Genomic DNA, 43,545 nt, shown 5'->3' with positions numbered 1-43,545 from the left:
TATGAACTTAGGGCCAGTAACCTGTGGAGATGCCGGGAGTCGAACCCGGGTCCGAATGGGTGCACACGCAAGCCTCTACGTGCGTAGTCAATCTATTTGAGCTTCACCGTTTTCCTTAGCCAATTGACGGGGCCGGGAAAGGGCTGAGGTTGATTGGTTCTCACTGCGCAGGCTCAACCAGCGCCCTTGCAGCCAGTCCATTGTAGATGATGCCCGCCGCGCGCCAATGGACGCACCACGCTTTGGACAGATAGCACTAACTTAAGGGGTTACCTTAAGCGGCCATCGCGTACGAGTAATCGTTCGCAGTTACTTGGTTCTCAGCAGTTTATACGGGCTTGCCAAGAGGCCCGACACGGCTACCTACGGAACACAGTCCACCCGTCGAAGCCAGAACATCCCCAGTATGTACAAAGAACGTCGCTTTCAGCCTGCCACCCTGTCAGGTGTATCGGCCCGAGCGCGTAGGGTCTATACACGGCAAAGGGCGGGCCAAGGTTTCCGAGGGTTCCAGGTTTGAGGTTCAAGGGAGGCTTAAAGGATTGCCGCCCTTAAACCTTGAACCTCAAACCTGGAACCATTCTCCCTTCTACTGAACCGGCAACTCCGGCCTGGGGGCGCCGCGCAGATAGATTTCCCGGGCTTCGAGCGCTTCGGTGAGGTCGGGGAAGACGCTGCGTCGCAGGGGCGCCGGCATGTAGGGCAGCTTGTTGCGCGCACCGATGAACGGATGGCGGAAGGGGTGGATATAGACGCGGACGTAGTCGTCACCGATCGGGACGGCCTCCATGTAGGCGATGGTCTTGTACAGAATCCGCCGGTTGAACGTCCGGGATTCGGTGCGGATCGCGTTCTCGATCTCGGAGCCGGTCACCTGCCAGCCGGCTGCCTCGAAGCCTTCCGCCACCCGCGCCGGCATCGTCGCCGGGTCGCCGTCGATTTCGTAATCCACATAGAGGAACGACACACGCGGCGAGCAGCCGGCCGCCAGGACGGCGAACAGCACGGCCAGAAGCGGCATGCGGAAGTGGGGAAAGGTCTGGATCATGGCGACGGCGATGCGGAGCGGGTTTCTCCGGAGTGTACCTGGTAGTATCCCTGGCGAAGGCTTACCAACCAGTGCCGGGAACACTTCGTTCCGGTCGCGCGCCGTGTGCGTCGTTCACACACGCTTCGCGATCAAAAGATGGAATGGACGGAAACAGCGGGAACATGACCGTGTTTAAGGGGAGCTAGTTTCGGCTGGTCGTGGCCAGTTCGTCATGCATTCCGACAATCGTTTTAAGAGGAGTCTCTATGCCCTGTGGTCGTAAACGCAAACGGCACAAGATTGCAACGCACAAGCGCAAGAAGCGTCTGCGTAAGAATCGCCATAAGAAGAAGAACCGCTAGGCGACTGGCTAGACCGTGACGGTCCAAAGCTGCGGTCGGTTTCCCGGCGGTAGCTTTTTTTATCTAGCCCGGGGTCAAGGCCTCGCCAAAGGGTCCGTTCCTTTGCGTGTCCCCCTTTGCGCGCCCTATCGTGCAGCCCGCGCATGCGTGTTCGCCAGAAACTGCGAAGATGTTGGGGTCGTTAAATCGACCTGAACGCGTGAGTTGTAGCCACCTAATCCAACCGGTCTGCATATGAAAGAGTACACCGCAGGAAGTCTCGTTCGCGCCGGCATCTGGGGGGCCCTCATTGGTGGGGCGACCGGATTTGCGCTCGGACTGCTGCTGGCGCCTGAAGAGGGGCAGAAGATCCGTCGCCGGCTCACCTACCAGCTGGAAAATCTTGCGGATCAGGTCAACACGTTCGTCGAGAACATGGTGCATCCGGAAGTGCCTGGCGATGCGCGCCAGAAAGGCGACGCCATCGTTGCCGATGCGCGCAACCGGGCGCAACGCATCCAGGACGATATCGACGCCTTGATGGGCGAAGTACGCCGTCACGGTCCGTCGGGCACGCCTGCCTCCAACTGACCGTCGCCACTGGCCGACACCGGGGCCAGCGGGTTGTTTACTTCCTGCCTCAGCTGAATCGGCACATTCATGCCCAGGTTCTCGATCCTCCTGCCACCATCCGAAGGAAAATGTCCGGGCGGCAATCCGTTTGCCCCGGATATGTTCGATTACCGGTCGTCGAGCACGTTCAATTACTTCAACGATCTCAATCCCGAGCGCCGCAAACTCATCACGGCCCTCCAGGAGATCATCGAAGCCGGGCGCGACCTTGAAACGGTCTTCGGGGTCAAGGGCGAGACGCTCGAACAGGCCATCGCGGCCAACATGACCATTTTCGACGCCCCGCTCATGTCGGCGATGCAGCGATACAGTCCCGGCACCATGTACAAGTCGATGGACTTCGCCGGCCTGCCCACGGGCGCCCAACGCCGCCTCCTCGAAAACGGCATCATCGTCTCCGGCCTGTTCGGTCTACTCCGCCCCGACGATCTGATTCCCGACTACCGCCTCCGCATCGACGCCGTCCTGCCGGAGATGGGCCGCGTGTCGCGGTACTGGCGGCCGTATATCAGCCCGCTGCTCAACGAAGCCGTCAAGGGGCATATCGTGTGGAATCTCCTCCCCTCGTCGCACAAGGAGGCCTGGGACGACGAACACACCTACGAGCAGATGATCGAACTCCGGTTCTTCGAGGAAGAAAACGGGGAACGCAAGGCGATCACCCACGGCGTGAAGCCGCTCCGCGGCCAGCTCGTCAACGTCATCGTGCGCGAGGCCATCGAGCGGATGGAAGACCTCAAGGACTGGGAGCACCCCGCCGGCTACGTCTACGACGACTCCGAATCCTCCTGGGATGAAACCACCCGCACGGGCGTGGTGGCCATGGTGCGTCGCGCCTGAATCGCGAAGCGACGTATGCATCGGCGGCCTGTCGTCATCGGAATCGCCGGCGGATCGGGTTCGGGTAAAACCACCGTGTTGCGGCACATCGTCAACGACCTCGACGCCGGACACATCGCCGTCATCGAGCACGACGCGTATTATCGCGATCTCTGCCATCTCCCCATCGAAGCGCGCCGCGCCATCAATTTCGATCACCCGGATTCGCTCGAGACGGAACTCCTGCTCCAGCATCTGGAGCAACTCCTGGAAGGCCGATCGATCCAGAAACCGACCTACGATTTTCAGCGGCACACCCGCCGGCCGGAAACCGTCTGCGTGGAGCCGCGACCGGTCATCATCGTCGACGGCATCCTCGTGCTCGCCGAGACCGAGCTCGCGGCGCGGATGGATATCAAGATCTTCGTCGATACCGACGACGATGTGCGGCTCGTTCGCCGCATCAAACGTGACCTCACCGAGCGGGGCCGCTCGATCGAAGACATCCTCCTTCAATACGAGCACACGGTGCGCCCCATGTACCTCCAGTTCGTCGAGCCCTCCCGCCGGCGCGCCGATCTCATCATCCCCCGAGGCGGCCATAACCGGGTGGCTATCGATCTGGTGATCTCGCGCATCAAGGCGCTGATCGGCTGAGGGGCGTGTAACTGTCCGCCCCTCGATCCGTAGGAAGCGGTATTCTGATTTTCACACGAACCTGCCCGTTATGCTCGGAGCGATACGGACGGCCGGCAGCCGCGCCTACGGCTCTCTTCAACGATCGGTTCAGCGGTTTCTGCTGACCACCATCCATCCCGATCCGTGGATGCGGTACCGTTTTGCGGTCCCGGTCCATGCGTACGGGGCCGGCTCCCGTCATCCCTTCTCCTGGTATTTCTCGGGCAGCCTGTCGGACTCCGTGCGCAGCATCGACGATGTGCGGCAGTGGGTGTTGGATTGCGATTATGCGCGGGATGTCGACCAGTTCGATGCCGTAGATTACTGGCAGCACCCCTTGCTGTTCGAACGCAAACGGGTAGGCGATTGCGAGGACTTTTCGCTCTGGACCTGGCGACGGCTCGTCGAACTGGGCTACGACGCCGAATTTGTCGCCGGCTGGATCCAGTCTGACGACTGCACGCGGGTCGGCCACACCTGGGTGATGCTCCGCGACGGGGACGAGGCCCTGCTGTTCGATCCGGTGATCCGCGAGCCGGAGCGCGTCGTGATGCCGCTCGAAGCCCTGGAAGAACGCTACATCCCGCACGTGTCGGTCGACCGGGCGCTTCAGGGATTTGTGTACGGCGGTTATTATACCGCCCTCAGCGACCGCTGGAACGGCCGCTAGGCGTGGGGAAGGGGACGCAGCGTCACTTCGCCGGCGTGCAGGGATACGACGCCTTCTTCGGTGCGCAGCTGGAGGGCTCCACCCGGTGAAACCCCCTCGATAAAGCCTCGATAGCCGGCGCCCCCGCCGGCGACCCGCACGTCCACCTGCTCGCCGAACCGGTACATGCGCGACTCGTATTCGCCCAGCAGACGGGCCAGGGCGTCGTCATTCCCCATCTGGTCGTACATCGTTTCGAGTTCGATCAGGAGGTGCGCCAGCAGGGCGTCCCGCGCCACAAAGCGGCCCGTCTCCAGCACGAGGGAGGTGGCCGAGGAGGCGATCGGGTCCGGAAAGCTGGCCTGGTTGACGTTGATGCCGATCCCGAGGACGATGAACTCCGGCGGCTGCTGGAGCCCGCCGCTCTGGCTGGATTCGAGCAGCATACCCCCGCATTTTTTGCCGTCGATGTACACGTCGTTGGGCCATTTCAGCGATACGACGACGGGGGACGCAAACCCGTCTATCGCGCGGGCCGCGGCGAGGCCGGCCAGCAGGGGCAGCACGCTGACGCGTTCGAGCGGCAGGACAGGACGGAGGATGAGGGAGAAGAGCAGGTTTTTGCCCGGCTCAGCCTGCCACGCGCGCTGATGCCGGCCGCGGCCCGCGGTCTGGTAGTCGGCGATGACGATGGCTCCGTTCGGCGCGCCCCCGCGCGCCCAGGCCGATGCGGCGATGTTCGTCGAATCGATCGATTCGTAAATACGGCGCGGCGTACCCATCCATCGGCAGCGATCGAGTGCGTCCCAGGCGTCGGAGGGCGAATCGGGTACGTGGGGCTGTAGCATGAGCAGGCCAGACGCTGCGCGGTTTTCTGTACGGATGGGAGGAAAAGGGGGCGTTTGGACGTATCTTCCCGGCTGGAACGATTCTTGACTGAGCCGGTGCATGATGGCTCATATTGGACGAAGGAAGCAAGAGACGCACATGAAAAGGTCGTGGTTTCTAGGGATGGCGATGGCCGTGTTGTTGGCCGGCGCCGGCCGGGATGGGATGGCCCAGGTGCGTCCGCTCCAGCCGAACATTCAGGCCGAACTGCACCGCGCGGAAACGGCCTGGCGGAGCGGCGGGAGTCTGCTCGAAGCCAAGGTGCGGGCCGACGAGGTGCTGCGCCTGTCGCCGGATCATCCGGAGGCCCTGCGGCTTCGCGCAGAGGTGCTCCTCGCGCTCAAGCGGTACGACGAGGCGCTGCCGGACGCGCAGCGCGCCACGGAGCTGAATCCGAGTGACGGGCAGGCCTACTGGATCCTGGCGGAGTCGGCCCGGCTTGCGGGCCGTCCGGGCGTGGCGCGGGAATCCCTGCGCAAGGCCGCCGGCCAGATCACCAATGAAAACGCCGACCTCCATATCCAGCTGTCACAGGTAGCCGCGCAGGTCGACGAACTCGATCTGGCGGAGTCGTTCGCACGGGTCGCGCGCGCCAGGGACCCCGGGTACGCCGCCGCACACTACCAGCTGGCGCGGGTATTCCTCCTGCAGGGCCGGCAGCAAGCCGCCATATCCCTGCTGCTGAGCGGGCTGGACGATCGGGTGCTGGATCCGCGCTTTATCGAACAGGATTCCACCCTCGGCGTCCTCGCGCGGCATCCCGACCTCGCGCCGCGCCTTCGAGAGCGCTAGAGCGCCCGCGAGCACTACGCAGCCGGCATCAGACCCCTTCTTGCGTGACCGGCCGGACCTCGCTGTAGGAGGCAACGGTGCGGAATCGTTGCGGCGGGCGGAACGGCATCACGATCAGCGATTCGAAACGCGTATTCCAGGGCACCCACGCACCCTCGACGTTCTGGATGTGCACGAAATAGCGGCTTTCTTCCCTGAAAAAGAGGGCGAGGTCGATTCGTTCGAGCTGAACGGCGACCAGGACGTTCGAGGCCCGGTCCACGTACAGCCGCACGCGCCGGATGTTTTTGCCGTCGCCCTGCTCGGGCCGCGCGCGCACTTCATACACCCTGGATACGCCGTTGGTCATGAGCGTGTCCGGTCGCATCCGGTAGAAATACGCCTCGTAGTCGCGGGGGGCCAGATAGGGGGGATCCTCGGGCAGCAGATAGGGGGCGAGGTCCTTCGGGTCCTGCTTCTCGACGTTGGCCGACACGAACCGTTCGAAGAACCCGAAATCGAACGTGCCGGATGAATCCTGGTCGATCACCTCGAACCGCCGCGTTCCGGGGAGGCCGCTGTGGCGTACGGTGCGTTCCCGGAAGGCGACGAGGTACGCATCCTTGTCCAACTGCTCCGTCCTGAAGTAGCGCGTAAACGCAAAATGAGGCAGTTGGGCGAAAGCCTGCCGGATGGGTTCGGTGTCTGCGGTCGCAAAAGCGGTGAGGACGGAATCCCGTTCGGCCGCATCCTGGTTGAACGCGTTTTCATACGTCGCATACACGGCTTCGCCGGGCGTGGGCGACGCGCTTTCGCCGCACGCGGCGAGGGCGACAAGGAGCGGCCCTGCGAGCGCGAGCCGTTGGAAAGCGAGGAGAACGCGATGCTTCATCGTTTGCGATGCGTGGCAGAATCCTGGAGTCGCTCCTTCTAACCCGGCGGACGGTCTGCGGTTGCGACAGGGCCGTTCTGGGTCGTTCTGAGCCGTGCGGCCGCATTCTCGGCGCCGTGCAGCATCTTCCTATCAAACCCCGATTCCCGTGAGCGAAAAAACAACGCAACGTTATACCAGGGCCCGCGATGTGGCCGTACAGGCCGCGATGGATGCCGGCCGACTGATCGCCATGCACGCCGGCCGGCTCCAGGAAGGCCAGGTCCGCGAAAAGGCGACGCACGACCTCGTCACGGAAATCGATGTCGCCTCGCAGGCGCTGATCACGCGCCGGCTGCTCGACGCCTTCCCGGAGTCGACCGTGCTCGGCGAGGAGGGGACGGTGCTGGCCGAGGCCGCGCGGGAGGTGGCCGGCTGGCGCTGGATCATCGACCCCGTCGACGGCACGACCAATTTCGCCCACGGCGTCCCGCCGTATGCCGTCAGCATCGGGTTGCAGGACGAGGGCAAGCCGGTCGTCGGGGTGGTGTACGAGGTGTCGCGGGATGAGCTGTTTACGGCCGTGACCGGCCAGGGGCTGTTCGTGAACGGCCGGCCGGGGCGCGTGAGCACCCATGCCACGCTCGACCAGAGCCTGCTTGTCACGGGGTTTCCGTATACCCGGTTCGAGCACATCGATGCGTTTATGGACGTCCTGAGCCGGCTCCTCCGCGCCTCGCGCGGCGTCCGCCGCACGGGCAGCGCGGCGACCGATCTGGCGTATGTCGCGTGCGGGCGCTTTGACGCGTTTTTCGAGAGCGGGCTCATGCCGTGGGACCTTGCCGCCGGCGTCGTGCTCATCGCCGAGGGCGGCGGCATGGCGACGAATTACTACAACGTGCCGGAGCGTCTTTTCGATCGCCAGATCGCGGCAACCAACGGCCATATCCACCACGAATTGCTCGCCATCCTGGACGCCGTGAAGGATCTCATGCCCTGAGCGACGTTTAGATTGGCGATGAATTTCGGCTTCGCTCGCCGGGGCAGGTAGGATGTACGCCCCGTGGGTCCTAGTTTAGCGGCCGAAAACAGACGCTCCACTCGATTCTATCCATCCTTACGTCGATATGGAAACTACAGGCTTGGGCCTCCTCAAAGGGAAAAAAGGCATCATCTTTGGCGCGCTCGAAGAACGCAGCATCGCCTGGGCGATCGCGGAACGCGTCCATGAGGAAGGCGGGAAATTCATCCTTTCGAATGCGCCCGTCGCCAAGCGGATCGGCTCGCTCGATGCGCTCGCCGAAAAGACGGGCAGCCCGCTCGTCTGGGCCGACGCCACGAGCGACGAGGACCTGAAGACGCTCTTCGAAGAAGCGAAGGCGCAGTACGGCACCGTCGACTTTATCGTCCATGCGATCGGGATGGGGCTCAACGTGCGCAAGAACCGGCCCTATGAGGCGCTCAACTACGAGTGGTTCCAGAAGACGCTCGACATCTCGGCCATCAGCCTGCACCGCACCATCCATCACGGCCTCGAAACGGGCGCCATTGCCGACAAGGCGTCGATTGTGACGCTGACCTACATCGGCGCGCAGCGCATCTTCTCGGCCTATTCCGAGATGGGGGATGCGAAGGCGCTGCTCGAAAGCATCGTCCGCTCGTTCGGCTATCGCCTCGGGAAGCGGGGCATTCGGATCAACTCGATCTCGCAGGGTCCGACGCGGACCACCGCCGGCTCGGGCATCAGCGGCTTCGACGCCCTGTTCGAATTCGCCGAGCGCATGTCGCCCCTGGGCAACCCGGACGCGAGGAGCTGTGCCGACTACACCATCACGCTTTTGAGCGACCTCACCCGCATGGTCACGATGCAGAATCTGTTTCACGACGGCGGCTTCAGCTCGATGGGCATTTCGGACGAGTTGATCGCCGAACTGGGCGACCTGCTCAAGCCCTCCTGACCCGATCGCATGACGGAACATCCCTCGCCGCGGGTACGGCTGTTCGTGTCGGATATCGACGGCTGCCTTGGCGAGCCGTATCAGGCCTTCGATCTCGGTTCGATGAGCCGGCTCGCGGACCTCGCGCGGCTCGGGGGGCGGCTGGATTCCTCGCCGCATTACCCGGCTCTGGGCCTCTGTTCGGGCCGGCCGTTTCCCTACGTGGAGGCGCTCACGCAGACGCTCGGCCTCGTCGTGCCCGTCCTCTTCGAGAGCGGCGGGGGCATCTTTGACCCCGTTTCCGCCCGCGTGCAGTGGCATCCCGCCTTTTCGGACGACCTCCGCGAAGAGGTGGAGGCGCTGGGGCGGTGGATGGTCGAACACTGCATCCCGGGGTCGTCGCTGCTGTTCGATTTTGCGAAGCGGACGCAGCCCGGGATGATCAGTCCGTTTTCCGAGGAGATCGACCGCTGGATGCCCGTGGTGGAGGAGCGCGTGGCGGTTCATCATCCCCGCCTTACCGTGCATCGCACCAACCTGTCGATCGATGTCCTGCCGGAGGGCATCAGCAAACACATCGGGATGGCGTGGCTGTCCGAGCAGCTGGACGTACCGCTCGCCGGCATGGCGTACATCGGCGACAGCAGCGGCGACCTCGAGGCGCTGAAGGCGGTTGGTACCTCTTTTGCTCCGCAGAATGCGATCGAGGCCGTCAAGTCGGCCGTACATCGGGTCACGGCGCCGCGTATCGCCGGCGTCGTGGAGGCCTACGAGGTCTGTCTGGCGAAGAATCGGGCGCTTTCGCGCTGAAAGCGGGGCATCTTTCCGCCAGACCGACTTGTCGATTGGACTTAAATCACCTAGATTTATGTCGAATGTAATAGGTTCACCCGTTTCGCTAACTCACTGCCGGCCTTATACGTACGCTGATGCTCTGGACCACGCTCCACCTGCTTCTGCTCGTCACGACCGCTTTTGTCGGTCTCTTTTCGGAGGATGACGATTTCGCCGATGCGCGGCGACTTTATTACACGGTGTCGCGCGACGGGATGCTCTATCGGAGTCCGAGCGACGCGCAGGCGTATCTCGCGCTGCGTTTTCGCGAGCCGCTCATCGTGATCGAGCGCAATCCCGCCTGGAGCCGCGTTCGCACCCGCTCGGGCGAGCAGGGGTATGTGCAGACCGGCGCGATCTCGAATGTCTGGATTCGGGTCTCCAAACGGCGCAAGGCCGTGTATGTGTACCGGGGCACCGAACTCGTGCGCAAGATCCCCGCCGATTTCGGCGCCAACGTGGTATCCGACAAGATCCGGCGCGGTAACCTCAGCTCGCCCGACGACTGGCGTACACCGGAAGGGACGTTCTTCGTCGTCTCCAAGAATCCCAACAGCAAGTTCTACAAAGCGTTCGTGCTCAACTACCCGAACGCCGAGGATGCCGACCGGGGCTTTCAGGACGGCATCATCTCGCGCGAGCAGCGCGACGCGATCGTGGCGGCCGAAGAACGCGGCGACATGCCGCCGATGGACACCCAGCTCGGGGGCTGGATCGAGATCCACGGCAGCGGCACCGGCGGCGGCACGAACTGGACCCAGGGCTGCGTGGCGATCCGCAACGAGCAGATGGACGAACTCTGGGCGCTCGTCAACGTGGGCACACCCGTGATCACGGAGTATTGAGGCGGCCTGCGGGGTGAATCTTCACCCTGCGTTTCGCGTACCTACTGACAGGCTCAACCAACCTGGATCGGTCATGAAAGGTACGCTGCACATCCTTCGCGCACAGCTGACGGCGCTGGTCGTCCTACTGGCCTGTACGCCGGCTCTGGCGCAGCAGGCGGGTAAAATCGACTTTCCGGAGCCGCTCGGGGCGGGGCCGGCGTATATCGTCCCGATCGATGAAACGATCGACGCCGCGCTCGCCAGCTACATTGACCGCGCCACCAGCGAGGCCGAGGAGGCCGGGGCATCCGTCATCGTCTATCATGTCGACACCTTCGGCGGGCTGGTCGATGCGGCCGATCAAATCCGCAAAACCATCCTCAATACACCGATTCCGACGGTAGCCTTCATCGACAAGAACGCCGCGTCGGCCGGGGCGCTGATTTCGTATGCCGCCGACCGGATCGTGATGGCACCGGGCGCCTCGATCGGGGCGGCCACCGTCGTGGAAGGCGGGAGCGGGAAAAAGGCGGCGGAGAAATACCAGAGCTACATGCGCGGCCTGATGCGCGCGACGGCCGAGGCCAACGGGCGCGACCCGCGGGTGGCGGAGGCGATGGTAGACGACTCCCTGGAAGTGGAAGGGATCTCGAAAGCCGGCGAACTGCTCACGCTCTCGACCCGGGAGGCGCTCCGGATCGGCGTCGCGGACGCTGAGATGGAGGATCTGCCCGCGGTGCTGGCCGCGCTCGGGATCGACGAGAGCCGGCGATTCGATCATCACGTGACGGGCACCGAAAAGGCGCTTCGTTTCCTCGGTTCGCCTGTGCTGCAATCCCTCCTCATGCTCATGATGATGGGCGGCCTGTATTTCGAGTTGCAGTCGCCGGGTGTGGGCTTCGCGGGGCTGATGGCCGGCGTGGGCGCCGCGCTGTTTTTTGCGCCGAACTACATGATGGGCCTGGTGGAAAGCTGGGAGATCGTCCTGTTCGGGATCGGTGTGATCCTGCTGCTGGCGGAAATCTTTGTGATACCGGGCTTCGGCGTGGCCGGCATCACCGGGCTGATCCTCATCGTGGGGTCGTTGTTCGCCGCGCTGGTCGGCAACGTCGGCCTCGCGTTTCCCGACATGGCCTCGATCACGTCCGCCATCGGGACGATGGCGATCACGATGGTCCTGCTCGTGGTGCTGATCTTCTCGCTGGGCCGCATCCTGCCGCAATCGCAGCGGTTCAACCGGCTCGTGCTCGCGCCGGAATTGACAAGCGCCGACGGCTATACCTCGGCGGACACGCACGAGGAGTGGCTCGGCGCGGTCGGACGCGCCCTGACGCCGCTGCGCCCGGCCGGCACGGTGGAGCTTTCGGTGGGAGAAATGGCGCGTCGGGTAGATGTTGTCACGTCAGGAGAGTACATTCCAGCCGGCAGCGCCGTGCGGGTCGTCCAGGTCCGCGGCAGCCGGGTGGAGGTGCAGCCTGTGACCTCCCTCGCCGAGGGAAATGAAACATCCCGCGCCTAGCCCGTACACCCACCCATTATTTTCCCGTAACGCGCACCACGATCCCATTGGATTTCCTCATCCCCATAGCCCTGATTGCGGCCGGCGTCGGATTGATCCTCGTCGAAGTCTATCTGGTGCCGGGGTTTAATGTGGTCGGGATCGTGGGGGTGCTCCTCATCCTGTTCGGCGTCGGCTACTCGTTTTCCGAGCATGGATTTGTGGGAGGCTCCATCGCGCTGGTTGGCGCCTCGGTGGCATTCGGGGCGTCGTTCTACTGGCTCTGGCGATCCGGCGCGTGGGACCGGTTTATTCTGGCGACGAGTCTGCGCCGGGACGATCAGTTGATCGCCCGGGAGAGCGAGGATCGCTCGCGCGTGCTGGGGCAGCAGGGTGTCGCGATCACGCCGCTTCGCCCGACGGGCATCGTCGACATCGGCGGCCGGCGGATCGAAGTGCGTACGGAAGGCGAGTTCATCGCCGCCGGCAGCGAGGTGCGCGTGGTGGCCATGGATCGCCGGCAATACTTCGTTCGCCTCGCCAATGCGTTGCCCGAGAGCAACGTCTCTTCTTCGGCCGATTGATCGCTACCGGCAACATTCCCGCCTCTTTTTTGTCTGTGTAGCAACGGACTTCGCAACCATGGACCTCGTTGGAGGGCTATCTGTATCCATGCGGTTTAAACCGGCAGTATTCGCGCTTATTGTCTTCGTTTCCATCGTTTTCGCCGCGGGCTGCGCGACGGAACCCGCGATGCGGTATGGGCCGCCGGAGGGCTGGGAGGGCGCCGGCGCGCGCTGGTGGCTGGCCGGCCAGGATACGTCGGGCTTTTATCCGAAGATGGAGACCATCGACGATATGTCGCTGGAAGACGACGACGTGGTTTTTCTGGCGCCGGGCGAGGTCGCCGCGATGCGCCGCAACGATCGGGCGCAGTTCGAGCGCGCCGTGAAACGCAGCCTGATCCGTCTGTTCCGGAACGAACCCGTGATCGTGGATTCCCTCTTCACGGCGCATATCAAGCCGCTGCTGGCGGACGTCGCGTTTACGAGCGACCCCGTGCAGGATGTCGAGAACTTCAAGCGGAAAGCCTACAAGCTGCTGGCGCGGCATTTCAGGGAGCCGCGCGCCAAGCTCGAGCTGGGCAAGGACGTGCCGATCATCTACCCTGACAGCCTCCGCGAGCAGGGGATTGGCGGCGCGGTCGTGCTCCAGGTGCGGCTCGACCAGGAGGGCGTGCCGCAGTCCGTCGAGTTGATCAAAAGCATCCACCCCGTGCTGGATCAGATCGCGATGGAGGCCACGACGCGGATGCGCTGGCTGCCGGCCTACATCTTTCAGAAGAAGGAATGGCAGCCGGTGCCGGCGTGGGCCCGTTTTCGCATCTCGTTCAGCAGCGCGAACACGCAGGAGGCCGGCTGAGCGCGTCAGCCGATGAGCATGCCGGCGATCGTCGCCGTCATCCACGACGCCAGCGCCCCGCCGATGACGGCCTGGATGCCGAGTCTGGCGACGTCGCTGCGGCGTTGCGGCGCGATGCCGCCGATGCCCCCGATCTGGATCGCGATCGACGAGAAGTTGGCGAACCCGCACAGGGCGTAGGCGGCGATGATGGTCGTGCGTTCGCTGAGCACGTCTTTCAGGTTGCCGAGCGAGAGGTAGGCGATGAACTCGTTGACCGCGATCTTTTCCCCGAGCAGGGAGCCGAAGAGCAGGATCTCGTTGGATTGGACCCCCATGGCCCAGGCGATCGGGGCGAAGAGGAAGGCAAAGATGGACTGGAGCGACAGGCTCGTGAACCGTCCGCCCGTCCAGTTGGCGATTACGCCGTTCAGGTCGTAGGCTTCCCATCCAAAGATGACCGGCCGGCCGGCGATCCCGAGCAGGTAGTTGACGAGCGCGAGGAGGGCAATGAAGGCCAGGAGCATGGCGCCGACGTTGAGCGCGAGTTTGAGGCCTTCGCTGGCGCCGTCGGCCGTGGCTTCGAGCACGTTGGAACCCTGGGTGGGCACTTCCATGGCGATCTCGCCGGTCGTCGCCGGCGCCTCGGTCTCCGGGACGATGATTTTCGCCATCACGATAGCCGCGGGGGCGCTCATGATCGAGGCCGAGAGCAGGTGGCCGGCGAAGGCCACGCGCGCCACGGGGTCGTCGCCACCGAGAAAGAGGATGTACGAGGCCAGCACGCCGCCGGCGATGGTGGCCATCCCGCCCGTCATCAGCGTCATCAGTTCACTGCGCGTCATGCCCTGGATGTAGGGCCGGACGACGAGGGGCGCCTCGGTCTGCCCGATAAATACGTTGGCGGCGGTGGCGAGGGATTCCGCGCCGGAGATCTTCATGGTTTTCGCCATGAACCGGCCCATGCCGCGCACCACGGGCTGGATCAGCCTCAGGTAATACAACATGCCCATCAGGGCGCCGAAAAACACGATCGTGGGCAGCACCTGAAACGCGAAAATGGAGCCGATCGAGCCTTCCTGGCCCTGGGGTATGCCGAGCGGACCGAAAATGAACCGCGACCCCTCGAACGTGAAGCTGAGCACGCGGGAGAACACGCCCCCGATGAACTCGAACACGGCGCGCCCCGGCCCGGTCTTGAGCACCAGCAGCGCGAAAATCAGCTGCAGCAGGACGCCTACCCCGACCAGTCGCCAGTTTACGGCCCGGCGGTTCGATGAAACGGCGTAGGCGATGCCGACCAGGACGGCCACACCGAACAGGCCGCGGAGGATGTACACGAGGGTGGTCATAGACGCGATGATTGCGGGACAGGAGGGGGTGAGCGGCGTAGGCCGGGGGGTGGGTGACGCAGGCTGAGGCCGGCGTAAGATAGGATTTCCCCGCGAAAAGAGAAGCGAAAAGTCGGGCTACCGCGGCCACCGGTTGTTGGCCCGATCGGCATCCGGGAGGCGATGGTCCGGGTCGATGACGATGGCGGCCACATCCGGCTGCCGGGGGACGAGATGCACCTGATCCTGGCCGGCGAAGCCCTGTGCGGGCAGCCGCAGCCGCTGGTCGCTGCCGTCCTGAAACACGATGCGGATGTCGAGCGGCATCAGCACGCCGTTCGGCTGGCGGATGATGAACGCGTTCTGTTCCGCCGGCTCCACCGACGGGTCAAACACGCCCGAGCCGTAAAACCAGCCGCGCCAGAACCAGGAGAGGTCTTCGCCCGTGCCGTCTTCCATGGTGCGGAAGAAGTCGGCCGGCTGGGGGTGTCGGTAGGCCCAGCGGAGGATGTAATCGCGAAAAGCCGGGTCGAAGCGCTCGGGCCCGAGCACATACTCGCGCAACAGCACCAGGGCGAAGGCCGGCTTCCGGTAGGAGAGGAAACCCCTCGCTTCGGGGGGCATGCGGTCGGGCGGCGTCGTGCTGGGCAGGGCGCCGCCGGGGCCGGCCATCCGGCTGGCGATGGAGTCGGGCGAGAACGCGGCGAGGCGATCGGCGTCGTCGCCATACATAGACCGGTTGGCGTAGTAGTTGATGAACGTCGTGAGCCCCTCGTCCATCCAGGCGTGCCGGCGTTCGTCGGAGCCGACGAGCATGGGAAACCAGGTATGGCCGATCTCGTGATCGGTGACGCCGAAGAGGTCCTGCCCCCGGTCGTCCATCGCACAGAAGATCAGCATCGGGTACTCCATGCCGCGCACGCGGCCCGCCACGTTGATCGCGGTCGGGTAAGGATAGGCGTGCCAGCGGTCGGAGTGCAGCTTGATGGCCTGGCGCAGGTAGTCCGTCGCGCGCTCCCAGCCGGGGGCGTCGTTCGAGCCCAGCGCCTCTTTCGGATAGGCCGACATGAGCAGGACGCCGTTCCAGCCGGCGGCGTCGAGCAGGAAAGCCGGCGAGGCCGCCCAGGCGAAGTCCCGGACGTTTTCCGCCCGGAAGCGCCACGTCAGCATCGGTTCGCCCTGCGGCCGGCGGTCCGGGGCGCCGGCGTCGGACACGTCGACGATGGATACGGTCGTCTCGCTGGTACGCGCCTGTTCGATGCGTTCGGCCTGATCCGGGGTGTAGACATCCTCCGGGTTGAGGAGGGAGCCCGTGGCCACGACGACGAAGTCGGACGGCACGGTCAGCGACACGTCGAAGTCGCCGTATTCCAGATAAAATTCGCCCTGGCCGAGGTAGGGCAACGTATTCCAGCCTTCGACATCATCGTACACCGCCATCCGCGGGTACCACTGCGCGATCTGGTAGATCGGTCCCTGCTCGACATCGAGCCGGCCCATGCGGTCGGCGCCATGTTCGGGGATGACGAAGCTGAAATCCATCGCCAGCTCGGCGACGCCGCCGCCCGCCGCGAGCGGAGCCGGCAGGTCGATGCGCATCCGGGTCCCGTCGACGATCGGCGCGGCGCCGACGAGCGTCTCGCCCATCGACACGGCCGCGTTCGCGATGTCGATCCCGCCGCCCTCGAAGGCCCCGCGCCAGCGCGAACCCGCGCCGTAGCGCTGATCGCCGAGGCTGTTCGGGACGAACAGGTTCTGGTCGAGTTGCAGCCAGAGGTAGGTGAGGGCGTGGGGACTGTTGTTCGTGTACGTGATGGTGACCGTCCCCTCGATCCGATGCGTGAGCGGGTCGAGCGAGGCCTCGATGCGGTAATCGGCCCGTTGTTGCCAGTACGCCTCGCCCGGCGCGCCGGAGGCCGTCCGGTACGACGAGGGGGGCGGCATGTCGAGCGGCAGGATGGCCGTCTGCTGGGCGGCGCCCGGCGCGGTGAGCAGGGCCGTGAGCACGGCGGCCAGAGCAAAGCGTTTTGTCATGGATGTTACGTTCGGCAGCTTTTTCGCCTGGAGGGCACTCCGATACCCCGGGGACGGGACGTAGCATGCGCGCCACGCCATGGTAGTTCCGGTTTGGTCTCAGGGTTTCATTGATCGGATCAGCCATGGCGGCATACCCCTCTTCTGTCCTCTCTCGCGCGTTTTTCTGGCGTTGCGTAGCCATCATGAGCATGCTGCTCGTTTTTGCCGGCGCCGGCGACGAACCCCGCCGCGGGACCATCGTGTCGGTGGAGCGGATCGCGTCGGTGACGGTGGACGACGTGGCCGCGCGGCTGCGCGAGGCCGGCGTGCCGGGCCGGCCGATGTATGGCGTGACCCTCTACCGGGTGCTGTACCGCACGACCGACACGGACGGCGCGCTCACGGTCGCCTCGGGCGCCCTCGCCGTGCCGGAAGGCCTCACCGCGCCGGCGCCGCTGCTCAGTTATCAGCACGGGACCACGATCGCGAAGGACAGGGTGGCCTCGATGCGCGATTTCGATCTGATCGGGATGGGGTTCGGGGCGAGCGGGTATATCACGGCCCTGCCGGATTATCTCGGTCTCGGCGTCTCGGACGGGCTGCATCCGTACGTGCATGCGGCGAGCCTGAGCACCGCGATCGTCGACATGCTCCGCGCCGTGCGGCAGTACAGTGCCGACGAGGGCGTGCTGCTGGGCGACCAGCTCTTCCTGATGGGCTACTCCGAAGGCGGGTACGCCACCATGGCCGCGCATCGCGCTATCGAGGCGCAGTATGCGGACGAGTTCGAGGTGACCGCGTCGGCCCCGATGGCCGGCCCGTACAGCCTGTCGGATGTCATGTTCGGGCAGATGGTCGATGACCGGTCGTATCCGACCACCGTGTATCTCCCGCTGACGCTTTTCGCCTACGACCAGGTCTACGACCTCTTCGAGAATCCTTCCGAGGTGCTAGCCCCTCCGTACGACACGACGCTGCCGGCGCTGTTCGACGGCGCCCTCGACTGGCGCGAGATCAACGCGCACCTCCCCGACGTGCCCCGCGCCATGCTGAGCGCCTCGTTTCTCGAAAACCTGGCACAAGACCCGGCGCATCCGCTGCTCCGCGCGTTGCGCGAAAACGACGTGTTCGACTGGAAGCCCCGCGCTCCGATGAAGCTCTTTCATTGCCTCGAGGACGAACAGGTGCCGTTCCGGAACGCCGAGATGGCCATCGAGGCCTTTCATCGGCACGGGGCCGTCGATGTGGATGTCGCGGCGCTGGATTTTGGCGGCCACGAGGCGTGCGCGCCGCCGGCGATCTTCCTGGGCAAGCTCTGGTTCGACGCGTTCGTGGACGAAGAGGCCGTGCTGCTGCGTCAGGCCCGCGCGACGCTCGAGAAATAGCGCTGTCGCAGCGAACGGAGTCGGTCGCGCACCCCGCCACTTTTTCATCTGGCCGGGCGGTTCGGGTGGACGAATTTCGGTATCTTGAGATCCCTTCGTCCTCTTCCATTTTGCGCAGCACAGGTTCATGCGGCAGTACCGATTGGATTTCGACGCCGAGGCGACGCCGGCGCCGGCCATTCAGGCAGATCAGATTCTCCAGGGGCTCAACGAGCGGCAGCAGGAGGCCGTCCGGGCCACGGATGGCCCGGTGATGATCGTCGCCGGCCCGGGGTCGGGCAAGACGCGTACGCTCACGCACCGCATCGCCTACCTGCTGGCGACGAACAAGGCCCGGCCGTATCAGATTCTCTCGCTCACCTTCACGAACAAGGCGGCGCGGGAGATGAAGGAGCGCATCGAAAAGCTGGTGGGGGCGGATCTGGCCGGCGGGATGTGGATGGGCACGTTCCACTCCACCTTCGCCCGCATGATGCGCGTGGAGGCCGAGGCGCTCGGGTACTCGCGCGACTTCTCCATCTACGACACCGAGGACGCCGAACGCATCATCCGGGAACTCATGGGGTCGCTCAACATCGACACCCGGCAGTTCAGCCCCCGCTCGATGCTGTTTTTGATTTCGAGCGCCAAGAACCAGATGGTGGGGCCGGACGAGTACCAGCGGTTGGCCTCGACGAATAATCAGGACCTCGCCGCGCGCATCTATAAGCCCTACGTAGAGACCCTCAAGCGCGCCAATGCGATGGATTTTGATGATCTCCTCATCAAACCCATCGAACTGTTCCGGCTGCGGCCAGACATCCTCGAAAAATATCAGAACCGCTGGTCGTTTATCCACATCGACGAATACCAGGACACCAACCACGCCCAGTACCTGCTGACGAAGACGCTCGCCGAGCGGCACAAGAACATCTGCGTCGTGGGCGACGACGCCCAGAGCATCTACGCCTTCCGCGGCGCGGACATCGGGAATATCCTCTCGTTCCAGCGGGATTACCCCAACGCCGTCACGATCCGGCTCGAACAGAGCTACCGGTCTTCGAAGCGCATCCTCCGCCTGGCCGATTCGATCATCGGGCACAACAAGGACCAGCTCGAAAAAACGTTGTGGACCGAAAACGGTGACGGGACGCCGATCGTGCTGATGGAGGCCGTGTCGGAGAAGGACGAGGCGCAGAAGATCGAGCGCCGGATTCGCGACCTCGGCGTGCGCGCCGGCTACCGGTTTACCGATTTCGCCGTCCTCTACCGCACCAACGCGCAGAGCCGCTCCCTCGAAGACGCGCTCCGCCGCGGCGGCATCCCGTATCGGGTCGTCGGCGGGATGTCGTTTTACCAGCGGCGAGAAATCAAGGATGTGCTGGCGTATCTGCGTCTGGCCGTCAACCCGAACGACGTGGCGAGTCTGCGGCGGGTGATCAACTATCCGGTGCGCGGGATCGGCGCGAAGACGCAGGAAGAGATCTTCGGCTTTGCCGAGCGCCAGGGCATCTCTGCCTGGGAGGCGCTCGAACGGCTGCCCGAAATCGGGCTGCCGACGCGGACGCAAGGGCTCGTCGCGGCCTTCCGCGACATGGTGAAGCCCTACATGGCGCAGGCCTTCGATCGGCCGGCCGACGAGGTGGCGCGCGAACTCATCAAGGAGTCCGGCATCCTGTCCGATCTCCGGGACGAGGGGACGCAGGAAGGGCTCGTCCGCTGGGAAAACGTGCAGGAGCTCATCAACGCCATCGCCGAATACACCGCGCTGGAGCGCGATACGGCTTCGCTCAGCGCGTTCCTCCAGCAGGTGTCGCTGTTCACCGACCAGGACGCGACCGACAACCGTGACGAGCGGGTCACACTGATGACGCTGCATGCCTCGAAGGGGCTGGAGTTCGAGGTCGTTTTTGTCGCCGGCCTGGAGGAAGGCCTGTTCCCCCTCGCCAACGCCACGCAGGAGCGCAAGGAGCTGGAGGAAGAGCGCCGGCTGTTCTACGTCGGCGCGACGCGGGCGAAGTCGCACCTGTTTCTCTCCTTCGCGCGGAGCCGTTTCCGCTACGGCGAGACGACCTCGAGCATGCGGAGCCGCTTCCTCGAGGAGGTCGATGCGAGCGTATTGCTCACCGAGGCCGGCGAGTCGCTCGAGCAGCGCCCGAACCGGTTCCAGGCGACCGAAAAACGCACCATCGCGTACGAACGGCTCGATCCGCACTATTACCGCGAAAGCCTGACGACGCCGAAGCCGAAGCCGCCGGCCAAAAAAACAGGCGATCGCCGCATCGTCTACGACGAGACCGAAGGCGGCCGCATCGTCCCCGGCGTCGTCGTCGAGCACGAACAGTTCGGCGAGGGGAAGGTGCTGTCGATGGAGGGGCAGGGCGACCAGGCGCGCGCGACGGTCTTTTTCAAGGAAGTCGGGCAGAAGAAGCTGGCGCTGAAGTTCGCGAAGCTGCGTCTGGTCGAATAACGTTGGAGCGCGCCATGCCTGACCCGATACCGCATGAAAGCCGGCCGGTGCGCTGGTGGCAACGATCGGATTCGCTGATTGGTTTTTCCGCCATCATCTTGAGCATGTGCGCCGTATCGGTATCCATCTACCAGGCGCATCTGATGCGGGTGCAGCAACGCATGTCCGTCTGGCCCAATGTAGAGGTGCTCCTGGAACGCGGCGTGTCCGGGTATCGCCTGACGGCCGTCAATACGGGCGTCGGACCGGCCCGCATCGGCCCAGTGCGCGTGGTTGTGAATGAGGAGCTGGTCCATTCCTGGGCCGAGCTCTGGGACCGGCTTGGATTGGGCGAGGAGTTCACCTTTAACTTCGGGACGATAGGAGGGCGTGTGATTCCTGCTAACGGTTCCGTGGTGATCGTCAATGTGCCGCCCGAGCATGCCGCGTCGATCGCCAGGACGATCCAAACGTTCCGCGTGAGTATGTGTTATTGTTCGGTATTCGACGAGTGCTGGTTAACGGGAATGAACAGGCTGGAAACGGATACGGATGTCTGTGCGTTGCCTGAAAGCGAGCGGTTCAAGAATTGATGCGCCGGCCGAAGCCTGCGTCACCTGTTTCCTCACCCCACCATCCCTCATGAAGCACACCCTGTTCGTCGCCATCCTCCTGTTCGCCGGCTGTGCGTCGGAATCGAAGAAAGAAACCCTCGTCATCTATTCGCCCCACGGAAAGGAGATGCTGTCGGCCTTCGAGCGGATCTTTGAGGAGGCGCATCCGGACGTCGACGTCCAGTGGCTCGACATGGGCGGTCAGAATGCGTACGACCGCATCCGGACCGAGCGCGCGCGGCCGCAGGCGAGCCTGTGGTGGGGCGGGTCGAACGTCGCCTTCGAACGTGCCGGCGCGGAAGGACTGCTCGAACCCTACCGACCAACCTGGGCGGACCACATCGACACGCAGGCGCGGAGCGGCGAAGACCTCTGGTACGGCACGTTCTACACCCCGGAGGTGATCGCCTTTAACAGCCGCACGCTGCCGGATACCGAGTTGCCGCTCGATTGGGACGACCTGCTCGATCCGAAATGGAAAGATCGGATCCTCATCCGCTATCCCCTCGATTCCGCGACGATGCGCACCATTTTCGGGGCCATGATCATGCGGCAACCGACGCTGGAAGACGGCTACGCCTGGCTGGCGCGGCTGGACATGAATACCAAAACCTATACGGCCGACCCGACGCAGCTCTACCTCAAACTGGCGCGCGAGGAAGGGGAGGTGACGCTCTGGAACATGCCCGACATCTTCCTGCAGATGAGCGACAACGGCTACCCTTTCGGCTGGTTCGTGCCGGCGAGCGGCACCCCGGTCCTCACCGACGGCATCGCACTCGTCAAGAACGGCCCCAATCTCGCGCGAGCGCGCCAGTTCTACGAGATGGCGACATCGGACAGCGCGATGGTCTACCAGTCCCGGCTGTTCTACCGCATCCCCACGCGGACGGACATCCAGCCGGAGTCGTTGCCGGATTGGGTGCGTCAGGCGGACCTGCGTCCGATGGACGTCGACTGGGTCCGGCTCGCCGACGAGGGCGCCTCATGGATGCAGTACTGGGACGAAAACATCAAAGGCCGCGGCGAGGCCTACCTGAAGGAAAAAGGCATCCCCGTCGCCCCGTAGGGACGCCTGATTGTGCGTCCGCCCCCGCCGTCACGCCAGCGTGTTGTACAGGGACCAGGCGCCGGCGACCAGAAAACCCAGGCACGAGATCCACAGCATCACGTCCCAGAGTTTGCCCGGCAGCAGCCGTTCGTCGGCCCGGCGGTACCGGAAGAACAGCGCGGCGATCCCCAGCATCGGGAGCATGACGGCCTGTGCGACGCCGCTGGCGAGCACCATCGCCACCGGGGCCTGGAAGAAGAGGTAGGTGCCGAGCGCGAGGAACGGCCACACGCAGCTGATCCATCTGGTCCAGCGCATGCGGGTCGCCTCGGAGCCGTCGTGGAGCCCGAATAGGCCGAGCCCGTCCGCCACCAGCCGGCTGTAGCCGGCGGCCACGACGAAAAACGTCGAGTACAGCACGGCGAACGCGCCGAACAGGAAGACGCCGTGCGACCAGGAGCCGAAGACCGGGACGTACATTTCGGCGAGCGTGCGCACCATGTCGCCGCCGGCCGGGTTGAGGCCCGTCCGCCACAGCACTGCCGCGCCGAGGAGATAGAAGGCGACGGTGGCGAAGGTGTAGACGACGGCGGAGAGCCAGGCGTCGAGCTGGAGCACGTGGATCCAGCCCTTCGCGCGGTCGAGCCACTGCGGCGAGTCGTCCCGCCGGCCGGTGCTTCGCGCGTAGCCTTTTTCGAGGCACCAGTACGGGTACATCAGCAGCTCGCCGGCGCCCATCCCGATGATCCCGAACGCCGCGAGCGCGGTCACCATCGGGTTGATGCCGTCGGCCTCGCCGGCGGGCGGGAGGGAGAAGGTGAGTCCGCGGGCGAACTCGGAGCCCGTCACGGCCCAGTCGGTGAACTGGAGGAGGATGAGCGTCACCACCGTGATCAGGGTGAACAGCGCCACGAGCACGGTCGACACCGCCTGGATCAGGCCGAAGCGTCCGAAATACATCAAGACGGACGTGGCCACGGCGATGATCGTCGCCCACAGATACGCATCCCGCGGGGTCGCCAGGTCGCCGGCGGCCAGTGTGGCGGCATCGAAACGCTCCTGGGCCGCCGCACGGTCGCCCGTGCCCATCGCCAGCTCCACCTGGGCGCGCACGCGTTCGTTCTGGATGTCGTTGTACGTTTCGCCCTGCTCGGTCAGGGGCTGGCTGATCGCGAGCGCCTGGCCGACGCCGCCTACGATACCGCCCTGTTGCGAGATGATCAGGAGCGTCATCACCGCCCAGTACCACACAACCCAGTTTACCTTCCAGCGGGGGCCCGGCACCTTGTTGAGCGCCTCGAGCGGCGTTTCGCTCCAGGTTATCGTGTAGCGCCCCATCTCGACCTGCGTGAACACCTTGATCACGCAGCCGGCGATGATGAGCCAGAGCAGCCAGAAGCCGGCCTCGGCGCCGACCTTCGTCGTCGCGATCAGCTCGCCGGACCCGACGATGGAGCCGGCGATGATCATCCCCGGTCCCAGCTTCGCGAGCGTGGCCAGGAGCGTGGTGGGCGGGTTGGTGGGAGTCGACATAGTGGGGCGCTCAAGGCGTGCTGAGAGGATGAAACCGCGTCAATCCGCGTAGGCGACGGCGCGCTGCCGAGAGCTTCCCAGGCCGTCGATGCCGAGTTCGACGACGTCGCCCGGTTTGAGGTACTGCGACGGCTTGAAGCCCATCCCTACGCCGGCCGGCGTCCCGGTGGAGATGATGTCGCCGGGCAACAGGCTCATGAACTGGCTGAGGTAGCTCACGAGAGTCGGTACGTCAAAGATCATGTCCGCCGTGTTGCCCTGCTGCTTGAACTCGCCGTTGACCTTGAGCCACATCCGGAGGCGGTCTACGTGTTCGATCTCGTCCTTCGTAGTGAGGTGCGGGCCGAGCGGGGCGAACGTGTCGCAGCTTTTGCCTTTCACCCACTGCCCGCCGCGTTCGAGCTGGAAGGCGCGCTCGCTGTAGTCGTTGTGGAGCACATAGCCGGCGATGTAGTCTTCGGCATCCTCGCGCCTGACGTGGGTGGCCTTTTTGCCGATCACAATAGCGAGTTCGACTTCCCAGTCCGTCTTTTCGCTGTTTTTGGGGATGACCAGATCGTCGTTGGGGCCCACGATGGCGGAGGTGGCCTTAAAAAAGATGATCGGTTCAGCCGGCGGCTGCGCGCCCGACTCGCGGGCATGGTCGACATAGTTGAGGCCGATGCAGACGATCTTGCCCGGACGCGCGACGGGCGGGCCGAGGCGGGTGCCGGCGGGGACGGTAGGGGCGGATGCGGCGTGGACGGGCAGCCAGGCATCGAGCAGGTCGAGGCCGCCGCCGGCGAAGAATGCTTCGTCGTAGTCGTCGGCGACGGCGCCGGCGTCGATCATCCGGCCATCTTCCAACAGCACGCCAGGACGTTCCTGGCCGGGTTCACCAAAGCGAATCAGTTTCATCGCGTAGATAGGGTCGAGTGGGACAACGTTCAGCGTGGGGATGTTACGCTTGCGCAAGGGCAAATTGCAAAATGCCCATCGCAAAATGCAGGGCCAGTGCCACAGGGATGTTATGCACCAGGCGTTTCGATTATCCGATACAGGATGGAGGATCTCCGATCATAGGCCCGTTTTTCTGGGGAAAGCCGGCATCTTGCATCCCATATCCATCGCACCATGCCGTGCTAAACCACCGATCGGACGCGATTCTCTTCGGGCGGATGTCTATTTTGGTGTCCGTCAAACCCTGCATCGAATACGCATGTCAAACTTTTTGATCGTCGCTCTCGGAGGAGCGCTCGGCGCGATGGCGCGCTACGGCACGTCCCTCACCGTGATTCGCCTCGTCGAAAGCCGCGCCCCGCTGGCTACCTGGACGGCCAACCTCGTCGGTTGCCTGCTCATCGGCTTTCTCGCGCCGCTGGCGGACAGACTGCCTCTGGGCGAGACGGCCCGTCTCCTGCTCTTTGTCGGATTCCTGGGGTCGTACACGACGTTTTCGACGTTCAGCCTCGACAGCGTGATGTTGTGGAGGGAGGGGCAGATGGGGTTGTTGTTGCTCAACGCGGCGGGAAGCGTCGCCGCCGGCATGCTGCTGGTGTGGGTGGGGATGAAGCTCTCGCAGGCGTTGCTGGGGGCCTGAGCATTGCATGTTAGTGTAGCCGTAGGTCGGGTTAGCGCAGCGTAACCCGACACCCGTATCCCACCTCTGTCATTAACCGGCAAAACCCTCGCAAGGATATTGGGGGCGCGCGTTGGTTCGGTATCGCATTGTTGTCGGGTTACGGTCCCTGATGGGGACCTAACCCGACCTACGTCTGGGCTGCCCCGACATACGCCTTACTCGGCGACCCGCCGGCCGGCCCGCACGCCTGACGCCTCGCGCTCGTCCTCCGCATCCTCCAGCCCGATCCGGGGCGCCGGCGCGATGCCGTCCGTCCGATGCGCGCGCTGGATCTCGGCCAGGAGCTGCGGCAGGTTGGCCGCGTCGCGTCTTCCGGTGCGGCGTTCCTTGAACCACGCGCTTCCCGCCACCGCCAGGCTGATCAATACAAACAGGGCCGACACGAACAGTTCTTCCCCGTTGCCGCTCGTCACGCTTACCAGCGCGATGCCCAGCGCCACGGCCATGAACAGGCCGGCTCCGATCAGCGTGCCCGTCAGTTTCTTTGTTCGATTGGATTCGATCGTCACCCGCACCCCCGTTTCCTCCTGCTCGACGAGCAGCCGGGTCGGACCCTGTACGGCGTCCGCGGCGCTTTTCCATAGCCGGCCCGTCGACGTCGATTCGATGAGGCCCATTTTGCCCGTGTAGTCACGGAGTCGCTGCAGGGCGTCGCTCCAGGCATCCTCGAACGACACATCGGGCAGCACGGCAGTCACCCGTACTTCCGCCGGCACGCCGAGGACGTCGTTGAGGACAGGCAGGCGGTCCGGATGCATCAGGTCGGCGGCGGCGGCGCGGATGTGCGCCGCGTCGATGCCGGCGGCGCGGCCGGCCTCCTCGAGATCGGCGAGGGTAAGCTGCGTCGGCTCGGGCTCAGCCGTACGCTGCTGCCGCTCGGCGGCGAGAGCGAAGATCCGCTGGGCCTCGTTTTCGGTGAAGGTCTTTTTCATGGCGGCGCGGCAATGGGTTAGCCCAAGGTACGTCTTGCTCGACGCAGGGCCAAGCGCCCGGTTGCGCATGGCCGGCGGAATTTCCCCATACGCATCCCCCTGCCGCCCCGTCATCGATATCGGCGGCGATCCGTCAGTCGGGCGGCGGCCTCGCTTGTATCCTGTGTAAAGGGCTCGCTCTATCCCTGAAGCGCCCACATACCCGGAGGTAACGCCATGAACGCTATCCAACGCCTACTCGGCATCCTGCTCGTCGCCGGCCTGGTCAGTTGTTCGCCGACGAAATACATCACCTATGACTACGACGCCGAGACGGACTTCTCGCACTACGCGTCGTTCGACTGGCTGGCGCCGCCCGGCCACATCGAGGACCCTCTCATCAGCTACCCTTCGATGGCGCTGACCATCAAGAAGTCCATCGAACGCGAACTGATCGGGAAGGGGTTCGACAAGGTCGATGAAGATCCGGATTTCTACGTGGTCTATCACGCATCGGTCGAACGCCAGCTCACGCGGTCCTATATCGACACCTGGGGCTACTACTATCCCCGCTATCACCGGTATCCGCGCTACCGCCGGTATCCTCCGGTGGCGTGGGGGTTTGTGTATGTGGATGCCTACGAGGAGGGGACTCTGGTGATCGACATCGTCGACGCCGGCACCAATGAACTGGTCTGGCGCGGCTCGGCCCGCGGCGCCGTCGGCGACCCGGTTCTGGCGCGCAGCCGCATCGACGAGGCGGTGAGTCGGATTCTGGCTCCCTTCCCGCCAATCGGTCGGGAGGAGGCCGTGATGCGCGAAGCGCCGGCATCCTGATCGGCTACGGCTCTCCCATGAAACGGCAGCCGGCAGTGTCTGATCGTACACGGCAGGGTGCGGCGACGGCGTCTTTTTGTCGACCTCTCCCGTGATGCCGGGGGACGCGGTGTATCTTATCTGGGCTACAAATCGTACTTTCTTTCGCTTCGCGGCACACGAACCGAAGGCCGCGGGCGTTATGTTGGCAACGATTCCTCACCCGCCCTACCCGGACCCACGCATCATCATGAAACTGACCGTAGGTTTTCTGGCGAGCCTGCTTCTCGCTTCCCTGTCCCCCTCGTACGCCCAGACGTCGCGGAGCGATGGGCCGGTAAATGTGGGAATGGCCGGCTTCGGGGCCTCGTTCCTGATCGACGGCGAGCGGCTGCTCGTGACGCGTTCGGGCCTGAGCACGATGTTTCCCGAGCCGCCGAACCAGACCGGCGCCCTGATTACGTACACCCGCCAAGACGGTGATTGGAAGGAACAGGGGTCGATTACGCCCGACGATGTCACGGTGAGCGATGCGTTTGGGACCAGCATGGCGCTTTCAGGAGACTGGCTGGCGGTTTCCGCCCCCATGGCCAACGAAGGATGCGGCGCGATCTACCTGTTCAAACGCGCCGGCGCAGGCTGGAACGAATCGGCCCGGGTCACGCCGGCGGACTGCGACGGCGAGGTCGAAGTAGGCCAGGCGCTCGCGTTCGACGGCGCCACGCTGATCGCCAGCGCGCACAAGGCCAACGATGGCCAGGGGGCGCTCTATGTCTTTCGCGCCGACCGCTCGGGTACCTGGAGCCAGGTCGATCGCATGGACAACGCGGCCGGCGACCATATCGGGTATGGCGTCAGCCTGCGCGTCGGGACATCCGGTCTTTTTGTCGGCGCGCCGGGCCTCAACGGCACCGGGGGGATCCTGTACCATCCGCGTGACGGCCAGGGATGGGGGGCGGCAGAAACGATCGCTCCGAGCGACACCACGCTCCGCATCTTCGGGGCTGACTTTTCGGTAGCGGGTGATGAACTCTTCGTCGCCGCGCCGGGCGTGAGCTTCACGGCGGGCGGACCGCCGGCGGAGGGCGCAGTCGTTTCCTTCAAGCGGCAGGGCGGAGCCTGGACGGAGTCGGGCACGCTACGCCTGGATTCGACCTATGTGGAAAAACTAGATATCGGCGTCCCCAGTTCGTTCGGATTCGGGAGTGCGGTGCAGGTGCGCGGGAACGCGTTGTGGGTGGGCTCGCTGCTTTCGGGCGGCGCCGCCGGCAGCATCTTCGTGTACCACCGCGCCGGCGCGGATGGCGCCTGGACCGTCGCCCAGCAGATCCGTGACGCGAAGCTGGCGGCATTCGCCTCCTTCGGGCAGCAGTTCGCGCTGAGCGACGATTTCGGCATCACGAGCGCTCCGATGTCCGACTTCGGCAACGGCCGGATGTATGTCCTGGCGCGCAACCGCTCGACCGACACCTGGAGCATCGGGCAAACGATCGGCGATACCGGGCGCCAACTCAAGGCCATCACCGGCAACCAGATGCAGTGCAAGGACGGGAAGGTCGCCGATTTTGCCTGCGCGGACGTCGAACTCGCCTCGTTCATGCCGGTGGGCGACATCGGCGGCGCCGAGGGCGACATCGTGAACGACCTCTGGGGATGGACGGATTCGGAGACCGGCCGCGAATACGTGGTCATCGGGCACTCCTTCAGCACGTCGTTCGTGGACATCAGCGATCCGGCGAACCCGCGCTACCTGGGGACGCTGCCGGCGCCGGAAGGCAGCAAACCCAACGCCTGGCGTGATGCCAAGGTCTACGCCAACCATGCCTTCATCGTGGCGGACGGCGTCGGGCAGCACGGGATGCAGATCTTCGATCTGACGCAGCTCCGCGACGTGACCGAGCCGCAGACCTTCACCGAGACGGCGCACTATGACGGCGTCGCGAGCGCGCACAACGTCGTGATCAACGAGGAAACAGGGTTTGCGTTTATCGTCGGCGCGAACGGCGGGGGGACGTCGTGCGGGGGCGGGCTCCACATGGTCGATATCCGCGATCCGCTCAAGCCCACGTTCGCCGGCTGTTTCAACGACCAGTCCTCGAGCGTCAGCGGCCGCGGCTACAGCCACGACGCCCAGTGCGTGGTGTACAAGGGGCCCGACGAAGCGTACGTCGGTCGCGAGATCTGCTTCGGCTCCAACGAATCCGCCCTGTCTATCGCGGATGTGACCGAAAAAAGCGCTCCGGTGCCCATCTCGACGGTTTCCTATCCGAACGTCTCCTACGCGCACCAGGGGTGGCTGACGGAAGACCACCGCTACTTCTACATGAACGACGAGGGCGACGAACTGGAAGGGCTCACCGATGGGACGCGCACCCTGATCTGGGACGTGGCCGAGCTCGACGATCCGGTACTGGCCGGCGTCTACATCGGGGAGACGAAGGCGAGCGATCACAACCTGTACGTCCGGGGCAACCTGCTCTACGAGTCGAACTACGTGAGCGGCCTGCGCATCATGGACATCACGGACCCGGTCGCTCCGAAGGAGGTGGGCTACATCGATACCGTGCCGTGGGGCAAAAACGATCCTGGTTATGCCGGCTCGTGGAGCAACTATCCATACTTCAAGAGCGGCATCATCCCGGTGTCGAGCATCAAGGAAGGCCTCTTCCTGGTGCGGTACACCCAGGAGATCATGCCCTGAAGTCGGCGCGCTCAGCGCGTCGTGTTCAGGCGCTGAAAGAGGACGTCGAGGTCGTCGCGGGAGGCGGTTCGCGCCTGCAGGGCGAAGCCGTAAGCCGGCTCCAGACTGCCGGCGGCCAGTTGCTCGACGATAGCGTCCGCAAACGTGTCCAGCGGCGCGCCGAACGTGTGGAGCCCCTTGCCCCCAAGGTCGGTGTCGACCGCCGGCGGGATAAGTTCGATCACCGTGATCGGCGTGTCGTCGAGCTGATGACGCAGCGACAGCGTGAATGAGCGAAGGGCCGCCTTCGTAGCGCTATAGACCGGAACGTTGGCGAGGGGGACGAAGGCGAGGCCGGAGGTGACGTTGATGATCGCCGGTTGCTCCTGCTCGAGCAGATGCGGGATGAAGAGCGTCGCGAGGTGCACCGGCCCCTCGAGGTTGATGGCGATTTCACGCCCCAGGGTCTCCCAGGAGGGGTCGGTCTTGAGATCGATGCGCTGCTGCACGCCGGCGTTGTTGATCAACACGTTCAGTTTCGGGAAGGCCGATGTCGCCCACGCCGCGAGATCCGCCCGCTGATCGGGATCCGCCACGTCGCACACCCGCGTGTGCAGCCCGGGATGCCGGCTCCGCGCCTCCGCCAGCGCTTCCTCACGCCGGCCGCAGACGATGACCTCGCTCCCCGCGGCGAGAAACCGTTCGGCGAGCGCCAGCCCGATGCCGGTGGCGCCGCCCGTGATGAGGATCGTGTTGGCTGAGAGGTTCACTGGGGTTCAAGGTTTATGGTTCAAGGGCTAAGGACGAGTTATGGGTGAGTGCAAGGGCAATCCCTTTAAGGTGCAGGCTCCCTTGAACATGGAACCTGCAAACCTTGAACACCTCTGAGGCACTGCCTCAGAGGTTCTGCCTCAGAGGTACTCCCGGATGTCGGTGGCGATCATGCCGGCTTCGAGGGCGGCCTGGATGCCGAGGTCTCCATCCTCGAAAACCTGGCACTGCTCGGGCGCGACGCCGAGGCGGCGGGCCGCTTCGAGGAAGATGTCCGGCGAGGGTTTGGGTTTGACCGGGTCGTCGGCGGTGACGACGGTCTGGAAACGATCCAGCAGCCCGATCACGCGCAGCGACAACGTCACGGTCGCGTTGGGGCCTCCCGAAGCCACGGCCATCGGGAGCTTGCCCCGGTAGCGTTCGACCACGTCCGTGACGACGGGGATGGGTTTGACGGTCAGCAGTTTTTCGCGGGCCCGTTCTTCCTTGGCCTCGGTGAACTGCCACACGTCGATCGTCGTCCCGAACCGCGCGTTGTAGCGGCTGATGATGCCGTCGGTGGGGACGCCTTTCAGCTCATCGAGGAATTCGTGCGGGCACGTTGCGCCGAATGCGGCGAACGTCTCGTGCCAGCACTCCCAGTGCAGCGGCATGCTGTCGACCAGCGTGCCGTCGCAGTCGAAGATGAGGCCGCGGATGTGTTCGGGGACGAGGATCATTGGATTAGCGATTAGCGATCAGGGATTGGCGATCAGGGATTAGCGATCAAGGATTGGTAAGGGGGACGAAATCGCACATCACTACTCGCTAATCATTATTCGCTAATCCTCAGGGCGTTGCCGCCGATTTCGGCGGCCTTGGCCTGGAGCACCCCATAGAGCCGGTTGACGACATCGGGATGCGCGGCTGAAACGTCGAAGCGTTCGTAGGGGTCCTCCCGGAGGTCGAAAAGCTCGGCGACGGGTTTGGCGTCGTCGCCGGCGCTGAGCCGCAGCTTCCAACGGGCATCGCGCACGGCTTCGACGGAATAGCCCCAGCAGTAGAAGAAGTAGTCGTGCGGCGTCTTTGCGCCCGTCGTGAGGAGGGGCCAGAGGTCGAGCCCGTCGACGGTGCGGTCGGCGGGGATGGCGGCGCCGGCCAGGTTGAGGAGGGTGGGGTAGAGATCGAGGGTCGTGGCCAGCTCGGTAGACACGACGCCGGCGGGGATGCGGCCAGGGAAACGGACGATGCCGGGGACGCGGTGGCCGCCTTCCCAGGTGGTCGCCTTGGCGCCGCGCAGCGGGCCGGTGCTGCCGGCGTCCCACCGCTGGATGACGTCGAGGTCGGTGTCGTACATCCGGGCCGGCATGTTGCTCCACGGGCCGTTGTCGCTCGTAAACACGACCAGCGTGTTATCCGTCAGCCCGAGTTCGTCGAGCGTCTCCAGCACGCGCCCGACGGACCAGTCGATTTCCTCGACGACATCGCCGTATTTCCCGCCGGCCGAGCGCCCCGCGAATTCGGTCGACGGAAAGATGGGGAGATGCGGCATCGAGTGGGGGAGATACAGGAAAAACGGCTGGCCGGCGGATTCCCGGATGAACCGGACGGCCTCCTCGGTGTAGCGGCGCGTGAGGGTCGACTGGTCGACCGGATATTCGTCGACGGGCTCGGTGCCGCGCCAGAGATGCAGGGGGCGCTGGGTGTTTACCCACGGCGGCATCATGTCGTTGCTGTACAGCAGCCCATAATATTCATCAAAGCCGTTGGCGGTGGGCATCTGCTCGGGCGCCGTGCCGAGATGCCATTTCCCGAACGCGGCCGTCCGGTAACCGCGTTCCTTGAGGGCTTCGGCCATCGTCACCTCCGCCGGCTTGATGCCGTTCGGGTCTTCCGGGCCCATGGCGTGCACGACGCCCGTGCGCGGAGGATATTTGCCCGTCAGCAGCCCGATGCGCGAGGGACTGCACGAGGGCGAGGGCACGTACAGCGACGTGAGCTTGACGCCCTGCGCCGCGAGCCGGTCCAGGTTGGGCGTGACGATGGTGGGATGGCCGTACACGCTGAGGTCGCCGTAGCCGAGGTCGTCGGCGAAGATGACGACGATGTTGGGCGGCGTTTCGGCGGCGTCGCGGGCAGCCGGCCGGCAGCCGGCGATCATAAGAAGAAGGATCAGGACACGTCGCGTCATGGCATTCGGGGCGCCTGTGTAGCGCCGATGGTCAGGGGAGGTCGAGGCGCGCACCGGTTTGTGTGGCGAAGGCGGTCATGAGGCGCCGCAGCGAGTCCACCCGTTCGGGATGTTCGCCGGCCACGTTGAACCGTTCATAGGGATCGCGCTGGATGTGGTACAGTTCAGGTTCGCCGGTGCAGCTGTCGGCATCCCGGCACCAGCGGAATTTCCAGGTGGCGTCGCGGACGCCCTGGAGCCGCGTATCGCGAAAATAATACAGGACGTCGTGCGGCGAGGGGGCGCCGGTCGCGAGGAACGCGCGCAGGTCGCGCCCGTCCAGCGGGTTCGGGGCCGCGGCGGTGACGCCGGCCCAGCCGAGGAGCGTGGGGAAGAGATCCATCTCCGACGCCATCCCCGTGCGGACCGCGCCGGCGGGCAGATGCCCGGGCCAGCTCACGATGCCCGGCACGCGCATGCCGCCCTCCAGCGTGAGCCGCTTATGGCCGCGGTAAGGACCATTGGAGCCGACATCCGTCGCCACGATGCGGTCGTCTGTGAAAAAGCGGGACGAGGCCACGTTCGCGCCGTTGTCGCTCGTGAAGAGGACGATCGTGTTGTGCGTCAACCCCAGCGCCTCGAGCGTCGCGATGATCTCACCCACAGACGCGTCGATTTCCTCTACCACATCCCCGTACCGCCCACCGGCGGAGACGCCGGCAAAAGCCTCCGAACGGTAGATCGGCACGTGCGGCATCGGGTGCGCGAGGTAGACAAAAAAGGGTGTCTCACCGGCGGCACGGATGAAGGCGATGGCTTCGTCGGTCAGCCGGCGGGTGAGGGTCGACTGGTCGATCGGGTACTCGTCCACCGGCTCGTTGTCCCGCCAGAGCCGGAGCGGCACGTCGGTCTCCACCCAGGGCCGCATCATGTCGTTGCTGTAGAGGAGACCGTACGACGTATCGAATCCGTGATCGACCGGGCGGAAACCGGGCGCCGACCCGAGGTGCCATTTCCCGAACAGCGCGGTGCGGTATCCGTGCTCGCGCAGCGCCTCGGCAAGCGTCCACTCCGACGCCGGCAACCCCGTGGTGTCCTCCGGGAAAAAGACCCCGGTCATGCCGCTGCGGATGGGGTAGCGCCCCGTCAGCAGGGCCGCGCGGGCCGGCGTGCAGACGGGGGCCGCCGAATAGAAAGCCGAGAGCTTGACGCCGGAACGAGCCAGGGCATCGAGGTGGGGCGTCTTGATGGTCGGGTGCCCGAAAATCCCCAGGTCGCCATACCCGAGGTCGTCCGCGTAGATGAGGACGATGTTCGGCGGAGCGGGGAGGGGCTCGGCGCATCCGGCGAGGAGGATCGCCGCCACGAGGCCAGACACCCAGCGGATCACGGCATGAAGGCCCGAATGGCCAGTTGGGCGATGAGGGCGCTCAGCAGGCAGATGCCGGCGAACAGGATCGATTTCAGGATCCAGTGGATGCCGCGGGTAAAATGCCAGCTGAGCAGGAGCCCGATCATGAGCGCGGCGGCGACCGCGAGGCGTTCCTCGATGCTGTTGCGCTGGTCGACGAACTCGGGCAGCACGATGAGGATGCCAATCGCTCCGGCCAGGATGTCCGATACCTTGATCTGCTTCTTCACGCTGTCTCGTTTAGGGTGATGCGCGGGGCGCTCACCATGTCTTGATCCGGATGTTGCGGAACTCGACGCGGTGCCCGTGGCCGAGAAATCCGATGTAGCCGGTGGGGTTGAAGAGTCCGGGGTGTTCCTTGCCGTCCGCGGTGCCGGCGCGCGACGCTTCCAGGTCGTAGTCCACGATCGTGGCGCCGTTGAGCTTGACGGTGATGTGCGTGCCGCGGGCGGTCACTTCCTCCTGGTTCCACTCGCCGAGGGGGTGCTGATGCCCGCGTTCGGCGGCCCTGACGCCGTGGATTGAGCCGTGGTACTGGTAGTCGTGCAGTTCGGCGTATTCCTCGGCGGTGTCGTCGAGGATCTGGATTTCCATGCCGTAGTAGGCCGCGTCCTTGCCGCGTTCGGCGCGGATCCCGAGGCCGTTATTGCCTCCGGGTTCGAGTTTGAATTCGAACTGCAGGACGAAGTCGCTGTACGGTTGGTCGATGTAGATATTGCCACCGCCGTCCTTGAGGCTGACGATGCTGCCATTTTCCACCGCATAGCCGTCCAGATCGCCCGTCCATCCCGTCAGGTCCACGCCGTTGAAGACGGAGACGAAGTCCGACGCCGGCGGGGGGGCGGGCTGTTCGGGCTGGCAGCCGACGAGGAGCAGGAGGAGGGCGATGCCGAGGCGCATGGCGGTGCGGGAAGGTTGAGGATTCATAGTTCCGGGTCTGCGGGCCGCGTGGCCACGACGATCTCGCGTTTGCCGGGCGGTCCCGGGCGTTTTTCGACGACGAAGCCGGCTTCGGCCAGGGCCTCGCGTACGGCGCGGCTGGCGGAGTAGGTCGACAGCCGGCCGCCCGGCTTGAGGACGGCGTAGAGCTTGCTGAAAAACGCCGGCGTCCAGAGTTCGGGGTTGGCGTCCGGACTGAACGCATCCTGATAGATCGCATCGAAGGCCGGCTCCGGGAGCGGCGTCCGGGTGGCGTCGCCCAGCAGCAGGTCGAGGTGTAAGGTATCGTGCAGCCGGCAGGTTAGCAACCCGGAAAGGTCGGGGCCGGGCAGCGTAAAGACCCAGCGGTAGAGGCGGTTGACGAGGAGGGAGGCCTCGATGAGCGTTTCGTAGCCGAGGGCGCGAAACGTCTCGCTCTCCAGTAGCTCGCGTTCGAGGGCGACATAACGCAGCGGGGCGCCGTAGCGCAGCGCGAGATCCGCCGTGAGCAGGAAGTTCAATCCGGTGCCGAACCCGACCTCCAGCACGCGCATGGGCCGGCCGGCGCGCAGGGCATCCGCGACGCCGCTGGCTTCGACAAAAACGTGGACGGACTCCGTCCGCGCGCCGAAAAGCGAGTGGTAGGTCTGGCGATACGTTTCGCTGTAGAGCGTCTGCGATCCGTCGCTCGTGGGGCGGATTTCGGGATGCGGGATGGGGTCGGACACGGCGATGCCGGCTCGCGCGAGGGGCTGGTTGATCGGTGGATGAAGCGAGAGTACTTTAGGTCCGGAAAATGGCTCCCTCTTCCACCGCACCTAATACATCATTCACATGGCACGCGCATCCGTTGACGAGCTCCATGCGGCCCTGACCGAGGTCCTGGGCGATCGCGCATCGCGCCTCGAGGCCGATATCGAAGTCCACAGTGCCGACCACTCGGCCTACCTGCCGGCGCGTCCGGACGTCGTCTGTTTCCCCGAGCACGCGGAGGACGTGGCGGCGGTCGTCCGGTGCTGCGCCCGGATGGAGACGCCGCTGGTCGCCTACGGCGCCGGCACCTCGCTGGAAGGGCATGTCCTGCCGGTGCGGGGCGGCGTCAGCCTCGATCTGTCGCGGATGAACCGGGTATTGCGGGTGGATGTGGACGATGCCGACTGCACCGTCCAGGCCGGCGTGCGGCGCAAGCAGCTCAATGCCGAGCTGGCGCCAACGGGGCTCTTTTTTCCGGTGGATCCGGGCGCAGATGCGACGCTCGGCGGCATGGCGGCCACGCGCGCCAGCGGCACCAGCTCGGTCCGCTACGGCACCATGCGCGACAACGTCATCTCCCTCCAGGTGGTGCTGTCGGACGGGCGGCTCATCGAGACCGGCAGCCGCGCCCGGAAGTCGGCTTCGGGATACGACCTGACACGGCTCTTCGTGGGCTCCGAGGGGACGCTCGGCGTGATCACGGAGGTGACGCTGCGGCTCTACCCGGTGCCGGCGTACGTCGTGGCGGCCGTCGCCCCGTTCGGCTCGCTCGCCGGGCGGTGGGGGTGGTGGTGAAGGTGCGCCGCGCCGGCATCCCGATCGGCCGGATCGAGCTGCTGGATGCCTGATGATCCGCGGCATCAACGCCTACGCCGGGCTGACGCATCCCGAGGCGCCCACGCTCTTCATGGAGTTCAGCGGGACGCGGGAGGAGGTGGAAGGCCAGCTGCGGCGGGTGGAGGCGCTGGTGCGCGCCGGCGGCGGGAGGATTTTACGTGGGCGTCGGATGCCGGGGAGCGGGCGCCTCTCTGGCACGCCCGGCACAATGCGCACTACGCGGCGAAGGGGCTGCGCCCGGGGCGCGGTCAAGAGGACCGACGTGTGCGTGCCGCTCTCGCGCCTGGCCGAATGCCTCGCGCGCGTCCAGGCCGATATGGCCGGCACCTTCCTCATGGCGCCGCTCGTGGGCCACGTGGGAGACGGCAATTTTCATCTGCAGTACCTCATCGACCCCGAGCGCCCCGAGGAAGTCGCCGAATCGAGCGGTTGCACGAGCAGCTGGTCCGCCACGCGCTCGAACTGGGCGGCACCTGCTCGGGCGAACACGGCGTGGGGCTCGGCAAGACGCGATTCATGGCCGCCGAGCACGGCGAAGCCCTGCACGTCTTGCACACGATCAAGCAGGCGCTGGACCCTGCGGGGTTGCTAAATCGGGGAAGATGCTGCCGCCGGCGTGAATCCGGCGCGCCGGCCGCGGTCGATTTTAACCGGGCCGCCGTCCGTGTTATACTCCGCCGTTTATCGTATCATACGCCGATTCGTTCGCCAGACCTTCCTTCCGGTGCAACTATGGGATCATGCGATGGCGTACATAACGAGGCACTCCCACCCGCGCCTCGCCTCGATGACGGGATTTTCGGGCGTTGAGGGTTGAGACTCCAGAGCTTCCATGGCGATCAATAGTGACACCGTTCATTTCGTAAGGCCTTTCTCCGGAACCCGGTCGGCGTCGGCTCCATCGTCCCCAGTGCGGCCGAACTGGCTGCCGCGATGATCGACGACGTTTGCGTGGAGCCGGGGATGTTGTGCTCGAACTGGGGCCTGGCACCGGGGCCTTTACCCGGCACATCCACCGCATGCTGCCCGCCGGGGCGCGTTATCTGGGCATCGAGTGCGAGGGGCGGTTTGTCACCCTCTTGCGGCAGCGGTATCCTGATTTCTCGTTCGTCCAGGGCATGGCGGAAGATGCGCCGCGGCATCTCGAGGAGGCCGGCATGGGGCAGGCGAAACTCATCATATCGAGCCTCCCGTTCGCGAGCTTCGCGTCGCAGGTGCGCAACGCCATCATCACCAGCATCGACGACCTGATGGCACCGGGTTCCGTCTTTCGCACGTTCCAGTACGTACACGCCTACCCGCTGCCGACGGCCGTTCGTTTCCGGCGAAGCATGGAAGAGCGTTTCGGCGCCTGTCACCGGAGCCCGGCCATCCTCCCCAATGTCCCGCCGGCGTTCGTGTTGACGTGGGTGCGCTGATCGGTTTCGACAAGACAGAAAGCGGCCGTACGGACGCCGGTGCTTGGGTCAACAACGCATGCTTGCCAGGGCAAGAATAAACCGGGTATCCGCAGGCCGCTCTCTGATTCGGGAGAGTACAGTGTAGGAAGGATAGGCCGCCGGCGGTCCCGTGAATACGTCATTTTAGGTGCTGCGAACCTGCTTTCAACTTTTCTCGCTCCGGGAACACGCGTCGCCGGGCTATGGTAAGAGGGCATGAAACGATGTCTCTGATAGCTCATCCAGAAGGGTGGAGGATTAGGCCCTGGCAAACCCTGGCAACCGTCCGTTCGCAGTATTATTTGAACGGGAAAGGTGCTACGTCCTACCTCAGGTGAGGGAAGATGAGCGGGAGAGAGTGTCACGCGACAGCGTCTGGCTGCAGCTTGCCTCTTCCGCTACCGTACGGGAGGGTTTTTATGCCCCACATCGTCTTCGCGCTTCTGAGTGAGCATCGCCCATTGGCGGAGCCGGCCGCTCCGCCTTGTTCCAGACCGTGCATGCCTCAAACGCTGATCCTGCCAGAGTTCTCGCTGGAATCCGGAACGACCCTGCGTGAAGTGCCCGTCGCCTACCAGACCTGGGGCACGCTGAACGAAACCCGTGACAACGTCGTCGTCGTGTGTCATGCCCTGACCGGCAATACGGCGATCGACGACTGGTGGGCAGGCTGCTCGGCCCCGGCAAAGCGCTCGACCCGGCCTGCCATTTTATCGTGGCGGCCAATGTGCCGGGATCGCCTTACGGTTCCGGTTTCCCCGCTGACGCGGCAATCCGGACACCGGGCGCGCCTATGGCGCCGGCTTCCCCATCTTTTCCATCCGCGACACCGTGCAGCTCCATCGCCGGCTGCTGGACGATCTCGGCGTCACGGGCGTCCAGCTCGTGATCGGCGGGTCGATGGGGGGGATGCAGGTTCTCGGTGGGCGTTTTTGGGTCCGTATGTCCGCGCCATGCGTCCCATCGCCGTCGGCGGCCGGCACTCGGCCTGGTGCATCGGCTGGAGCGAGATGCAGCGGCAGGCCATCTATGGCGATCCCAAATGGAACGACGGCCGGTACGACCCGGCGGACGGTCCCGTCGCCGGCCTTTCGGTGGCTCGTATGGCGGCCCTGATATCCTATCGGTCCCATGCCTCGTTCCAGGATCGTTTCGGGCGCCGGCGGATGGCCGAAGAGCGGGAGGACGGCGCCTTTTCCATCGAGTTATCTGCGCTACCAGGGCGAAAAGCTCACGCAGCGCTTCGACGCCAACTGCTACGTTCGTCTGACGCAGCTGATGGACACGCGATGTCGCCCGCGGCCGCGGCGCGTATCGACGTGCTCGCGCGCATCGAGCAGCCGGCGCTCATCATCGGCATTACCTCGGATCTGCTGCACCCGCTGGCCGAGCAGGAGGAACTGCACGCCCACCTGCCCGACTCGGGCTGTCGATCATCGAATCGTCCGACGGCCACGACGCCTTCCTCATCGAGGTCGACGCCATCAACGAGCGCGTCATGCGCTGGATGCACGACCGGGCGCTGTGCCGGGGGCACGAGCCGGCGCTGCCGCTTGCCGCGCATCGCTGATCCCGTTTTTCCACGATCATCACCCGCCTCCACACCCACAAACAACCCATACGGGATGAAACACCCTGAATCCCCCTTCGTTTGTCGGCATCCTGGGCGCCACCGGAGCCGTTGGCCAGAAGTTTGTCGAGCTGCTCCATGGCCATCCCTGGTTCACGGTACGGCCCTCGCCGCGTCCTCGCGCTCGGCCGGCAAACCGTACGCCGAGGCCGTCAACTGGATTTCCTCGACGCCCATACCGGACGCCATCGCGCGCATGGACGTGCTGAGGCGGCTTCCGGGCATTCCGTGCGACGTCGTCTTCTCGGGGCTCGATGCCGCCGTCGCCGGCGATCTCGAGCGCGCCTTCGCCGAAGCCGGCTATGCCGTGATCTCGAATGCCAAGAATTACCGGATGCACGAGCGGGTACCGCTGCTGATCCCCGAGATCAACCCGGATCATACCGCGCTCATCGATCACCAGCCCTGGCGCGCCCACGGCGGTTTATCGTGACCAACCCGAACTGCGCCGTCGGGCTCGTGGGCGCGTTGCGGCCGCTGGAAGATGCTTTCGGCATCGAGGCCATCCAGGTGACGACGATGCAGGCCATCTCGGGCGCCGGCTACCCGGGGGTGGCCTCGCTCGATATCCTCGGCAACGTCATTCCCTATATCGGGGGAGGAGGAGAAGATGGTGATCGAGCCTCTGAAGCTGCTCGGACGCATCAGGGGGATCGCGTCGAGCCGGCGTCGATCCGGATCAGCGCCCAGTGCAACCGCGTCCCGGTGCTGGATGGGCACCTCGAGTGCGTATCGCTCAAGCTGCGCAAAACAGCCTCGATCGACGACGTGATCGCGGCGTTCCGCGGGTTCGACACGCCGGCGGCCGTCGCCGGGCTGCCGTCCGCTCCCGAAACCTTCCTCCAGGTGTTCGATCAGGCGAACTACCCGCAGTCGCGCCAGCACGCACCTGGGGCGCGGCATGACGATCTCCGTCGGCCGCATTCGGCCCTGCGAAGTGCTCGACGTCAAGTTTGTCGTGCTCTCGCACAACACGATCCGCAGCGCCGCGGGCGGGGCCATCCTCAACGCCGAACTGCTGCTGCGCCAGGGCTACCTGAAGGCGGCGCGCGTCGGCAAGGAAGCTGTAGCCTGAGTATGCCCATGGCCTTCGACGTGCGGCAGGCTCGCCGCGGATGCGCCCGCGCTCTTCGCGATGTGGCGCGCGCTCATGGAACAGCACATGGCGCTCGAGCCCCGCTTTGTGCTGGCGGCGGACGCGGACCACCGCTGGCGCAACGACCTGGCGGTCTGGCTGGTCGACGATTTCCACCGGTTCTTCGTCGCGACTGACGACGGCCGGCCGGTGGGGTTCGTGCATGGCCAGCGCTGGCGTCACCCGATTTACGGCGACGCGCTGGAGCTGTTCATCGCCGAGTTGTACGTCGATGAAGCGGTGCGGCGGTCGGGTCTGGGCGGGGCGCTGCTCGAACGGATGCGCGCCTGGGGGCGCGGGTGCGCCGCCCGCCTGCGGCTCGGGGTGCTGTCGCGCAACGCGGAGGGCATGGCGTTCTGGGATGCGAGCGGCGCCCAGGCGCTGAGCGTCGAATACACGATCGAGCTCGAGCAAACCCCCGAATCGGCCCCCAAAAGCCCGGCCGGCTGGGCTTTTTTCTGGAACCTGAGCCGGACGATGGGGTACACCTCCCCATCGACAAAACGAACCGGCTCCGCATAGTCTTCACTTGACAGGCCGGGTTTGCGTTTCGTATCGTTGTCGTCCGCAAAGCGGAACTAGCTCAGCTGGTAGAGCGCAACCTTGCCAGGTTGAGGTCGCGGGTTCGAGTCCGTGTTCCGCTCAGAAAAGCCGTTCGATGCCTCGCATCGGACGGCTTTGTTGATATCCGGCAACATGATCCACGGTCGGGGAACGCCTTGGCGGATCGGGCATTTTTAAGAGACTTTCTTCACCCACATCGAACCCTACGCATGCGGTATCTATCTTCTCTCACGGCGCTCGCCCTGCTCCTCCTCGTGGCCGCCGGCTGCCAGTCCGATTCGCAGGACGCTACGGAAATGAAACAGGTCGCCCTCGTGGACGAGGCGCTTCCACCATGATGGTCTACAAGAGCCCGACATGCGGCTGTTGCTCGAAGTGGGTCGAATACCTTCGCGCCAACGGCATGGAGGTCAAGACGCAGGATATCGAGGACATGGGGTCCATCAAGGAACGTTTCGGCGTTCCGGGCCGGCTTTCGTCGTGCCATACGGCCGTCGTCGGCGGGTACATCGTCGAGGGCCACGTGCCGATCGAGGACATCAAGAAGCTGCTGCAGGATCGCCCGAACGCGACCGGCATCACGGCGCCGGGCATGCCGGTCGGCTCGCCGGGCATGGAAGTGGAAGGCCGCGCGGCCGACAAATACGACATCATCCTGTTCGACGCGAACGGCAACCAGTCCGTCTTCGCCTCGCACTGAGCGGCGAGCCCGTCAGCGCACGTCGTACCGGTTGAAGGCGACCAGGGCGAGGGCGACCGCGCCGAAGGCGTAGAGGGTCAGGATGATCAGGTCGGCGGGGGATTGCTCGCTCTGGATCGTGGCGTCCGGGCTGTACTGCGGCAAATCGCTCAGGTCCAGCGGCTCCGCCTTTTCGTTGCCGCCGATCCGCATGGTCATCCCGCCGGGGTTTTTCTGCCCGATATAGGCCGTGAACGCGGTGCGGTAGGCGTACAGCGATTCGGTGAAGCGCCGCTTCAGGCCGAGATCCGTCCGTCCGAGCCGCATGGCGGCGAGCTGGTAGGCCGACGCCGGCGAGAAGCGTGACAGCGAGAAGCCGAGCGATTGCTGGACGGCGCGCACGTTGTTCAAGTCCTCGTCCACCTTCCGGTTGTACTCCGCGATGTCGTTGTCCATCCGGCTCTGACGGTCGTCGTCCTCGACCATCCAGTCCCATTCGTGATCGGCGTCGTATTGCTTGCGCTCCGCCTCGCTCATCCCTTCCTTGGCGCGCGCCCGGCTCTGGAACGATTCCGACAGCTCCTCGAAAAACGCGCTCCGGCGTTCGCGCGCAAAGCCGTCCTTCCGGCTCTCGATCTCGCTGGCGGAGGGTACCTGCACGAGCTGTGATGCGATCATCATGCCGCCGCGCGGCACGACGAGCACCATGGCGATCCAGAACACCAGGAGCGTCAGAAACGACATGGCGGATCGGTGGGTGAGGGTCGAAAACAGGACGCCCAGGCACAGAAAGGCCGTGAGATACAGCATCGAGTAGCCGGTGAGCTTGCCGAGCCGGAGCCAGTCGTCGCCGGCGAACGGGATGTTGAAGACCATCAGGAGGAGCACCCCGATGAGCATGGGGATGATCAGCGGGATCATAAGCCCCAGCCAGGCCCCGGCGATCTTGGCGGCGATGTACTGGGTTCGAGGCACGGCGTTCGCGAGCATCAGGCGGAGCGTGCCCGACTCCTTTTCGCCGCTGATCAGGTCGTAGGCGAACACGATAGTGAGGAGCGAAAGCACCACCTGCACGATGAAGACGAAGTCGATGGCCCGGAACACCGCGAAGATCGGTTCGATGCTGTAGGCGCTCTGCTGCAGACGGACGTCCTGCCACGAGCTGATCACCGAAAACCGCCCGATGTCGAAGTGAATCCCCGATGCGAAGATCTGCATCGCCTCCGGCTTGCGGTATACGCGCTGCCGGTTGCCGAGCTGCCCCCATGAGGTCGCTTCCGACAGCTCCTGGCCGACCAGCGCCGTCGCGGCGGAATACTGCGCGCTGCTGTTGCGGTATTCGACGATGCCGGCGAAGATGCTGGTCAGGATCAGCACCGTGCAGGCCCCGAACGTCGCAACGAACTTGGGGCTCAGCAGCAGGTTCTTGAGTTCTTTCTCAACGAGCAGGAAAAACATGGGCGTGGAAGAAGGTCATGAAAGTAAGGTCATGACAGTGAGGTCATGAAGGAGGGTCATGAAAGTAAGGTCATGACAGTGAGGTCATGAAGGAGGGTCATGACAGTGAGGTCATGAAAATAAGGTCATGACAGTGAGGTCATGAAAGTAAGGTCATGATTTGGTAGCTCCTGACCGCGCAGCAAATGACCGCGCAGCAAATGACCGCGCAGCAAATGACCGCGCAGCAAATGACCGC

42 protein-coding genes, 1 tRNA gene, 1 other RNA gene, 3 pseudogenes and 1 riboswitch are annotated in these 43,545 nt (G+C 64.8%); of the genes and pseudogenes, 30 read left to right on the top strand and 17 right to left on the bottom strand.

The annotated features are described in order from the left end of the window. Positions 1-21: 21 nt before the first annotated feature. Both ssrA and R2834_22375 read right to left on the bottom strand, forming a co-directional pair. Positions 22-403: a transfer-messenger RNA gene (gene ssrA / locus R2834_22380) on the bottom strand. A gap of 186 nt (positions 404-589) precedes the next feature. After that, positions 590-1,048: a hypothetical protein gene (locus R2834_22375; protein MEZ4703091.1), complete on the bottom strand. Its 459-nt coding sequence runs from the start codon at positions 1,046-1,048 to the stop codon at positions 590-592. Positions 1,049-1,626: 578 nt separating this feature from the next. On the opposite strand from R2834_22375, the gene R2834_22370 reads away from it, so the two are divergent. The 4 genes from R2834_22370 (at position 1,627) to R2834_22355 (ending at position 4,171) form a co-directional block, all read left to right on the top strand. Next, the gene (locus tag R2834_22370; GenBank protein MEZ4703090.1) at positions 1,627-1,962 is read left to right on the top strand and encodes a YtxH domain-containing protein; all 336 of its coding nucleotides are present in this window, start codon (positions 1,627-1,629) and stop codon (positions 1,960-1,962) included. 69 nt (positions 1,963-2,031) lie between these two features. Beyond that, a complete protein-coding gene (gene yaaA, locus R2834_22365; GenBank protein ID MEZ4703089.1) occupies positions 2,032-2,844 on the top strand; it encodes a peroxide stress protein YaaA in 813 nt (270 codons plus the stop codon). Between the two features lie 15 nt (positions 2,845-2,859). Next, positions 2,860-3,480 carry a uridine kinase gene (udk, locus tag R2834_22360; GenBank protein MEZ4703088.1) on the top strand — a complete coding sequence of 207 codons (621 nt, stop codon included), beginning with the start codon at positions 2,860-2,862 and terminating at the stop codon, positions 3,478-3,480. A 70-nt stretch (positions 3,481-3,550) separates the two neighbouring features. Beyond that, positions 3,551-4,171 (top strand): hypothetical protein, encoded by a 621-nt coding sequence (locus R2834_22355; protein ID MEZ4703087.1) that lies wholly within the window; start codon positions 3,551-3,553, stop codon positions 4,169-4,171. On the opposite strand, the gene R2834_22350 is transcribed toward R2834_22355, so the two are convergent. Continuing rightward, entirely contained in the window at positions 4,168-4,998 is an 831-nt protein-coding gene (locus tag R2834_22350) for a biotin--[acetyl-CoA-carboxylase] ligase (GenBank protein ID MEZ4703086.1), read from the bottom strand. The genes R2834_22355 and R2834_22350 overlap by 4 nt on opposite strands. Positions 4,999-5,137: 139 nt before the next feature. Here R2834_22350 and R2834_22345 point away from each other — a divergent pair, with 139 nt between their 5' ends. After that, positions 5,138-5,830 (top strand): tetratricopeptide repeat protein, encoded by a 693-nt coding sequence (locus R2834_22345; protein MEZ4703085.1) that lies wholly within the window; start codon positions 5,138-5,140, stop codon positions 5,828-5,830. Between the two features lie 28 nt (positions 5,831-5,858). Here the strand turns inward: R2834_22345 and R2834_22340 are convergent, their stop codons facing one another. Next, on the bottom strand, positions 5,859-6,701 hold the full coding sequence (locus tag R2834_22340; protein ID MEZ4703084.1) for a hypothetical protein: 843 nt from the start codon (positions 6,699-6,701) through the stop codon (positions 5,859-5,861). A gap of 148 nt (positions 6,702-6,849) precedes the next feature. Here R2834_22340 and R2834_22335 point away from each other — a divergent pair, with 148 nt between their 5' ends. The 7 genes from R2834_22335 (at position 6,850) to R2834_22305 (ending at position 13,198) form a co-directional block, all read left to right on the top strand. Continuing rightward, complete coding sequence (locus R2834_22335; GenBank protein ID MEZ4703083.1) at positions 6,850-7,680, top strand: inositol monophosphatase family protein; 831 nt, start codon at positions 6,850-6,852, stop codon at positions 7,678-7,680. A 127-nt stretch (positions 7,681-7,807) separates the two neighbouring features. Next, positions 7,808-8,638 carry an SDR family oxidoreductase gene (locus R2834_22330; protein ID MEZ4703082.1) on the top strand — a complete coding sequence of 277 codons (831 nt, stop codon included), beginning with the start codon at positions 7,808-7,810 and terminating at the stop codon, positions 8,636-8,638. Positions 8,639-8,647: 9 nt separating this feature from the next. Further along, positions 8,648-9,427 (top strand): HAD hydrolase family protein, encoded by a 780-nt coding sequence (locus R2834_22325; protein ID MEZ4703081.1) that lies wholly within the window; start codon positions 8,648-8,650, stop codon positions 9,425-9,427. 119 nt (positions 9,428-9,546) lie between these two features. After that, on the top strand, positions 9,547-10,296 hold the full coding sequence (locus R2834_22320; GenBank protein MEZ4703080.1) for a L,D-transpeptidase family protein: 750 nt from the start codon (positions 9,547-9,549) through the stop codon (positions 10,294-10,296). A 73-nt stretch (positions 10,297-10,369) separates the two neighbouring features. Beyond that, a complete protein-coding gene (locus tag R2834_22315; GenBank protein MEZ4703079.1) occupies positions 10,370-11,797 on the top strand; it encodes an NfeD family protein in 1,428 nt (475 codons plus the stop codon). A gap of 47 nt (positions 11,798-11,844) precedes the next feature. Beyond that, positions 11,845-12,360 (top strand): NfeD family protein, encoded by a 516-nt coding sequence (locus R2834_22310; GenBank protein ID MEZ4703078.1) that lies wholly within the window; start codon positions 11,845-11,847, stop codon positions 12,358-12,360. An 88-nt stretch (positions 12,361-12,448) separates the two neighbouring features. Further along, positions 12,449-13,198, top strand: a complete 750-nt coding sequence (locus R2834_22305; GenBank protein MEZ4703077.1) for an energy transducer TonB — start codon at positions 12,449-12,451, stop codon at positions 13,196-13,198. A 5-nt stretch (positions 13,199-13,203) separates the two neighbouring features. On the opposite strand, the gene R2834_22300 is transcribed toward R2834_22305, so the two are convergent. Both R2834_22300 and R2834_22295 read right to left on the bottom strand, forming a co-directional pair. Next, positions 13,204-14,529 carry a nucleoside transporter C-terminal domain-containing protein gene (locus R2834_22300; protein MEZ4703076.1) on the bottom strand — a complete coding sequence of 442 codons (1,326 nt, stop codon included), beginning with the start codon at positions 14,527-14,529 and terminating at the stop codon, positions 13,204-13,206. A 117-nt stretch (positions 14,530-14,646) separates the two neighbouring features. Then, a complete protein-coding gene (locus R2834_22295; protein ID MEZ4703075.1) occupies positions 14,647-16,542 on the bottom strand; it encodes a M1 family metallopeptidase in 1,896 nt (631 codons plus the stop codon). 185 nt (positions 16,543-16,727) lie between these two features. On the opposite strand from R2834_22295, the gene R2834_22290 reads away from it, so the two are divergent. The 4 genes from R2834_22290 to R2834_22275 all read left to right on the top strand — a co-directional run bounded on the left by R2834_22290 (position 16,728) and on the right by R2834_22275 (position 22,020). Next, entirely contained in the window at positions 16,728-17,909 is a 1,182-nt protein-coding gene (locus tag R2834_22290; protein ID MEZ4703074.1) for a lipase family protein, read from the top strand. A 127-nt stretch (positions 17,910-18,036) separates the two neighbouring features. Beyond that, positions 18,037-20,358, top strand: a complete 2,322-nt coding sequence (locus R2834_22285; GenBank protein ID MEZ4703073.1) for a UvrD-helicase domain-containing protein — start codon at positions 18,037-18,039, stop codon at positions 20,356-20,358. Positions 20,359-20,372: 14 nt separating this feature from the next. Further along, on the top strand, positions 20,373-20,930 hold the full coding sequence (locus tag R2834_22280; protein MEZ4703072.1) for a hypothetical protein: 558 nt from the start codon (positions 20,373-20,375) through the stop codon (positions 20,928-20,930). A 49-nt stretch (positions 20,931-20,979) separates the two neighbouring features. Continuing rightward, entirely contained in the window at positions 20,980-22,020 is a 1,041-nt protein-coding gene (locus tag R2834_22275) for an extracellular solute-binding protein (GenBank protein ID MEZ4703071.1), read from the top strand. Between the two features lie 30 nt (positions 22,021-22,050). Here the strand turns inward: R2834_22275 and R2834_22270 are convergent, their stop codons facing one another. Together R2834_22270 and R2834_22265 are read right to left on the bottom strand one after the other, a co-directional pair. Beyond that, on the bottom strand, positions 22,051-23,535 hold the full coding sequence (locus R2834_22270) for an Nramp family divalent metal transporter (GenBank protein MEZ4703070.1): 1,485 nt from the start codon (positions 23,533-23,535) through the stop codon (positions 22,051-22,053). Positions 23,536-23,574: 39 nt separating this feature from the next. Next, the gene (locus R2834_22265; GenBank protein ID MEZ4703069.1) at positions 23,575-24,432 is read right to left on the bottom strand and encodes a fumarylacetoacetate hydrolase family protein; all 858 of its coding nucleotides are present in this window, start codon (positions 24,430-24,432) and stop codon (positions 23,575-23,577) included. Between the two features lie 301 nt (positions 24,433-24,733). On the opposite strand from R2834_22265, the gene crcB reads away from it, so the two are divergent. After that, complete coding sequence (gene crcB, locus R2834_22260) at positions 24,734-25,114, top strand: fluoride efflux transporter CrcB (protein ID MEZ4703068.1); 381 nt, start codon at positions 24,734-24,736, stop codon at positions 25,112-25,114. A gap of 197 nt (positions 25,115-25,311) precedes the next feature. Here crcB and R2834_22255 read toward each other — a convergent pair whose 3' ends face one another. After that, positions 25,312-26,088, bottom strand: coding sequence for a hypothetical protein (locus R2834_22255; GenBank protein MEZ4703067.1), 777 nt, complete (start codon positions 26,086-26,088; stop codon positions 25,312-25,314). A gap of 216 nt (positions 26,089-26,304) precedes the next feature. On the opposite strand from R2834_22255, the gene R2834_22250 reads away from it, so the two are divergent. Together R2834_22250 and R2834_22245 are read left to right on the top strand one after the other, a co-directional pair. Continuing rightward, positions 26,305-26,904, top strand: coding sequence for a DUF4136 domain-containing protein (locus R2834_22250; protein ID MEZ4703066.1), 600 nt, complete (start codon positions 26,305-26,307; stop codon positions 26,902-26,904). 229 nt (positions 26,905-27,133) lie between these two features. Beyond that, positions 27,134-29,584 carry a choice-of-anchor B family protein gene (locus R2834_22245; protein MEZ4703065.1) on the top strand — a complete coding sequence of 817 codons (2,451 nt, stop codon included), beginning with the start codon at positions 27,134-27,136 and terminating at the stop codon, positions 29,582-29,584. An 11-nt stretch (positions 29,585-29,595) separates the two neighbouring features. On the opposite strand, the gene R2834_22240 is transcribed toward R2834_22245, so the two are convergent. From R2834_22240 to mnmD, 7 genes are all read right to left on the bottom strand, one after another. Further along, positions 29,596-30,333, bottom strand: coding sequence for an SDR family NAD(P)-dependent oxidoreductase (locus R2834_22240; GenBank protein ID MEZ4703064.1), 738 nt, complete (start codon positions 30,331-30,333; stop codon positions 29,596-29,598). A 141-nt stretch (positions 30,334-30,474) separates the two neighbouring features. Next, entirely contained in the window at positions 30,475-31,053 is a 579-nt protein-coding gene (locus R2834_22235) for an HAD family phosphatase (protein ID MEZ4703063.1), read from the bottom strand. A gap of 95 nt (positions 31,054-31,148) precedes the next feature. Continuing rightward, positions 31,149-32,504, bottom strand: a complete 1,356-nt coding sequence (locus R2834_22230; GenBank protein MEZ4703062.1) for a sulfatase — start codon at positions 32,502-32,504, stop codon at positions 31,149-31,151. A gap of 31 nt (positions 32,505-32,535) precedes the next feature. After that, complete coding sequence (locus tag R2834_22225; protein ID MEZ4703061.1) at positions 32,536-33,873, bottom strand: sulfatase; 1,338 nt, start codon at positions 33,871-33,873, stop codon at positions 32,536-32,538. Further along, positions 33,870-34,124, bottom strand: a complete 255-nt coding sequence (locus tag R2834_22220) for a hypothetical protein (protein ID MEZ4703060.1) — start codon at positions 34,122-34,124, stop codon at positions 33,870-33,872. Before R2834_22220 ends, R2834_22225 begins: the two co-directional genes overlap by 4 nt. A 31-nt stretch (positions 34,125-34,155) precedes the next feature. Continuing rightward, positions 34,156-34,794: a DUF1080 domain-containing protein gene (locus tag R2834_22215; GenBank protein MEZ4703059.1), complete on the bottom strand. Its 639-nt coding sequence runs from the start codon at positions 34,792-34,794 to the stop codon at positions 34,156-34,158. Between the two features lie 23 nt (positions 34,795-34,817). Continuing rightward, on the bottom strand, positions 34,818-35,540 hold the full coding sequence (gene mnmD / locus R2834_22210) for a tRNA (5-methylaminomethyl-2-thiouridine)(34)-methyltransferase MnmD (GenBank protein ID MEZ4703058.1): 723 nt from the start codon (positions 35,538-35,540) through the stop codon (positions 34,818-34,820). Between the two features lie 106 nt (positions 35,541-35,646). Here mnmD and R2834_22205 point away from each other — a divergent pair, with 106 nt between their 5' ends. The 11 genes and pseudogenes from R2834_22205 (at position 35,647) to R2834_22155 (ending at position 41,870) form a co-directional block, all read left to right on the top strand. Further along, on the top strand, positions 35,647-36,360 hold the full coding sequence (locus R2834_22205; GenBank protein MEZ4703057.1) for an FAD-binding protein: 714 nt from the start codon (positions 35,647-35,649) through the stop codon (positions 36,358-36,360). Between the two features lie 52 nt (positions 36,361-36,412). After that, the gene (locus R2834_22200) at positions 36,413-36,994 is read left to right on the top strand and encodes an FAD-linked oxidase C-terminal domain-containing protein (GenBank protein MEZ4703056.1); all 582 of its coding nucleotides are present in this window, start codon (positions 36,413-36,415) and stop codon (positions 36,992-36,994) included. Positions 36,995-37,370: 376 nt separating this feature from the next. Then, positions 37,371-37,820, top strand: coding sequence for a methyltransferase domain-containing protein (locus tag R2834_22195; protein MEZ4703055.1), 450 nt, complete (start codon positions 37,371-37,373; stop codon positions 37,818-37,820). Positions 37,821-38,076: 256 nt separating this feature from the next. Next, positions 38,077-38,192: riboswitch (SAM riboswitch) on the top strand. Beyond that, a pseudogene (locus R2834_22190) lies at positions 38,186-39,202 on the top strand (alpha/beta fold hydrolase). (Overlaps the previous riboswitch by 7 nt.) Positions 39,203-39,476: 274 nt before the next feature. Then, positions 39,477-39,904, top strand: a pseudogene (locus R2834_22185) (hypothetical protein). An 86-nt stretch (positions 39,905-39,990) separates the two neighbouring features. After that, a pseudogene (locus R2834_22180) lies at positions 39,991-40,299 on the top strand (Asd/ArgC dimerization domain-containing protein). A 73-nt stretch (positions 40,300-40,372) separates the two neighbouring features. Next, on the top strand, positions 40,373-40,546 hold the full coding sequence (locus tag R2834_22175; GenBank protein MEZ4703054.1) for a hypothetical protein: 174 nt from the start codon (positions 40,373-40,375) through the stop codon (positions 40,544-40,546). A 75-nt stretch (positions 40,547-40,621) separates the two neighbouring features. Continuing rightward, positions 40,622-41,128: a GNAT family N-acetyltransferase gene (locus R2834_22170; GenBank protein MEZ4703053.1), complete on the top strand. Its 507-nt coding sequence runs from the start codon at positions 40,622-40,624 to the stop codon at positions 41,126-41,128. Between the two features lie 50 nt (positions 41,129-41,178). Further along, a tRNA-OTHER gene (locus tag R2834_22165) sits at positions 41,179-41,249 on the top strand. Between the two features lie 130 nt (positions 41,250-41,379). Continuing rightward, complete coding sequence (locus R2834_22160; GenBank protein MEZ4703052.1) at positions 41,380-41,508, top strand: hypothetical protein; 129 nt, start codon at positions 41,380-41,382, stop codon at positions 41,506-41,508. Further along, positions 41,505-41,870: a DUF411 domain-containing protein gene (locus R2834_22155; GenBank protein MEZ4703051.1), complete on the top strand. Its 366-nt coding sequence runs from the start codon at positions 41,505-41,507 to the stop codon at positions 41,868-41,870. The genes R2834_22160 and R2834_22155 overlap by 4 nt, the downstream gene beginning before the upstream one ends. Positions 41,871-41,882: 12 nt before the next feature. Here R2834_22155 and R2834_22150 read toward each other — a convergent pair whose 3' ends face one another. Continuing rightward, a complete protein-coding gene (locus R2834_22150; GenBank protein MEZ4703050.1) occupies positions 41,883-43,307 on the bottom strand; it encodes an ABC transporter permease subunit in 1,425 nt (474 codons plus the stop codon). Positions 43,308-43,545 lie beyond the last annotated feature (238 nt).

The organism is Rhodothermales bacterium (assembly GCA_041391505.1).
Classification (GTDB): Bacteria; Bacteroidota; Rhodothermia; order Rhodothermales; family JAHQVL01; genus JAWKNW01.
This window is presented reverse-complemented; position numbering and strand designations above follow the sequence as displayed.

Excerpts from the sequence above, each read along its gene's own strand:
- R2834_22375 (MEZ4703091.1), bottom strand. The coding sequence starts at position 1,048 with ATGATCCAGACCTTTCCCCACTTCCGCATGCCGCTTCTGGCCGTGCTG.
- R2834_22370 (MEZ4703090.1), top strand. The coding sequence starts at position 1,627 with ATGAAAGAGTACACCGCAGGAAGTCTCGTTCGCGCCGGCATCTGGGGG.
- yaaA (MEZ4703089.1), top strand. The coding sequence starts at position 2,032 with ATGCCCAGGTTCTCGATCCTCCTGCCACCATCCGAAGGAAAATGTCCG.
- udk (MEZ4703088.1), top strand. The coding sequence starts at position 2,860 with ATGCATCGGCGGCCTGTCGTCATCGGAATCGCCGGCGGATCGGGTTCG.
- R2834_22355 (MEZ4703087.1), top strand. The coding sequence starts at position 3,551 with ATGCTCGGAGCGATACGGACGGCCGGCAGCCGCGCCTACGGCTCTCTT.
- R2834_22350 (MEZ4703086.1), bottom strand. The coding sequence starts at position 4,998 with ATGCTACAGCCCCACGTACCCGATTCGCCCTCCGACGCCTGGGACGCA.
- R2834_22345 (MEZ4703085.1), top strand. The coding sequence starts at position 5,138 with ATGAAAAGGTCGTGGTTTCTAGGGATGGCGATGGCCGTGTTGTTGGCC.
- R2834_22340 (MEZ4703084.1), bottom strand. The coding sequence starts at position 6,701 with ATGAAGCATCGCGTTCTCCTCGCTTTCCAACGGCTCGCGCTCGCAGGG.
- R2834_22330 (MEZ4703082.1), top strand. The coding sequence starts at position 7,808 with ATGGAAACTACAGGCTTGGGCCTCCTCAAAGGGAAAAAAGGCATCATC.
- R2834_22325 (MEZ4703081.1), top strand. The coding sequence starts at position 8,648 with ATGACGGAACATCCCTCGCCGCGGGTACGGCTGTTCGTGTCGGATATC.
- R2834_22320 (MEZ4703080.1), top strand. The coding sequence starts at position 9,547 with ATGCTCTGGACCACGCTCCACCTGCTTCTGCTCGTCACGACCGCTTTT.
- R2834_22315 (MEZ4703079.1), top strand. The coding sequence starts at position 10,370 with ATGAAAGGTACGCTGCACATCCTTCGCGCACAGCTGACGGCGCTGGTC.
- R2834_22305 (MEZ4703077.1), top strand. The coding sequence starts at position 12,449 with ATGCGGTTTAAACCGGCAGTATTCGCGCTTATTGTCTTCGTTTCCATC.
- R2834_22300 (MEZ4703076.1), bottom strand. The coding sequence starts at position 14,529 with ATGACCACCCTCGTGTACATCCTCCGCGGCCTGTTCGGTGTGGCCGTC.
- R2834_22295 (MEZ4703075.1), bottom strand. The coding sequence starts at position 16,542 with ATGACAAAACGCTTTGCTCTGGCCGCCGTGCTCACGGCCCTGCTCACC.
- R2834_22290 (MEZ4703074.1), top strand. The coding sequence starts at position 16,728 with ATGAGCATGCTGCTCGTTTTTGCCGGCGCCGGCGACGAACCCCGCCGC.
- R2834_22285 (MEZ4703073.1), top strand. The coding sequence starts at position 18,037 with ATGCGGCAGTACCGATTGGATTTCGACGCCGAGGCGACGCCGGCGCCG.
- R2834_22280 (MEZ4703072.1), top strand. The coding sequence starts at position 20,373 with ATGCCTGACCCGATACCGCATGAAAGCCGGCCGGTGCGCTGGTGGCAA.
- R2834_22275 (MEZ4703071.1), top strand. The coding sequence starts at position 20,980 with ATGAAGCACACCCTGTTCGTCGCCATCCTCCTGTTCGCCGGCTGTGCG.
- R2834_22270 (MEZ4703070.1), bottom strand. The coding sequence starts at position 23,535 with ATGTCGACTCCCACCAACCCGCCCACCACGCTCCTGGCCACGCTCGCG.
- R2834_22265 (MEZ4703069.1), bottom strand. The coding sequence starts at position 24,432 with ATGAAACTGATTCGCTTTGGTGAACCCGGCCAGGAACGTCCTGGCGTG.
- crcB (MEZ4703068.1), top strand. The coding sequence starts at position 24,734 with ATGTCAAACTTTTTGATCGTCGCTCTCGGAGGAGCGCTCGGCGCGATG.
- R2834_22255 (MEZ4703067.1), bottom strand. The coding sequence starts at position 26,088 with ATGAAAAAGACCTTCACCGAAAACGAGGCCCAGCGGATCTTCGCTCTC.
- R2834_22250 (MEZ4703066.1), top strand. The coding sequence starts at position 26,305 with ATGAACGCTATCCAACGCCTACTCGGCATCCTGCTCGTCGCCGGCCTG.
- R2834_22245 (MEZ4703065.1), top strand. The coding sequence starts at position 27,134 with ATGAAACTGACCGTAGGTTTTCTGGCGAGCCTGCTTCTCGCTTCCCTG.
- R2834_22235 (MEZ4703063.1), bottom strand. The coding sequence starts at position 31,053 with ATGATCCTCGTCCCCGAACACATCCGCGGCCTCATCTTCGACTGCGAC.
- R2834_22230 (MEZ4703062.1), bottom strand. The coding sequence starts at position 32,504 with ATGACGCGACGTGTCCTGATCCTTCTTCTTATGATCGCCGGCTGCCGG.
- R2834_22215 (MEZ4703059.1), bottom strand. The coding sequence starts at position 34,794 with ATGCGCCTCGGCATCGCCCTCCTCCTGCTCCTCGTCGGCTGCCAGCCC.
- R2834_22205 (MEZ4703057.1), top strand. The coding sequence starts at position 35,647 with ATGGCACGCGCATCCGTTGACGAGCTCCATGCGGCCCTGACCGAGGTC.
- R2834_22200 (MEZ4703056.1), top strand. The coding sequence starts at position 36,413 with ATGATCCGCGGCATCAACGCCTACGCCGGGCTGACGCATCCCGAGGCG.
- R2834_22175 (MEZ4703054.1), top strand. The coding sequence starts at position 40,373 with ATGACGATCTCCGTCGGCCGCATTCGGCCCTGCGAAGTGCTCGACGTC.
- R2834_22170 (MEZ4703053.1), top strand. The coding sequence starts at position 40,622 with ATGGAACAGCACATGGCGCTCGAGCCCCGCTTTGTGCTGGCGGCGGAC.
- R2834_22160 (MEZ4703052.1), top strand. The coding sequence starts at position 41,380 with ATGCGGTATCTATCTTCTCTCACGGCGCTCGCCCTGCTCCTCCTCGTG.
- R2834_22155 (MEZ4703051.1), top strand. The coding sequence starts at position 41,505 with ATGATGGTCTACAAGAGCCCGACATGCGGCTGTTGCTCGAAGTGGGTC.
- R2834_22150 (MEZ4703050.1), bottom strand. The coding sequence starts at position 43,307 with ATGTTTTTCCTGCTCGTTGAGAAAGAACTCAAGAACCTGCTGCTGAGC.